Genomic DNA, 43,119 nt, shown 5'->3' on the forward strand with positions numbered 1-43,119 from the left:
CAGTCGAGGGCTCCTCGGTCACTGTGACCGGCAGCGGTGACAACCTCAAAGTGGCCGATGCCGGTGTGATCTGCGGCGGACTCCAGACCGCGAACGCCACCGTGTACCTGATCGACACGGTGTTGACGCCCCCCGCGGCATGACGGCGCCGACCTCGGGCGGACTCGGGTGGTGACCCACCGCTCGCTCCGCCCGGGGCCCCGGCTCGCCACGGGCCAAGCGAACGACCGGCACCGCGGCAGCCGACGGTCAGGTACCGGAGACCACTATGCCGGAGCCGACCCGGCGGCGGAGGTTGCCGAACTGGCGCAGCTGCATGATCAGATGGGCCGGCTCGCCGACGAGGAATCCGAAGACGGCCATCAGCGGGCGCGGGGCGTCACGGCCCACGGTCCGCACCACCAATCGGGTGCGGCCCTCCGGGAGCGCGCCGAGATGAAAGCCCCAAGCTCCCTGGGTGAACCTGCGTGGCAACGGTCCTCGGGGATCGAACGGGTGTCCGCCGGGGATCTCCAAGTCGCTGCGCAAAACCAGATGCGACGGACGGTCCATCAGCGCCACTGTGAAGTAGGCGCGGCCGTCAGGCGTGGCGTTCACCCGGTCACCCTCGCGCAATTCCTGCCACCGCGGCACGATCTCGTTGGCGCTGGGCTTTCCCCCGTTGTCCAGCCGGTCCCAGCTGTAGAAGCCGCCGCGATCGGTGCCCATCTGGACCAGCCAAGGCCACACTCTCTCCGGAGGCGCCGGAAGGGTGGTCGCCATGGTGGAGCGGGCGGACGGATTCGGAATCAGCGCGTCGCCGGGGTACTCCGCGGCGACCTCCTCGGGGGTGGCACCCCAGCGCAGCGCCCGGTGTCGAGCGACGAGCGCTGCGGCGGCCAGCGCTGTCGCGGAAAAGAGTCCTCGCATGTCGTCCCCTCACGGTCTCGGCTCGGTTCCTGCCGGCATGCGCGGTAGAAGTAGTCGAGCGTCGGACTCGACTGCGTCGCACACGGCTGCTCGGTGTATACCCCCCCTCACACGAAGGCATCCGGAATCGGAAGTCGGCGCCTATCCGGTGCGCAGATACGGCTCGAGCAACTGGTGGGCGAGCGCACGCACGTGTGCTTCGTGCGCGCCGCTCTCGATCATGCGACTGGCCGCCAGGACGATGGACTGGATCAGATCGGACATTCCCTCCGGGTCGTCGGCGCCGTGGTCGGCCAGCGCTTCGGTTAGCGGCACGCGCAGTTGCTCGTGCAGGACCCTGCTGTCCTCGGCCAGCCGTTCGCCGGGAACGACCGCAGCGAGGCCCCGCACGACCGCGTGCTCGCCCACGGCGACCAGATGCAGGTTGGCATCGACGTAGGCAAGGACGCGCGCGCCGGGATCGTCCAGCCCCGCCATCCTTTCGGCGACCGAGGTGGACCAGCGAGGAAAGCTGTCGGCGATGACGGCCTCCAGCAGGTCCTCGCGAGACCGGAAGTAGCGGTAGACGCTGGGGCGCGCCAGGCCCGTTCGCTCGGCGACAGCGGCAAGGCCCGGCGCTTCGCTCCCCCCTTCGGCGAGAAGCTCGCGTGCCGCGTCCAGGATGGCCCGGCGCTGCGCGGCGCGATGCTCCGCGACGGTGGCGGCCTGGATCTTCGGCATAAGCGAGTGCTCCCCTTCTCGGCGTGACGGTGCGGCGGAGATCAGTCGATCCGCGTCAGCTTTCCGTCGATCATCTCGTACACGCCGTCGCAATGGCTCAGCACGTCGTGGTCATGGGTGACCATGACGGTGGCCGCGCGGTGCGCGCGGGTCTCCTTCGCGAGCAGTTCGACCACTTCTCGGCTCCGAGCTCGGTCCAAGGCCGCCGTCGGCTCGTCCACCAGCAGCAGCGTCGGGGCGGTGACCAGCGCACGGGCGATGCCGACCCGCTGCCGTTCCCCGCCGGAGAGCTGATGCGGACGACGGTTCGCTTTCTGCTCCAGCCCTACCTCGGCCAGCAGTCGAAGCGGGTCGCGGGCGGTGGCCTTGCCTCCGAGTCGCGCCGGTAGCCGCAACTGGTCGGCGGCGGCCAGAGCCGGAATGAGATTGCCGGACTGGAAGACGAAGCCGACCAGCTCTCGGCGCAGGCGAGCGCGCGCCTTGCGACCGGGCACTGTCATGTCCTGCCCTGCCACGGTGACCGTTCCCGCATCGGGCCGGGTGAGCGCGCCGGCAACCGCCAGCATGCTCGACTTGCCCGAGCCCGACGGGCCGACCACCGCGACGAATTCGCCGGGTGCGACCGTCAGCGAGACATTGTCCAACGCCAGCACGGTCTCGTCGCCGTCGCCGAACCGCAGGGTGACTTCGCGCATCACCAGGCCGTCCGCATTGGCGTTGTCGACGGTTGTGCCGGTCATCGGCTACCTCCCAGGGCGACGAGCGGATCGACGGCCGCGATCCGGATGATGGCGGCGGCCGCTCCGGCCAGACCCAGGACGACCAGCAGTGCCGCCGCCGACCCGATCGCGGCGGCGGTCATCGAGAACGGAACGGCCGAGCCCATCAGGCTGCCGAGGACGACGCCCGCGCCCAAACCCACCAGCACCGCGAGCACCAGGATGATCAGCGCTTGGGTGAGTGCGTCGCGTAGCAGGTAGCCGGTGGACGCGCCCATCGCGCGCAGCACGGCCAGTTCCTGACGCCGCTGGATGGTCCACACGGTGAAGAACGCGCCGACCACCAGCGCAGAGATGGCGTACAAGAAGACCTGAATCATGGTGAGGGTCAACGTCTCCGCGCTGTAGCCAGGGGATGCGTCGAACGACTTCTTCAGCGCCAGGCTCTTCGTGCCGGCTGCCGTGTCACCGGCCGCGAGGTCCATGTCGGCGTCGCCGGTCCGCACGGCGACGGCGGTGATCTCCCGGTGGACATGTTCGGGCACCGGGTCACCGGGCTTGACTCCGGATCGGATCTGCTGCCACACGGGCAACGGCACATAGGCGACATCGACGTGGCCGTAGGTGTGCTGGCCGCCGAGCGCGCCCACCACCTTCAGCCGCGTCCCGACCCGATCGACGGTGAGGGCGTCGCCGATCTTCAGCCCTTTCTCGATCGCGGTTCGGCTGACCACGATTCCGTCCGCCGCGCCCAATCTCTCTCCCTCGGAGACGGCCGGTGCGAGGAAGGAGTCCGGCTCGACGCCGAACAGCGCGAGATCGATATCGACGTGGGCATCGCTGCGGGCGTTGACCAGTGCGTTGCCGAAGGGCGCGGCATGTTCGACGCCGGGCTGCGCGGCCCATTTCTGCACGGCGTCTCGGTCGACGACGCTGCGGGAAAACGCGGAATCGGTGTGCACGCCTTCGGCGAAGGCGAAGGAGGTGACGGGCAGCTGTTGCAGTCCGGAGACACCGTCGCGGACAAGGCCCTCGGAGAAGCCGGACAACATGACCATCAGGACGGCGATCAGCGAGATCACCGCGCCGACCAGGGTGAACCTGACCCAGGCGAAGCGCAGTTCTCGGATGGCTAGGAACATCTCGGCCACCTGCCGACGAAGGTTAGAAACATCATGTCCGCATGATAGCAACGCCATGTTTCTAAAATCCTCACCCCCCGGGTGGCGACGCATTCGCCAGGCGCGGCGGACGCCTGCAGGGCGCTTCGGTCCATTGCGGTTCGGCCGAACCCACGCCATGCCGGCCGAACTCGGTGCGGCCGAGACGCATCACCTGACCCCCGGTGCGCTGCGCGCGCTCGGCGCGTACTGGTGGCCGGGCAACCTCGCCGAGTTGCACGCGGCGCTCGACCGCGCGGCGCGCAGGCACGGCCGCGGCGCCATAGCAGACCGGCCGAATTCCGCACGCTGACCGTCGGCAATGTCGAATCGCCGCAGCGATCGAGAGTGCGGGGCAGGACTGCCGGCCGGCTTCTACGCTGGACCGGTTGATCGGGGCACTGGCACCACTCCCAGCGAAAGGACCACCATGATTCCTCGTACCGTCGTCGGGATTCGTGTCGTTTCTGTGCTCGCAACAGCTCTAGGGGCCACCGCGATATGGCTGACACTGGTGTCGGCACCGGCCATGGCCGGACCCGCCGCACCCGTCGACACAGAGACGCTGGTGTCCTTCGAATTCGACCCAGACGGAGCCCGCAGCGAATGCCACAGCGGCAAATTCCCGTGCGAGCCGAACGAATTCAGATGCGACAATGACAGGTGCGTTCAGAAACAATGGCTGTGCGACGGCGACGACGACTGTGGCGACGGATCCGACGAACGGAACTGTCAGTAGTCGGGAGCGGGCGGGCGATGCTCGAATGTGTCATCGGCGTCGCCGTCGGGCTGTTCGAGCATCGGGTCGTCCCTCTCGGGGGCCGGTTTGGCGGACGCGGTTGATCGGCTCCTTGCACGCGGACACGGGAGGTTTGCTGTCGTTATGTGGCAGGAAGCTCTGCATTTTGCACCGCGATTGGCCTGGCGTCAGAAGCCGCGAAACACCCCGTCCGCATCTACGGCTGATGCGAAGTCCTCGAAGTCCATGTTCGCAAGCGTGAGGTTGACCTCGACCTCACCTACTTCACGCGGCAGGATCCGGAAAGTCGGCAGGCCTGCGCCGGGTTCACCGCCGCCGCTGTTGTCGACTGCCAGGATCGGATGCTCCGGATCGCGGACGGTCAGTTCGTCGACGATGTACACGTAGTACTGCGATGTGAGCAGCTTCTCGAGGTCTCCGGTCGTCACTGCCTGGAAGTCAGGGGAGTCGACAACGGTCAGCCCGTACTCGACGCCTTCGCTGTCATAGAACTGATTCACTGCGTCGAGTGTCTCGCGCCAGGCCGCGTCGTCGCTGAAATCTGTCCGCAGCAGCAGTGATTCGCCCTCGGGCAATACTCGGTTCACAGTGTTATCGTGCACGACGTTCGCGGCCGGGTCCTCGTTGCAGCCCACCGTAGCCGACACGATCGCCAGCGCCGCCAGCGCTGCGCGGATCACCCTCGTCATTGCACCCTTCCTCAGCCATGCCTCGTACTCGGTGCCTGCGCCGAATACCGCGTCACAGCGGCCTGACAGCGCGTTGTGACCGCGTCCGACATCTTCCTTCGGATCTTCTTCGACTATGCCGCATCCTGTCATCACGCCGCTGTCTTCGCGGCTTCAACCACGACGGCCGCGACATCACCGCTGGCCAAGCCATTGTCATCGTTTTCGCGCGATTACTACCGCGACCCCCTCACGGGACGAGCCGGGCCGTGCCCGCCGACCTCGGTGGGCACGAGGAGCGGGAAGGTCAGCGGTCGGAGTGCGGCCGGTGGGCGTGGTCTTCGAGGGGATCGGGCCACTGCTCGATGTGAGTGAGGGAGGTGCGGCGGCGGGCCGGGAGCAGGCCGAGAAAGCCGCGATCGGCGCGGATACTCGAACGTGCTTGTGCGGCATAGTATTCGACGTGCCGGGCGCCGGGATGCCTGCGGCGGGCTTCGGCGAGCCATCCGGTGGCCTGGCGCAGGGCCTCGGTGCGGGTGAGGGGTGGGTCGGTGGGCAGCAGCAGGGTGGCGTGATCGGGGTCGGCGACGATCGCGGCGCCGAGGTGTTGCAGGCAGCGGCCGATGCCGGGGTCGTCGTCGAGAGCGCGGTAGCCGGTCAGGGCGAGTTGCCAACAGCGCAGGGCTCGGCGGGGTTCGCCGCGGGCCCACCACAGAGCGCCCATGGTCTCGTGGGTCTGGGCGCGTCCGTCGGGATCGAGGCCGGCGCGGGTGAGGGATTCGGCGAGTTCGAGCCGATCCTGCGCGGCGTCGAGGCGCCCTTGCCGGATGTGCACGACGGCGAGATTGATCAGGGCGCACACCTCGCCGGCGACGTCGTCGCGCGGCAGCAGCCACCACGCGGCCTCCAACTGGTCGGCCACCTTGTCGAGATCCGGCGCCGCGGTGGCCAGTAGGCCCAGCGCCGTCTGATGTTCCCAGCGGGCGGCCAAGCTCGTGGACAACCGCCGCGGCCGATAGCCCCGCGGTCGCGCGCGCAGCCGACCCGCCCGCAGCCTCACCAGGTCGCGGTTCAGCTCGTCGATGCCGGGAAGTGATCGCAGGTCGTCGGCCACGCCATTCTCGTTCTCTCCCAGACCGCTTCGGGCGTACCACACGTCCAAGGCGTGGCCGAGGCGGATGAGATGTCCGACCGCTACCGGGGGGAATTCCACGCCCGGCTCGGTCTCCGTGTTCGCTGCCGCAGCGCACGCGGCCACAAGGCCGCGCAGGTAGGGTTCCTCGGTCTCGAACCAGCGGCGAGCGCCTACGGCGAAGCGCCGTGACTCCAGCGCGATCGCCCAGCGGCCGGCTCGATCGGCGTAGTGGTGCAGCAGCGCGGTGAGCGCCGCTGCCCACTGCGGTCCGGCGGTCACCGCCGCGCGATCCGGCGACGCCGGCACCAGATGTACGCAGAACCGCTGTGCTCCATCGGGGGCGAGGACCCCGCGGCGGAGCAGACCCTCCAGCAGTTTTGCCGCGGTGCGCGCCGAGGGTTCCCTCGCCAGCGGCAACCGCCCCGGCGTGTCCCGAATGGCGTTCAGCACTGCCAGCAACGCGACGGTTTCGTAGTCGTGCACCGGCAGGTCCCGCAGCACCGCGGCGATGAGATGCCCGTTCAGCGTCGCGACTTCCCGCGGGGATGGCGCGGCGACCCGCGGTCTGCGGTCGGCCAACGCGGGGCCCGGTTCGACGAGACCGGCGATCAGGTCCATTTCACGGGCGGTGCGCACCTTGGTGCGATAACCGCGGGCGAACCGGGACAGCGCATAGGTCGCGGCCGCGGCGATGAACAGCACCGACAACCAGCGCAGCGGCCCGTTGAAGAACTGCACGAGGGCGTTCTCGCCGAACGAATTCACCACCAGGGTGCGCACCAGCTCGAACAGCACGGTGTAGGCGACCAGCGACGCGGTGCCCAGAAAACCGATCCAGATGGACGATCGCGGCGTCGCGGTCTGCCCGACCGGTTCGGTGGGTTCGGTCGATGTACTCACCCGGTTCCTCCCTTGCCACGCCGGTGGCGACCGGCTGGGGCCGCGTCATCGCAGCACTCCACCGGTCAACCCGGGCACGACCCAGCGCCGCCAGGTCACCAGCAGCAGCGCCACCGGCAGCACGGCCGATACCAGCGCTCCCGCGGCCAGTTGCGCGATGTTCTCACCGAATTGCCGCGCTTCGCCCCACAGCAGCAGCGACCACGGGCTCGCGCCCGCTCCGCTGACCACGAGACCGATGAAGAAGTCGTTCCACACCTGGACGAATTCGAGCACCGCCACCGCCCCCAGCGCGGGCCCGGACGAGGCCAGCACACGCTGGGCGATGGTGCCCGGACTGGCCAAACCGTGCAGGGCGTCGGAGGCCGTGCTGCCCGGTGGGGCGAGCATCGCGCCGCGCAGCACGAGGATGGCGACCGGCAGTCCGGCGGCGGCATGCACGAGGATCAGTGGAATCCGCGTTCCCGACAGCTCATAGGCGTCGACGAGACCGTCGAGCGGCCCCAGGTAGGTCTGCGCGGGGATCACCGCGAGCACCACCAGGGCCACGACCGCAAGTCGGGCGGCGGTGCCGTTGGGTCGCAGCGCGGCCAGTCGGTAGGCCACCGGAACGGCCGCGGTCACCACGACCACCGTCGCGATCCCCGCGACCCAGGCGGTGGTCTGCAGTGAGCGCCACAGGCCGTCGTCGCCCAATACCAGAGCGACGGCGGAGAATCCGAAGCCCTCGTGTCCGCGCAGCCCGGTGTAGGCGAGTACGCCGATCGGGTACAGCACCAGCAGCGAGACCAGCACGATGCCCGCCGCGCGCCCGGGGCCGATGCGCCGCCGTCCCGCCACCGAGATCGCGCGCACCGCCGACCAACTCGCGCGATGCCTGCGCACGTCCACTTGCAGCAGCCAGGCGACGGCGCCCACCAGCACCGCCAGCGGCAGCGTGTAGGCCGCGGCGACGCCGGGGTCGGCGTCGGCGGCCAGCCGCCACCAATGCACGGTCGCACTGTCGACCTGGTACTCGAGGGCCCCGGGCACCCCGATCAGCACCACGTCGAACACGCGCGCGGCCGCGACCCCCACGGCCAGCCCGGCGATCAACAGCACCGGGCGCAGCAACTCGTACAGGCGGATCGCCAGCGGTCTGCCGTCGTCGCGATAGAGGTACCCGGCGCGGGCCGGATCAGCCTCTATCGCATGGATTCCCGCGCGGAACAACGCGGTGAGGAAGCCCAGCCAGGTCCACAGGAACGCCGAGCCGAGCATCGCCGCCAGCCACCACCGGTAGAGCCCGACGTCCTGGAGGTCCAGCCATCGGGCGCCGTTGCCGAAGATCACCCGGAACGCCACCCCGGACACGAACGCCGACACGCCGAACGGCACGATCAGCGGCAGCCACAGCCATCGCGCCGCCCGCCCCCACCAGGCGATCGCCAGCGCCAGGATCAGCAGCCCGATCCCGAAGGCCACCCACAGCAGCGTGCGCAGGTAGGCGCCCCGGCCGTCGACGGTCATCGTGCCGCCCAGCAGCCACAGCCCGCCGACGGTTCCGCCGATCGCGAAGACCCACGCCAGGATTCGTCTCCGCGGCGCCTTCAACCGTCTGCGCAGCACCGCGGGCAGCAGCGCACTCGCTGCGACGACCGCGCACGCGAGGACCTCTATCGGGCGTGCCCGGGCGGCGATGAGGACGGTCCACCCGGCGGGCAGCGCCAACAGCGCGACCGTTAGTACCGTCGCGGGCAGTCCCGCCAGCCAACCCAGCCACCGCCGTGGCCTGCCGCCGGGAACCAGCGGTCCGCGCATGCGGCGGGTGGCCAGCTCGATGCGCAGACCGTTGACGTCGAAATCCGGGGGTGAGGTCATCGGCGCTGCTCGACGTCGTCCAGCGCGGCGATCGCGCGTGCGGTGGCGTCGGCGACCCGCGTCTGCGCACCGTCACCGATCGCGATGAGGAACTCCGTCAGCGCCCGCCACAGCCCTTCCCTGCCCCCGACCGGCCCGATCCGGTCGGACAGATCGAAGGTGCTGCGGGCGGCGAGTTCCCGCGCCGAGGGCGCCAGCAGCGGCGAGTAGTCGGCCTCGGTGCGCAGGTTCGGCGCGAGGAAACCACCGTAGCGCTGGATCCACGGCAGCGGGGCGCGGTCCCCGGCCAGTTTCTCGACCAGTTCGCCGGCGCGCGGGTTCGCCTGCTGCGTCACCACGATCACGTCGCCGCCGACGATCTTCGGCCGCACCGACGCGGCGGTCACCGCCGGGAACGGCACGACGCCTACGGCGTCTTCGACCTCGCGCCCGGAGGCGCGGACCGCGCTGCGCACGATGGGTTCGGCGAAGTCGGGGGCGATGACCGCCGCGGCGCGGCGGTGCTGGAACACATCCCGGACAGCGTCGGAGAATTGCCTGGTCAATGCGACGCCGACGCCACCGGGGAAGGCGTGGCGTTGCCCCCACAACACCCCCAGGTGCCCGAACGCGGCGCGCACCGCCGGGTTGTCCCACTCGCGGCTGTCCTTGGAGGCCAATTCGTCGTAGATGCGCGGGGATTCGGCGAGCAACACGTTCTCGAAGAAGTCGGTCAGCACCCATCCGTCGGCGGCGGCCAGCGCGAGCAGGCGGATCGGCGTCTGGGCGAGCACCTCCATCCGGTCGACCCAGTCCCCGAGCATCCAGGCGGCCGGTTCACCCAGGCCGTGGGTGGTGAACTGCTGGCGGTCGAACCACACCAGCGACTTGTCCGCGGCTTTGAACGGCACACCGTAGAGCCGATCCTCGTAGCGCAGCAACTGTTGCCAGGGCTGGGCGTAGCGGGGGCCGAGTTCGTCGGTCCACACCGTTTCGGCGACAGGCCGCAGTTCGTGTCGTTCGGCGAGTTCGCGCACCCGCCCTGCCTGCGGAAGCAACACCACGTCCGGCGCGGACCGGCCGCCTGCGGTGAACGCGGTGTCGGTGTTGTCGCCGAGGGGGATCACTTCGACCGCGAAGCCGAGGTCCAGTCCGGCCAGCACGGTGTGGAAGGCCGCCAATTCCTGCCCGCTCCAGGACACCCCCACGCGCACCGCGTCGGAGCTGCCCAACAGCAGATCCGGCGCGCACGCGGCGGCCAGCGGGAGGACCATTCCCGCTTGCAGCAACGCTCTGCGCGTGCTCATCGACCCCCGATGTCATTGCGTGGCAATCGAACCCGATTATGCGGCAAAGCCGTCACGCCGGTGGGCACTTCGCGATCTTCGTCCGCCGCAAAACTCCCATGCGTGGCGGCGGCTGCCGCTGCTACCGTCATCGGTGTGAAGCGCGCTGCTGCGACGACGACGCCGGAACCCGTCCCGGCGCGCTGATCCACGTTTGTCCGAGCCCGGGGCGAGTGCCCTGGGGCTTCGTCTCGTGGTCACTCGCCCGCTGTTGACGAGGAGACCACCATGCCCGACCATCGCATCCTCGGCCGTGCGCTGAATCTGTTCGACACCGACCCGCTGATCGGCGCCGGCCTGCCGTTCTGGCTGCCGGACGGTGCCGCCGTGCGGCAAGCCCTGGAGGACTACATCCGCGCCGCCGAACGCCGCGGGGGCTATCGCCATGTGTATTCGCCGGTGCTCGGCAAACGCGAACTCTACGAGATTTCCGGGCACTGGGGGCATTACCGGGAAGATATGTTCCCGCCGATGGATCTCGGCGGCGAGCAAGTGGTGTTGCGCCCGAGCCTGTGCCCGCACCATGCGCTGCTGTTTCGCTCCCGCGCACACAGCTATCGCGAACTGCCGTTGCGGATCGCCGAACTGGGTGGCATGTATCGCTCCGAACTGTCCGGCGTGCTGGGCGGATTGACCCGGGTACGGGGGATCCAGCTCAACGACGCGCATATCTTCTGCACCCGCGATCAAGCCGCCGCCGAGGTCGCCGGCGCGCTGGCGATGATCGCCGACGCCTATGCCGCGCTGGACATCCGTGCCGCCCGCTACCGGTTGTCGCTGCCCGGGCCCGGTGGGAAATACGTTGCCGCGCCGCCATTGTGGGAGCGGTCGATCACCTTGCTCGCTGCGGTCCTGGACGACTGCGGCCTCGGATACGACGCGGTCGAAGGCGAGGCCGCGTTCTACGGGCCGAAGATCGACGTGCAAGTCCGGGACAGCGCGGGACGGGAGTCCACCCTGTCCACCGTGCAGGTCGATTTCCATCAACCCGAGCAGTTCGACCTGCGCTACACCGGCGCCGACGGCGCCGCGCACCGGCCGGTCATGGTGCACCGCAGCATCGTCGGCAGCGTCGAGCGGGCCGTGGCCCACCTGATCGAGTGCCACGGCGGCCGGTTCCCGGCCTGGCTGGCGCCGACCCAGTTGGTCGTGTTGCCGGTGACCGAGGCCCAGCAGGCAGCCGCCGCGCAGTTCGAGCGCCGCTGCCGCGACCTCGGGCTGCGCGTGGTGGTCGCGCCGCCGGATCGCGGCAGCCTCGGCTCACGCATCCGCGATCACCGCCTCGTGCCGTATTCGGCGATCATCGGCGCGGAGGAGGCCGCAGCCGGCAGGGTGGCGTTGCGCCTGCGCGACGGCCGCCGCCTCGCCCCGTTGGCGGCCGCCGAAGCGCTCGGCCGCATCGGTGCTCTGCTGGCTGTCCATAGCGCCGAACTGTGGGACGTGGCGTGATCCCGAAGCGCTGGATCGCCAGTGGCCGCGTCCGCCCGCTGGCGGGATCACCTTCGTGTAAGCCTTGTCACAGCGTGGTACACGAGCGTACCGTGCGTGTGGTACATCGAAGTACCACACGAGGAGGTGGGCTTATGCCCGCTGTGCGACTTCCCGACGGGCCATCCACCCCGGCGATCGTGCAGAACCTGCAGATCCTGACCGGGCGCACCCGGACCTGGCGCCGCATGCACGACCGTTACGGATCGGCCTTCACCATCCAGATGCCCCGATTCGGACGGTCGGTCGTGCTCGCCGACCCCGCCGAGATCAAAGCCCTGTTCACCGCGAGCGCCGATCTCGTCGACAACATCGACATCAACCTCGGCCAGTTCCTCGGGCCGGGTTCGTTGTTCGCCCTTACCGGCGCCGAACACCGCAAGCAGCGCAAACTGCTCACCCCGCCCTTCCACGGCCGCAGGCTGACCGTGTACGAATCGCTGATCGAAGCCGAAACCGTTCGCGAGATGGCGTCGTGGCCGTCGGGCCGCGAGTTCGCGACGATGGACTCGATGATGCGGATCACGCTGAACGTGATCCTGCGGGCGGTGTTCGGCGCCGAGGGAGTGGAATTCGAGCAACTGCGCGAGCTGCTGCCCAAACTCGTCCTGATCGGATCGGCCCTGGCCGCGATCCCGGTACCCAAGCGGGCGCTGGGCAGATTCGGTCCCTGGTCCCGGTTCGCGCAATATCGCCGCCGCTACGACGAGATCGTCGGCATGCTCATCGACCGCGCGGTCCGCGACGGAATCGACGAGCGCGACGACGTGCTGGCGATGATGCTGCAAGCCCGCTACGACGACGGCTCCGCCATGTCGCGCAGCGAGATCGCCGACGAATTGCTCACCCTGCTCACCGCTGGGCACGAGACGACGGCGACGACATTGTCGTGGACGATCGAGCGGCTGCGCAGGCACCCGGAAATCCTGCGCCGCTTGGTCGCCGAAGCCGATGCCGGGGGCTCGCAGTTGCGCGAGGCGACACTGCTGGAGGTACAGCGCGTGCGCCCGGTCATCGACGCCACCATTCGCCAGGTCCGGGCCGACTCGTTGCCGCTGGGCCGCTGGACGTTGCCGAAAGGGCAGAAGGTCCTGGTCAGCATCCGGCTGATGCACGACAACGAGCAGCTGTTCCCGAATGCCCGCGCCTTCGACCCCGATCGTTTCCTCGGCGTGCGGCCCGGCACATTCAGCTGGATCCCGTTCGGCGGCGGCAGCCGCCGGTGCATCGGCGCCGCGTTCGCCACGATGGAGATGAACGTCGTGCTGCGCACCCTGCTGCGGGATTTCACGCTGGAGCCGACAGACGCCCGCGACGAACGCGCGCACTTCCGCGGCGTCGCCCTCGCCCCGGCCGAGAAGGGCCGCGCCGTCGTGCACCGACGCACCCCGCGACCCGGTGTCCCGGCGCTCGACCGCGCCGCCGAGGCGACGGCATGAGCGAGCGATTCGCCGACGTCGGCGGCGGCGTCACCCTGGCCTACGAGCAGTACGGCACGGGCGGGATCCCGCTTCTCCTGGTCGCCGGGCTCGGCCAGCAACTCCACGACTGGCCCGACGGGTTGTGCGAGCTCCTGGTGGCGCGTGGATACCACGTCATCCGTTTCGACAATCGCGACGTGGGCCGCTCGACGCACGGCGACTTCCCGCCACCGGGCCCGGTCGATCTCCTGGCCCGGCGCTGGCACCGCGATCAGTACACGCTGGCCGATCTGGCCGCCGACACCGTGGGCCTGCTCGACGCGCTCGAGCTGCCCCGGGCGCATCTGGTCGGTATGTCGATGGGCGGCATGATCGCCCAGACCGTCGCCGCCCGCCATCCCGTCCGGGTCGGTTCATTGACCTCGATCATGTCCACCACCGGCGCCGCGCGCGTCGGGCGCCCGGCGTGGTCGACCTGGAGGTTGATGCTCAGCAGACCTGCCCGCACCCGCGACGAGCACATCGACCGGGCCGTGCGCATATACCGGCACATCCGGTCGGCCGCATACCCGTTCGACGAGTCCGCGGTGCGCGCGACGGCGGCCAGGACCTGGGACCGGGATCCCGCCCCCGCCGCGGGCGTCGGTCGTCAGTTGGCAGGCATCCTGAAATCCGGTGACCGGACCGCTGAACTGCGCGCGGTGACCGCCCCGACACTGGTCCTGCACGGTGACCGCGACCTCATGGTCGCACCGACCGGCGCGACCGCGACCGCTCGCGCGATCTCCGGCGCACGCCTGCACACCCTGGCGGGCATGGGCCACGACCTGCCCGCCGCGGTGTGGCCGAGTCTCGCCGACCTCATCCACGAACACATCCGCACCTCTGAAACCAGGAGCATCGATGCCCCGCACCCGTAGGCCCCTGTCCGGCCGCCCGGTGATGATCACCGGCGCGGCCTCCGGCATCGGCCGCAGTCTCGCCCGATCGCTGTCGGCCACAGGCTCCCCCGTCGCGATCGCCGATATCGATCAGGCCGGGCTGAAGGAAACCGCCGCCGCGCTCACCGGCCCGGTACTGACCCGGGTCCTGGACGTGCGCGACGCCGCCGACCAGCTCGCCTTCGCCGACGAGGTCCGCGACTGGCTGACCGCGCCACTGGCGGCGGTGTTCAACAACGCCGGTGTCGCGGTCTCGGCCTCGGTGCTCGACGCCGTTCCCGAGGACGACGAATGGCTGCGGCGGATCAACTTCGACGGAGTCGTCAACGGCACGCGCGCCTTCCTGCCCATCCTCGTCGAGCAGGATCACGGCGTCATCGTCAACACCTCGAGCGTGTTCGGGTTGCTCGGCATGCCCAACCAAAGCGCCTACTGCGCGGCGAAATTCGCGGTGCGCGGCTTCACCGACGCCCTGCGCCAGGAACTGCGCGGCACCGGTGTGTCCGCGGTGAACGTCCATCCCGGCGGTATCAGCACCAACATCGCGCGCAACGCCCGGGTCCGCAAGGACCCCGAGGGCCGGGGCCGCACGCACGAGCAGATGGCGGCGGAATTCGAGGCGCTGACGCTCACCACGCCGGAGAAAGCGGCCGAAATCATCCGCCGCGGCGTCGAACACGGCAAGTCCCGCATCCTCGTCGGACCCGACGCCTATCTGTTCGACCTCTTGGCGCGGGTGACGCCCACCCACTACTACGGTGTGGTCGCGCTGCTCGAGCGCCGCCTGCGTAACCGCGACACCACGGGAGCACCGGCATGAGCGAACACCTCGACGTCCTGATCGTCGGCGCAGGCCTGTCCGGTATCGGCGCGGCCCACCACCTGCAGGCGGCGTTCCCCGCCCGCAGCTACGCGATCCTCGAAGCACGCGACGACCTCGGCGGCACCTGGGATCTGTTCCGCTACCCCGGCGTGCGCTCGGACTCCGACATGCACACTCTCGGATACCGGTTCCGCCCGTGGACTCGAGCCGAGGCCATCGCCGACGGTCCCGCCATCCTGCGCTACATCCGCGACGCCGCCGCCGACGCCGGCATCGACCGATTCATCCGCTACGGGCATCGGGTGACCGAAGCGTCCTGGTCCAGCGCCGAGTCCCGCTGGACCGTCCTGGCCGAACACGACGGCGACACGCGCGTGATCACCTGCGACTTCCTGCTCGTGTGCAGCGGCTACTACCGCTACGACGAGGGCTACACACCGCATTTCGCCGGCGTCGAGGACTTCGCCGGCCGACTGGTGCATCCGCAGCACTGGCCCCAGGACCTGGACTGCGCGGGCAAGCGGGTGGTCGTCATCGGCAGCGGCGCCACCGCCGTGACCCTGGTACCGGCCTTGGCCCGGACCGCCGCACAGGTGACGATGCTGCAGCGCTCGCCCACCTACATCCTGCCCGTCCCCGCCCGCGACACCGTGGCCGACCGGCTGCGGCGACTGCTGGGCCCGCGGCGCGCATACACGGTCGTCCGCTGGAAGAACGTGCTGATCAGCACGCTGATCTACCAGTTCAGCAGGCGGCGGCCCCGGCAGATGCGGAAGTTCATCCGCGATCTGACCGTGAAGCAACTGCCCGACGGTTACGACGTCGACACCCACTTCAAACCGTCCTACCAGCCGTGGGATCAGCGGCTGTGCTTGGTGCCCGACGGGGATTTGTTCCGCGCGATCCGCGACGGCCGAGCCACGGTGGTCACCGATCGCATCGACACGTTCACCGCGACCGGGCTGCGCCTGGCCTCCGGGCGCGAACTCGACGCCGACGTGGTGGTGACTGCCACCGGCCTGCGACTGCTCGCACTCGGCGGCATCCGGCTCGCGGTGGACGGACACGAGGTCGCGCTGCCCCAGACCATGGCCTACAAGGGAATGATGCTCAGTGGAGTACCGAACTTCGCCTTCACCATCGGCTACACCAACGCGTCCTGGACGCTGAAAGCCGATCTGGTCAGCGAGTTCGTCTGCCGGTTGCTGCGACACATGGACGCGGGCGGCTACCGGCAGACCACCCCGTGGCCGGACCCTGCCGTGGCGCCCGAGCCACTGCTGGACTTCCCGGCCGGCTACGTGCTGCGCGACATCGACCGCTTCCCCAAGGCGGGCTCCCGGGCCCCGTGGCGGCTGGGGATGAGCTACGGCCACGATGTGCTCACCCTGCGCTATGGCCGCATCGACGACGGCACCATCCGCTTCACCGGCGCGGACGCACCGGCCGACGATGCCCATGCCGTGGTGCGGGGGCGCGATCCTGGGCAGGTGACGGCCTGACCGCGCACCGGTGCGCGGCACCCGCACGCGGTGTGCCTCGGGCCGGGCGTGGTGACCCGAGCGGAGAAACTAGCCTGATTCTCGTGACCCGCGCCGAGCCCGTACCCCGCACGTCCGCCGACAACGGCCCGGATTCCGGGTTTCGCCGCCGCCTGCTCGACGCCATGGCCGTCGCCGTGCGCGAACGCGGGTACCAGGACTCGACCGTCGCCGACGTGGTCCGCCACGCCCGCACCTCGCGCCGCACCTTCTACGAGCACTTCACCAGCAAACAGGACTGTTTCATCACCCTGCTGACCGAGCGCAACAAGGAGACGATCCAGCAGATCGATGCCGCGGTCGACCCGCACATGCCGTGGCGCACGCAGGTGCGCCACGCCATCGAAGCGTGGATACGCACCGCACAGGACGATCCCTCCATCACCCTCAGCTGGATCCGCGTCGTCCCCGCCCTCGGCGAGGACGCCCGTCACCTACAACGCGAGGTCGGCGAAGCGTTCATCGCCCTGATCCAGAAACTCACCGACACACCGGAATTCGCGGCCGCCGGACTGCGGCCGCCGTCCCGGCAGGTGGCGACCATCCTGTTCGGCGGCTTCCGGGAACTCATCGCCACCACCGTGGAAGACGGCGGCGACATCGGCGGCATGGTCGAGGTGGCGGTCGAATCCGCGATCGCGCTGATCGGACCGCACCCCTAGCGCTCGGCCCCGGTGACCGCGTGGAGGTCATCGGGCGGCGACGACGAATGCTCCGCCGGTCAACACCGGCACCACCGCGCCGCGGCGATCGCCCCTGCACCCAGTTGATCCCCGACCGCGGGCCGCAGCTCCTCGCCGCCGGGACGCAGGCGAGGCCATTCGGCACTATCGGCTATCTGCGCAAACTCGCATCCTGGGTCAGATACTGATTCATATCTGTGAAGGAGGCGTCGTGAACGTCGTCGCCGGTATCGTTGTTGTCGCCGTATTGGCGCTGATCTCCGGAGCGCTGTCTATTCGAGTGGTGACCCAGTACGAGAAAGGCGTCCTTTTTCGCCTGGGACGAGTCATCGCGGTCAGAGAGCCCGGGCTGAGATTCATCATCCCCGTCGTCGACCGGTTGCGGCTCGTGTCGATGCGCATCATCACCCTCCCGATTCAATCGCAGGGAATCATCACCCGTGACAACGTCAGCGTCGACATCTCCGCGGTGGCCTACTTCCGGGTGGTCGATGCCGAGAAGTCGGTGGTCGCGATCGAAAACGTCTACGCGGCGATCGGTCAGATCGCCCAGACCACACTCCGGAAAGTGGTCGGCCAGCACACCCTCGACCAGGCGCTCGCCGAGACCGACGTCATCAACGCCGATATCCGGCAGATCCTGGATGCCACCACCTCGGCATGGGGAGTCGAAGTCACGCTGGTCGAGCTCAAGGACATCCAACTGCCCGAAAGCATGCAACGCGCGATGGCCCGGCAAGCCGAAGCCGAACGCGAGAAGCGAGCGAAGATCATCGCCGCCGAGGGAGAATCGCTCGCCGCGGCTGCGCTGGGCGCTGCCTCCGACACGATGACGGCGCACCCGCTCGCCCTGCAATTGCGCAACCTACAGACCTTGGTCGAACTGGGAGTGGACAAGAACACCACTGTCGTGTTCCCCGCACCGCTGATGAGTGCAATCGGCGATATCGGAGCCTTCTTCGCCCGTGAATCCGCCGCCTCCGCCACCCTGGGTTTCCGCGCTCAGCAGACATCGGCCGGCCCTGCCGAGCCGACCCCATCCGACGGAGTAGGCACACCCTCACCGATGACACCCACATCCGGGTAACTTGTCCCCGCTCCTGGCGGCCGCCGCCGTTCCGCCTTCGCCGCGCCGCGCCGCCCACTTCACCGAGGTGGTGGCCGTGCGTGGCCGCGGTCACCCGGGCGGCCCCGCCTCGGCGGGCGTCGAGCAGCAGCAGAAGTTCGACGAGGTGGTCGTTCACCGGCGGCGAAGTCGGCTGCGCGACATAGACGTCGTCGTCCCGGACTCGGTCGGCGATCGGTCGGACTTCACCATCGGGAAGCCGCTCGATCGCGCAGTCGGCGGACGCGACGTCCGGCAAGTCGGCGATAGCGGTTGCCAGTTGCGGATCGGCGTTGCCGGAAAGAACCCGAATCGAGGTCATGGTCGCGTCTCCGTGCGTCCGGTGCCCTGTCGACCGCCGGTGCGGGCGACAGTTGAGCCACCAGCCAGTCACGCGCGAGTTCGGCGGCCTTTTCCAATGCGCCCGGTTCGGCGAACAAGTGCGTGGCACCGGGCACCACCGTGAGCGCGGTTTCACACGACATCTCCTGTGCCGCCGAACGATTGAGCTCCAGCACCGAATAGTCGTGCCCACCCACGATCAGCAGCGTCGGCGTCCGCACCGCCGGAAGTGCACAGCAGCGGGATATCGAAACCCTTGCCCGATCGACCTCCTCCTCCGGAGTGAGGGGCGCGTCCAGCGCCCGTGCGACTTCGTAGGCCACGGGGACGCCACCGCGGGGTAGGCCCACCACGACGGTCAGGGCTCACGCGCGACGATGACCGGGCATTCCACCGAATTCACCAGCGCCGACGTGACGGAACGGTGCAGAATTCCGGTCGCGCCCTTGCGGCCACAGCTACCCACTACCAGCAACTGCGCGCTGCGCGCTTCGTCCGTCAGACAGCGAACCGGGCTGTCGTGCGCCAGAATTCGCCGTACCGGTACCTCCGGATATCGCTCGCCGAATCCCGCGAGATTCTCTGCCAACGCCGCGTCTTCCAGCTCCCGCACAGCCTCCCAGGAGGGAATGAGATTGGTTCCGCGCGTATCGCTCCATGCGTGCAACGCGATCAACTCCACCTCGCGACGCGATGCCTCGTCGAACGCCAGTCGCACCGCTGATCCGCAGTCGCGTGTTCCTTTCACTCCGACGAGGACCGGCATACCCGCGGACTCCGCATCCGTAGCGGGGGCGGAGCGAACGACGGCGACCGGGCAGTGGGCGTTCTTGATCACGGCTGTGCTCACCGACCCGGGCAACCGGCGGGTGAAGGCCCCGAGACCACGGTGGCCGAAGACCACCATTCGCGACAATCGCGAACGATCTGTCAGGTACGCCACGATCGGATCGTCGATCAGTTCGGTTTCCACTGTCAGTGTCTCGTCGGGCGCGGCTTTGCGAGCTATATCGCGGGACTTGGCGAGTATTCGCTCCCCGTTCCGTCGCCGCACTGCGTCGGTGTCGGTCGACCAAGAGCCCGGACCGAAGCCGGTCCGCACGGAAGCCACGATGCGCAGTCCGCGCCGGTACAGCGCCGCGTCCGCCGCCGCCCATGCCACCGCATGGTAGGAGAAAGCGGAACCGTCGACGGCGACGACGGTGGGTCGGCCGCATTGTTCGCACGGTGAGGTTATGTTCTCCGCCATAATTCACCTTGTAGCTCGGACTGTCCTACATGAGCGCCCGCGGGCCTCGCGGCAGGTCGGCTCGCCCGACAGTGCCTGGGGGACAGATGCGCCTCCGCGATTTCTGCCTGCGCACGCAGTCGGGGTGACTACATGTGCGTCCGGCCCGGGACAGGTGAGTGCTCGATGGCCGGTATCGGTCCAGTGCGCGAGGTAGGGCGGCGTTCCGTCGGTGCTGTGCACTTCCTCGATGGGATCGTGCCGGATCGCGCCGCCGAGATTGCGGCCTTCTACTATCAGCGCGTCCCTTACCTTCGCGTGCATGCGAGCGACCTCCTCCGTTCCCCCGCCCGACTCATCGTGCAATCTGCCGCACACCGAGGGTAGGGCCATTGGTCGCTGGTCGACGCTGCGCTCGGCGTCATGTGAGGCCATTTGTTGTTCTCACGGTGGACCCGATGCCCCTATCGCCGGGGCCACTCGGCGCACGCTCGGATCATCGGATCCAGCATGCCCTGACCGGCTGGCGGGAGGTCGCCATGCGTTCAAATGATCTCGCTGCCCAGGCACGTCGGATATGGCGGAGATGATCGCCACATCAGGTGGTGACCCCTACCGGGTGCGTTCCTGCGAGAAGGCCGCTCGGTCCGTCGCCGGGTATCCCGTGGACATCGGCACCCTCGACCGACTAAGGACTGATGGCGATCCCGGCCGTCGGCGCCCACACCGCCGACCGGCTCTTGGAGCTGCGCCGCACCGGCCACCTCGCGGCATTGGAGGAACTGCACGCTCAGTTGCCCGCCGGACTGCGGGCACTGCTGGGTATTCCAAGGCTCGGGCCGCGCCGGGCCACCGAAAACCGATCACGCGTGCCAGTTGGGGATGCAGCGCATGACCCACGATAGAGCTCTCCAGGCCGGCGCTGTCGAGCATCCGTCGCGAGCGGATCGCCAGTTCTGCCAGGTTACCGCTGTCGAGCCGGATGGCGGCGTGGCATTGCCGACCGTGGCGCTCGATGAGCGGGAAGGAGCCCAACGTCACCTGTGCCGGTGACATTGGCATCTCACTCGAAGTGTCGTGTCCACGAGAGGATTTTTGTAGTTCCAGCAAACAGACAGCAGCCTGAGACGCTGCCGGGGACAGGTTCGCGATGACCGAATTGGGCCCGCTGGACACGGGCTTCATGGAGATGGAAGACACCGACCGCCGGGTCAGCCTCGGTATCGGTACGGTGGCGATCGTCGAGGGTCCGTCGCCGTCCAGGGACGAACTGCGCGGCTGGCTGGATCGCGGACTGGAGCGGCACGCACGGCTGCGACAACGGGTCCGGCGCGTGCCGTGGGACGTCAAAGCTCCGGTGTGGGAGGAAGACCCGGATTTCGATCTGCACCATCACATTCGGTGGACCGCGTTACCGGCCCCGGGTGGCGAGCGGGAGTTACAGGAGCTGATAGCGACCGAACTGACCGAACGGCTGGATCGTGACCATCCGCTGTGGGAAGTGGTCGTGGTCGACCAGTTGACCGACGACCGCTGGGTGATGATCCTCAAAGCCCACCACACCATGGTCGACGGCATCTCCGAGCTCACACTGCTCGAAAGCTTCTGCGACCCCACCGCTATCGACGTCGGCGAGCACCGCAGGCCGAATGGAAAACGTTCGGGCGCGGGGATGCTGAAACTCTTGAAAAGAGCGATTCGGGCACCTGTGGCCATCCCGCGTTCCGCCGTGGCGACCGTGCGCACTTTGGCGCCGGTGTTGTACGCGGCGATCGCGCCGGCAAGCGAGTCCTCACTCAACGGCCCTATCGGGCGTCAGCGGCGTTACACGGTGGCGCGAACCATGCTCCCGCAGGTGCGGGAGATAGCGACGGCTTTCGATGTCACCGTCAACGATGTCGCGGTGGCTGCCATCGCCGCCGCCTACCGACGATTGCTGCTCAGCCGCGGCGAACATCCCACCCCCACCGAACTGCGCATCGTCGTACCGGTCTCGACACGAACGACGGAGGCGAAACAGGTGCTCGACAACCGCGTCTCCGCGGTGATCGCTCATCTGCCGATCGAACTCGACCAGCCCGTGGAGCGTCTGATCGCCGTCCACGAACAGATCGGGATGCACCGAGCCCGGGGTGAAGCCGATGCCGAGAGATCGGTGCTCTCATTCTCCCGGCGGCTGCCGTTCGGGATCGTGGCCGAAGTGTTCCGGCTGGCGGTCTCCTTTCCTCAGCGCGGCGTCGTCGCACTGGCGACCAACATTCCCGGTCCGCGGCACCGTCTGACTCTCGGCGGCCGGAAAGTGATCGAGTTGTGGCCCTGCATCCCGATCGCCATGCGGGTGCGCACGACGATCGCGATCCTCAGCTACCTCGACCGGCTGACTTTCGGCATCACCGGTGACTACGACACGACCCCCGACATCGAGACGATGTCCTCGAGCATCACGACCGAGATCGCGGTGCTGCTGGCCCACGCCCGCGACCGGCAACTCTCCCGACGACCGTGACCGGTCCTGAGCCGCGACGCCGGTACCGCCACCGCTCGATCACGGCACGCGAAGTGAGTCCGGAACCGCAACCGGCACCACACGCCGATCCGGCGAACGCGGCAACCAGCCACGGCCTGCTGGTCGTACTCGCCCTCGCCCTCGCCTTCACGATCACCGTACTGGACCCCCTCGTGCTCAGCTTGAACCTGCCGCAAGTGAGCCGGGACCTGAGTGTGCCGCCGCAACTCGCCGGTTTGCTCGGCGGAACGGCGACCCTGGTGATGGCCGCCGCCGTCCTCGCCGCAGGCAATCTCGGAGATGCCTACGGGCTCAAGCGGCTGTTGATGATCGGTCTGAGCATCGTGACGGTCGCCGACCTGCTCTCCCTGCTCTCACCCGGCTACGGATACCTCTTCGCGATGCGTGTACTCGCCGGTCTCGGGATGACAGCGCTGCTCGGTGTGCCGCTGGCCCTGCTGAAGACATCGGTACCGGAGCAGAAGCGCCCGACCACCATCGGTGTCTTCATGGCGGTGGAAATGATCCTGTGCGGTGTGATCCCGGCGCTCACGGGCTGGATGGTGACCGCTGTCGGCTGGCGATCGCTGTTCTTGGTCACCCCATCGCTGTCGTTGCTCGCGCTGTGGCTGACCGCCGTCTACGTGCCGGAGTCATCCGGCCGGCAGCGCTCCCGGCTCGACGTGATCGGCGTGGCTTTGATCGGTTCGGCGCTGCTCGGCATCGTCATCGGCATCGCCGCCGCACAGAAAGGCGTTTCCCGGCCGGAAACACTGCTACCGCTTGCGTTCGGTGGGGTGGCGGCGACCGCGTTCGTGCTTCATGAACGACGTACACCCGAACCCGCCTTGGACTTGACGCTGTTCCGCAGCCCGACGTTCAGTGTCGCTCTGGCGGCGGCGCTCACCCTCAACTTCCTGTCCGCCGGATTCGGAGTCGCGCTCGGGCAGTTCGGGGGCAAGGTGCTGTCACTGTCGCCGGAGGCCATCGGCACGCTGTATCTGCCCGGCACACTGCTCATCGCGGGCGCCGTAACCGTGGCCGGGCGCCTGGTGGGCGTCTACAGCCCACGACCGGTGTTGATCGCCGGGCTGTCGCTGCTCTCCGCGAGCGGACTGCTGATGGCGGGAACGGCGAGTCCTACAATGGCGCTGTGGTTGCTGGTGCTGGCCACGTGGTTGTGCAATCTCGGCGCACTGGTCACCTCGACTTCGGTGTCCGAAATGGTGCTGTCGGAAGCACCGCCCGGACATTCCGGTACGGTCGCTTCCGTTCAGCTGGCCTCCGGGATGACCGGCTATGCCTTGGGACCCACCGTTTACCTCCTGCTGCTGAACATCTTCTTCCGGCGGGAATGGCTGGCGGACGCGCACTCACGCGCACTGTCGGCCACCACCGCCGAGCGGGCGGTCGACGCCGCGCGCAGCGCGGTGGCGCACAGTCCGGGCAGCGCTGGTTACGACCCCCACCTGCTGCGGCAAGCGGCTGGGCTGCGGCTCGATGTGGACTTCGCGGATGCCCTTCGGCTCACCATGCTGACCGTCAGCTTCCTACCGATCGCCGTGGCCGTGGCGGCGCTGCTTCTCGTGCGTCGCCGCACCGAACACGGCGCCTCGGCTTCCCAGTGTTCTGGAGCAGAGCACGAGAGCGGCATGGCAGCGGGTTCCGCGATCGACCCTGACCCCCGACGCCGCGCCGACCGCACCAGTAGGGGCCTTAAGCCCCCGGATGAATAGCCAACTCCTCTACAACTTCGATGCGCCTCGGGACGATAGTCGAAGTCACAGATCACGAAGGAGCTCTCATGGATTGGCCGACCGCCGCAGTCGTAATCGCCGCCATCATCGCGGCCATGGTCATCGCGACCACCTATCTATCCGCCAGGAAGCCGTAGGTCCGTCGCACGCGGCTGGCGCAGCATCCGCTCCGCTGGGGGTGTGCTGTCGGGCTGTGGCTGGGCCGGACTCCTCGGTTGCTCAACGCGGCGCTGCCCAGGGCCGCCGCGCTCCACCCTCGTTCAGCCGATTCGTGCAGGCTGATCCTGCCTGTGGGCGTCTAGCTCGAGGTCGAAGTGAGTGGTGGCTCCGGCGTATTGCAGCGCGTCCTTCCAACCCTGTTCGGTGATGATCGCGAGCATAAGGGTGTTCTCCGTCAGGATATCGGCGGTGAGGCGTTCGACTCCGCGAAGGTAAGCGGCCGTCCCAAGCCGCCGGACGAGCAACGTGCCGAGGCCGTGACGCTGGTCGTGGGCGGCCACCGCCAGGGCGATCTCCGCGGCGACATGTCCGGGCGTGGCGTCGGTGACCACGTAGTTGGCGACCCCCAACAGGTGCTCACCATCGAAAGCACCGAGCGCCAAGTGCGTGGAGTCGTGCAAGCACAGCTGTTCGGCGAATGCCTCGATGTGCTTCGGGAGGGCGCTGAAGAATCGGAGACGCGCATCGTGCGCCGACATCTGCCGATGCAAGGTCGCGACCGCTTCCCGGTCATCGGGCGTGAGCGCGCGAACCCGCACGCCGGGGATCGGTGGAGCAGGTCGGGCAAGCGGATTCGCGCCGAGACCGACCGGAGGCGTCCGTGATGGGCAGATCATGACGGGGCACCGGCTGTGGCGGAAGAGATCCGTGCCGAAACCGCGTATTGCGGAGACCGGCGCGTGTCCATCGGCTCCGGTGACCACCAGTTGCGCACCGAGCACGCGTTCGCTCAACGCCGCATCCGATATCTCAGCGGAAACAGCCGCGGTGACATCGGGAAAGGCTTCTTGTGCCGCGGCCACGTCCGCGTCGAGTGAGCCCCGCTCACGGTCAGCGGGCGCGGCCGGAACCGGCTCTGTGAGAGTCGTGGCGGCGGGTTGTTCCGGCCTGACGTACAACGGCAAGACCGATGCCCCGAATAGGCTGGCGTAGTGGAAGGCGGCGAAAGCAGCGCCGGTACCACCGCTATCGTCCGCCACAGCGAGGATCACCGGTCGTCTATCCGGAAGCTGGTCGTGCCGCCCTCGCCAGACGATCACCGGGCAGATCGCATGGTCCGCGATCATTGCACTGTGGAAGGTGGCCGCCAGCACATCGAGCGCCCCCACCTCCGGGTGGCCGAGGACGACCATCCGGGCGTCCTCTTCCACGCTGGCCAATGCCTCTTCGGCTGGTCCGTCGATCAATCCGCCGGTGACGACGAGTTCGGGATGACAACGGCGCACGGCGGCGAGGGCGTTGTCGACGACCATCGCACTTTGCTGTGGTCTTGCCGCGACCTCGATTCGCTTCGGACCAACGCGTGATAAGTCAGTGCTTGCTGTGGTGACGTAGACGATATGGAGAGGACACGATAGCCGCTCGGCGAGACATGCCGACCATAGAGCGGCCGCGTGCCCGATGGGTGGGTGGTCGACTGTCACCACGATCGGGGAACGCCCGCCTGCGCTCATGCGATCCTCCAGTCACGGCAGTCCACCTTGGTTCCGCGGGGTAGTCGGTAGCCGCTCACAGCGCGGCAGTCACGGAGCCGCACGAGTTTCCGCGGCCATTCCGATTCCACGCGGCTTTCGCACTGAGCGGTAGGGTCGAGGGTCCTTCATTCGAGGACCCCCGACCCAGCCCGACCCGTCGAGAGCGGCGTTCCGGCCAGTGAATTGGATCCACCGATTCCAAGCATGCGCGGCCCAGCGTCGGCGTGTGTGCTCGACTTCTGTCGGCGCGGCGACTACGACTGCGTGCGTACCCGGAGACGCTCTATCCGCTGACCTGCTCGGTCATCGTGGGTGAACGACCTATGACCGGGCGCGAAGCGTGCTGCCGCGCACGTGCCGGCGGACTTCGAGCTGGGCCCTGTCCGAGAACTCCGCCTGCTGCACGGCGCCAGAGCCCGTTCGGCGACGACGTGGCGCGGCGGCTGCGGGAACGGATCTACGACCGGGCCCCACCTGTCGACGGTGGCCAACCACCGACTGGCCGCAGCGGCCGAGCCGGACTTCGAGCCGGTAGACGTGCTGCACCAGTTGAAGGAGGCCACGCTGGTCATCGAGGGCAGCCACGAGCCGGCCGAGCCCCGCCACGGCGCGATCATCGCCGAGCGGATCCCCGGGGCGCGGCGGATGATCGTGGCGGCACCGCGGATGTGCGAAAGCTTGCGGAATCGTTGTCAGACCAGCGAGGCGGTGAGACCTCCGTCGAGTATGTAGTGGGAGCCGGTGATCCAGGACGCCCGATCGGAGGCCAGGAAGGCGGTGAGTTCGGCGATGTCTTCGGGCGTGCCGAGCCGGCCTTGCTTGGCGGCGACGAGGTCGCCGAACGGCACGTGGGTCGCCGCCTCGAAATCCGGGATCAGCCGATCCACCATCTTGGTGTCGGCGAAGCCTGGGCAGACGGCGTTGACGCGGACGCCGGAGGTCCGCATCTCCACTGCGGCGACGCGTGTGAGCTGGATGAGGGCGGCCTTGGTGGCGCAGTAAGAGCCGAGCAGAGGACTGCCTCCGACCCCGGCGATCGAGGAGATATTGACGATGTTGCCCTTCGACGCAACGAGATGCTCGATGGCGGCTTTCATCGCCAGGAACGGGCCGCGCACGTTGACGGCGAAGATACGATCGAAGCTGTCGGTCGACTGCTGCAGCAGTGGCGAGGAGACCTCGATGCCCGCGTTGTTTATCAAGACGTCCAGACCTCCGAGTACATCCACGGCCCGGGTGATCGCGGCCTGTACCTGGGTCTCGTCGGTGACGTCACAATTGGCGATCCCGGCGGCCCCGATCTGTTCGGCGGCCAGGGCTGCGGACTCTTCGTCGATGTCACTGACCACCACACGAGCGCCGCGCTCGGCGAACAGCGCGGCGATCGCTTTGCCGATCCCGGCACCGGATCCCGTGATGAACACGCGCTTGTCTTTCAGCTCAGCCATTTTCGTTCCTTTCCTAGAGGAGATTGTTTGCCGCGAGGGCGCCGGAACCACTGGAGTTCGTGGGCCGCACTCAGTCGCATCGCAGTGGAGGAATACGCAGGCGCGGTGGGCCGGCGCAGGTGCGGCAGCACAGTCGTCGCGCGAGTCCCGGTTCGCGTGAGAGGCGACGGCGTCATTCGGTCGTGTTGAGCACTTTCGTGCGCATTGCGCTGCGTATTTCGTTCTTCAAGATCTTGCCGACCTTGGATCGGGGCAGGTCGTCCCAGATTTCGAGCTGTTTGGGGGCTTTGACGCTGCCGATTCTCGCCTTGACGAACGAGATGAGCTCCTCGACGGAAACCGTTCGTTCGGGCCGCAATTGAACCGCGGCGGTGACGCGCTCACCCCACTTCTCGTCCGGCAGGCCGATAACGGCGCTTTCCTTGACCGCAGGGTGGGCCAGCAGGGCTTGTTCGACCTCGGCGGAGTACACGTTGAAGCCGCCGGTGATGATCATGTCCTTGGCGCGGTCGACGATGTAGAGGTAGTTGTCGTCATCGAGATATCCGATGTCGCCCGTGTGGTGCCAGCCGTGGGTGCTTACCTCGGCGCTGGCGGCCGGGTTGTCGTGGTAACCGTCCATCACCAGCGGCCCTCGGATCACGATCTCGCCGCGCTTCCCGGCCCCGAGCAGGGTTCCGTTGCCGTCCATGATCGCCACTGTCGTCAACGGCGTCGGACGGCCGACCGAGGTGAGCCGCTCTGTGGCGATCGACCCGTCGGTGCGAAAGTGATCGGCGGGGGCGAGGGCGGCGATCATGTTCGGGGCCTCGGTCTGACCGAAGAGTTGCCCGAGTACAGGCCCGATCCGGGTCAAGGCTTCCTCGAGCCTGGTCGGCGACATGGGCGCGGCGCCATACCACAGGCAGCGCAACGAGGACAGATCGGTGGCGTCGAGGTCGGGGTGGTCGAGCACCCCGTAGATCACCGTGGGCGGCAAGAACGCGTGCGTGATGCGGTGGTGCTCGATCAGGGTCAGGAACTGACCGATGTCGGGTGCGGACATGATGACGATCTGCCCGCCCAGGCTGAGGATGGGAAAGGTCAGCACCCCTGCGGAATGCGTCAGCGGAGCCAACGCCAGATAGCGTGGTCGGTGACCGAACGGATAGCTCATCAGTGCCAGCGCGGTCGAGGTCATCATGTTGCTCTCGGTCAACCGCACGCCCTTGGGGCGGCCGGTGGTTCCGCCGGTACCGGCGAGCATGCACAGTCCCTCGGCAGGGTGACGGTTCGGAACGAGATCGCCGGAGTTGCCTGTCAGCCAATCCTGGAAGCTCACCGCGCCCTCGACCTCGCCGTCGAGGCACACCAGCCACCGCAGTTGCGGCAACCGGTCGCGGATGCGGGCGACCAGATCGGCGAACGCGCGCTGGAAGAACAGCAAACGGCAGCCGAACAGTTCGAACAGCTGACGATTCTCCTCGGCCTCATTGCGGGGATTGACCGGGCACCACACCGCCCCGGCCCGCGAGATGCCGAATACACAGGTCAACGCCAGCGGGTCGTTGGCCGATAACACCGCAACGCGGTCGCCGGCCGCGATTCCGGTGTGCTGCAGGGCGCCAGCGATCGCGACGGTGTGGTCGAAGACCTCGCCGTAGGTGCGCGTGACACCGCCGGCGGTCAGGCAGGGCGCATCGCGCCCGAGCGAGACCCCTTTGTCGAGATAGTCCGAAAGTCGCATCGTCGGCCTCAGCTGTGAGCAGTGACGATGGGATCGAGCACGAGACCGAAGGCGCGCAGCACCCCCAGCAGCTCCCGGTGCCCGAAAGCCTGGCAACTCGAGGCGAACCCGACCGCGCGCGGCGGCGCCTTGAGCAAATGGGCTGCACCGTAGGCGTTGAGCAGCGCGGTCTGCTTGTAGTTGCAGTTGCCATGGATCACGCAGTGCACCCGCCCCAGCGGACCCGAGGCGTACACCGAGTCGAGAGAGGTGTTGATCCGAGGGTTTTCCCGCGGCGGTGTTTCGCTACGGATCGAAGCGGAGATCGCGTCGATGATCTGGTACTTCTCCGTCTCCGGCTTGCCCTCCATCTGTTCCAGCGCCGCCGTCACCATCTGCGGCACGCCCAGCATCAACGGGCGGTTGATCACACCACCCAAGGCGCGCGCATTCGCTACGCGCGGGTCGTTCTTGAACCACACGGGATGCGACGTGCCGCCCCACGGCAACGCCAGCCCCAGTTCGTGCTGGCCGGGCACCACGACCTGATACAGGCCCTCGTCGGCCGGCCACGCCACGTACTCGTTCTGCTCCAGGTAGTAGGCCTCGGCGAACGCGGCGTTGGTCAAGATCGTGTTGGTCGAGGCAACCGTCGGGTGGCCCTTCCAAAACACCTGGATATCCAGCGTGTCCAGCCCCGGTGTCTCCAGGCAGATGTTCGCCGCGATCTCACCGATGCTGTACATCTGCGCCAACCCCGGGGTCAGGACCAAGCCCCGTGCGGCGAAATCGGCCCCGTAACGCTGCTCGGCGTCGATCATCCAATTCTGCTCGCCGTTGGTGTCGGTGTAGTGAGCGCCGATGGCCAAACACGCCTCGACCACGGGATGGCCCCAGCGCGCGAACGGGCCGACGGTGTTCAGCACCACGGCCGCACCCTGGAACGCGTTCACCAGCGCGGCCTTGGAGTGCTCGACCTCGACGATGTCGTGCTCGACAGTGTCGATGCCCGGGACGGCCTCGACCACGCTCTTCAGCCGACGGTAGTCACGCCCTGCGGCCACGAACGGAATGTTGTACTCGCGGAGATATTCGCAGATCAGTCGACCGGTGTAGCCCGAAGCCCCGTAGACGACGACGCGCTTGTCGGTTGCCATGCAGAGATTCCTTTCCTGGGAACTGCCCGCAACGCCCGGCGGCGGGTCAGCTGGAATTAGCACCGCTGAGTCGCGGCTCACACCCGCGTCGCCTTGTGCTGCACGCCACATTAGGGCGGAGTTTGGACGACTGTCAAGAAATCTTTTGACAGTCGTCCAAAATCTGGCCGATGGTGGCCGTCTACACTCGGAAAGAACCGCTCACGGTGCACAAGGAGAGGAACTCGCCACGTGACGCAAGTCGTTGACGCCCGTGCACGTGTGGAAGAGCGCGCCCGTGACAAGTTCCAAGCCAAGCGCACCGAACTCGCGCAGGCCACCTTGCACACACTGGCCGAACTGGGGTACGCGCGCACCAGCCTGCGGGAGATCGCGCAGAATTCCGAGTACTCGCACGGCGTCCTGCACTACTACTTCTCCGGCAAACTGGATCTGATCACCCACGCTGTGCGGCTGTTCGAGGCCGTCTGCGTGACTCGCTACGACGAGGTGGTCGAGGCCTCGGTGGACGCCGATGAGCTGCGCAACGCTTTCACCGCCACCTATTTCGGCACGCTGGTGACCGACGCGCAGATCCACCGCCTCTGGTACGACCTGCGCAACCAGATTCTGTTCGACGAGTCATTTCGTGGCGATGTCCTCGACATCGAGGTCCGGCGCGAAGAGATGATCTGGCGAGTGGTCACGCGCTACTGCCGGCTACGCGGAACCACCCCCGGTTTCGATCAAAGCGCTGCATACGTGCTGCTCGACGGCATCTTTCACCGTGCGCTGCTGCACCACTTCGCGGGAGACTCCGCCGGCATCGACGCCGCCCGCACCCAGCTGGAAGCGGTGTTCACCATGCTCGACGCCATACCCGCGCACCCCAACCCGGCACAGTAGTCAGCCGGCGCGGATAACCCGGCGAGCGGTCACCGCGACGAATGCGAAGATCACGTGGTTCGACCGAGTCGACAAGGATCGAACACGCTCCTTGTCAGTCGAATTACCTTGTCGTCCAGTAAATCACGATCGGAGACGTCGGCCGCGGACTCCCGACTTGTCCCGCACGTCGAAGGCTTGGGAAGTCAAGCTGAGTGTTCCCACATCGGGATGCACGAGCGGCTCGCACCGCACTTTTGCCTGGTCCGGGGTGACGTGCGGTGCGAGTAGCCGGTGGCCGTTGTCGAGTCCGTGTACCGGCCTACTGGTCTGCGGATGGTGTGGCCCCGCAGGCGCAGGTTCCGCCCCGTGGTCGATAGTCGTGCACGTGGCCGGCGCGGTGCTGGCTGATCCGGCAGCAGGCGTGCAGTTGGGCTTCGAGGGCGGCGCGGCCGCGTTGGACGCGGGATTTCATGGATGCGGACCTGGACCGCGTCCGTGACATTCTCGGCCCCGTACAGCTGCGGGGCAGGCCCGAGCTGACCGCAGTCACCGATGAAGGGCCGGATACCTCTTGCCGTCTGGTCCGTCGCACCTTGACATTAGTGTCGTACTACCTGCTCAAGCCCCTGTGGCGAAGCTGCGGGCGGACGGCGCCGAAAGGAACTACGCGACACCAACATCCTGATGAACGCGGCCTGCCCAGGATTCACCGCGACCGACCTCAACGGATTTCGCGGCGTCCGCACACCGGAGCAGGGCGCGGCGATTGCCATCCGGCTGCTCGCGCCCCTGCCCGGTTGGTGACCTCTGTCGTTTCCATGCCGGACGGCGTGGCCCCCGAACCGACCGAGGGGCCTGGCTCGTCGATCCACCCACCCGCTCACTGTTGCTCGGTGGCCCCGTTACGGCGATCTGCGTGACTGAGGCGGACCCTCAGGTGTCCGCGGACTTCGTCGCAGGCAGGCTCGACCGATAATGCCTCGAGGAGAGATGCGCCTCCGCGATTTCCTCCTGCGCATGGAGTTCATCGCGGGAGACCACGTGTGCGTCGGGGCCGGGAAAGGTGAGTGCCCGACGTCCCGTATCGGTCCAGTGCACCAGGTAAGGCGGCATTCCGTCGCTGCCGTGCACTTCCTCGATAAGACCATGCCGAACCGCGCCGCCGAGGCTGCGACCTTCGACTATCAACCAGTCCCCTATCTTCGCGTGCATAAGGGTCGACCTCCTTCGAACTCAATCGTCGCAACATGCCGCGAACCGACGGTAGGGCCATTGGTCGCAGGCAACCGCGGCGTCCGGCGCGAAATGAGGTCATCGGTGTTCTCGCGGCGAACCCGATGCCCATATCGCCGCGGGGAACCGTGAAGATCGCCATTTCCAGGCCGTACCCGCGATGACGGATCCGGAAAGTCCTTACCGTCGCCACTGACGGACGGTTCGGTGCGAGCCGGCACCGTCACGTCACAAACCGGCAGGGGCCAAAGGAAGTGCCCAGGCGGGGCCATCGGACTCTAGGCGGACCACAGCCGCTGGGACGACGCTGATGCCATGTCCCTCAGTGATGCACTGACAGCGCCCCTGCACACCGCGCGCGAACAGCTCAACGCCGTCGCCGGGAAGATCGGCACCGGGGCGCTGCCGACACGTCTGCGCACAGCGCTGCGCGGGGGGACCGGCGGCGACAGCGTCGCGGCTGACGACCCGATCACCGCACGACTCGACGAACTGGAGCACCGGGTGCTGCTGCTCGGTGACGCCATCGCGGTTCTCGCCCGCGGACTCGAGCAGTTGCCGAGCAGTGACATCGATGACCAACGCCGGGCCGACGCGGCCCAGCAAGCCCACCGCATCCTCATCGCCGAGCACCTCACCACTGCATCCGCACCGCAGTAGCCTTTGCCGACCACCGGTCGCACCGCCGCGGCATCGAAGCAGACGCCCACCGCGCCGCCATCGAACCGTCGTGGCCGCCCGGATCAATCGCCCGCGGTATCTCGCTGGTTCTTCGGTAAGCCGGTGCCCGCGGCATTCACGGAGGACCGTAACAGATGTCCGCCAACACCAATCCACCGATCGTCGTCGGCGTCGACGGCTCCCCGGTCGCGCTCGCGGCGCTACGCTGGGCTTCGGTCGACGCGGCTCGCCATCACGTGCCACTGCACCTCCTCCACGCGATCGGTGTCCTGGGTGACTTCGGATCGGGCTTCGAACTCGGACAGTTCGACTTCGACAGTTACCGCCGAGGTGGACTCGACGCGCTCGAAACCGCCCGTGCGATAGGCGTCGCCGAATCGGCGCCGATCGCCGAAGTCGATATCGGCACCGAACTGGTGGAGGCGTACCCGATCCCGGTGCTGAGCGATCGTTCCCAGACCGCGCGACTGCTCGTTGTCGGCACACATGGGCTCGGCGCGCTCAACCGCAGACTGCTGGGATCGGTGGGGCCGATCAAGGATTCATCGACCGTGCCGACAGCGCTGCAGGACGGGTCGTGGCCAACTCGCGGACCTGGCGATGATCACCGGCACTTCGGCCGCGTGCAGGACGGCCTGCCCGCGCATAGGCACAAAGAGGCCAGGGCCTTAAGCCCCCGGCTGAACGGCCAATTCCCCTACAACGTCGATGTGCGCCGGGCGACAGTTGAGGTATGAGACCACGAAAGGAGCCATCATGGATTGGCCGACCGCCGCAGTCGTAATCGCCGCCATCATCGCGGCGATGGTCGTCGCGGCCACCTATATCTCCGCCAAGAAGCCGTAGATCCGCCGCTCGGCTGGGCGGTCACCGTCGGCCTGTCCTGGGGGGCGGCACGGTTCATCCCGCTGAGGCGTAGGCGGTGAGGAAAGCTCGCTGCCGCCGACGACGGTCGGCTTCTGCCGCAAAGTCGGCTTCGAGGGAATCCGGGCCTGCCGAAGGCGGAGACGATCACACCCCGCCCTCGGCACTGTGTAGGTTTCCACCCGTGGTGTTCTCGGCCGGCGCTACTGCGCGGCGCGGGCGCGTTCGCGCTCCAAGGCGCGGGCGCGCTGTTGTTCGAAGCGCGGGACGCGTACCTGTTGCATATCGTCGAGGAAGGCGGCGAGCCGCTCGCGCGCCTGTTCGCCACGTACCCCGAAATCGTTGCGATCCATGATGTTCCACTGCCTGACCACCGGGAGCAGTACTTCTTCCAGGTGCTGGCGCAGGTCGTAGACGCCGTGTTTGGCCATCAGCACGCCGTTGCGACGGAACTCGGGCATGCCCGCGCCGGGCATCCGGAAGTTCTCGACGATGGTGTCGATGGCCTCCATCGCCTGATCGGGCACCAAGTCCAGGGCGGCGCCGCAGATGGTGCGGTAGAAGATCATGTGCAGGTTCTCGTCGGCGGCGATGCGCTGCAGCATGCGGTCGGCGATCGGGTCATCGCATACCCGGCCCGTGTTGCGGTGGGTGACCCGGGTGGCCAGTTCCTGGAAGCTGACGTAGGCGACCGAGTGCAAGAACCCGGCGCCACTCGCGACATCGGTTTCGTCCGCACCGGAAGAGAATCCGTTGGCCATATGGACCATCCGGGCCTTCTCGAGGGCAACCGGGTCCACGCCGCGGGTGACCACGAGGTAGTCGCGGATCACCGTGCTATGGCGCATCTCCTCGGCCGTCCAGCGGCCGACCCAGGTGCCCCAGGCGCCGTCGCGGGAGAAGTTTTCGGAAATCTCGCGGTGGTAGGAAGGCAGATTGTCCTCGGTCAGCAGATTGGTGATCATCGCGGCTTTCGCGACCTCGCTGAGGGAGGACTGCTCGGCAGACCAGTCCGTGCCACCGAGCATGGCGAAGTTCCGCCCCTCCTCCCAGGGCACGTAATCGTGCGGATGCCAGTCCTTGGCCATCGACAGGTGCCGGTGCACGCAGTCCTCGGCGATGGGTTCCAGTTCGGACAGAATCTCGCGTTGCGTCAGGTCCCGCGCCAATGCTGTTGCCTGCCTCTCTTTTTCGCAATCGAACCGGTCGGCATACACACCACCACCGTCCCGGATCAGCGCACAGGGCCGAAGGCCCCGAGGAGCAAGGACCGAGTACCCGGTATTTCGATGACCGCGGCCGCGACCAATCCGAGCCGCCGTCGTCGCGGTGATGCCTGGCCCGCACGCTCACGGCCGGATCGGCCGGGCGGCTGTGGACGGTGGGTCGTGACGACACAGAGGATTCGCGGCCCAGCGGCGCCGCCAATGCTGGGGCGGCGGGCCACCCTCACCGCTGGTGAGCGATATCGATGTCGAGAAGCCGACGATGTCTTTTGATTGCAGAGTTCAGCAAGCAGCTCGGGTCGCTGCTCACCAGGGGGTTTACCGACGCTGGATCGTACTGCCCGGGTCGCAAGGACTGTTGCGACGAGGACCTTCGGACCTGTACGGAAGCCGTGCGACGGGCGGATCATCGAGGGCATGACGCACCACACCTATGTCGAGGACCGGACGATCCGGCCTGACCAGTGCCTTTCGCGGCCACCGCACGCCGGCGAGGCGGTCGCGGACGACATCGCGGCGAGTTCGTCGGGGAGGCAACTGTGGCGCAGATGGTTCGGGCTGGTGACCGTCGGTGAACTGCTCGGCTTCCTTACGCCCGCGGTGGTGGGCGCACTGGTCGCGGATCGCGCAGGTTTGCCCGTCGCGGGCGCGCTGCTCGTCGCGGGGGCGGTAGAGGGCGCGACGCTGGGATGGTTCCAGGCTCGCGCGGTGCGACCGGCGCTGCCGGGACTCTCGAGCCGCCGATGGGTCGCGGCGACGGTCCTGGGTGCGGTCGTCGCCTGGTCGGTGGGCGCGTTGTTCGTCGTCACCGACGGACTGTCCGGATGGTCGCGGGCCCCGCAGGTGGCCACGTTCGTGGCGGGAGGACTGGTGATCCTGCTGTCCATCGGAGTGGCGCAGTGGGTCGTCCTGCGCGCGCATGTGCACGGCGCGGCGCGCTGGATCGCGGCGACCGCCGCGGCCTGGCTGGCCGGATTGACGGCTTTCACCGCGTTCACCACCCCGCTCTGGCAGCCCGGCCAGGCGACCGCGCTGGTGGCGGTGATCGGCGTCTTCGGCGGGCTCCTCATGGCGGCCGCCATGGCCGCGGTGTCCGGCCTGTTTCTCGTCCGTCTGCTGGGAAGAGCCGATGAGTGAACTGGGGCCTCTCGACGCGGGGTTCATGGAACTCGAGGACACCGACCAGCACGTGAGCGCAGGCATCGGCGCGGTGGCGATTCTCGCAGGCGCACCGGGGGATCGCGCCGAACTCGTGCGTCGGCTCGCTCGGCGCATCGAAGTGAACACCCGGATGCGCCAGAAGGTGCGGCGCGGTCGCTGGGATGTCATCGCGCCGACCTGGGTCGCCGATCCCGACTTCGATCTCGGACACCACCTCACCTGGGCGGCGCTGCCCCGTCCACAGGACGAGGCAGCGCTGTGGGAGCTGGTGGCGAGCACGTTGGAACGGCGGCTCGACCGCGATCACCCGCTCTGGCACTTCACCGTCGTCGAGCAACTGGCAGGCGACCGTTGGGCGGCGATCCTGTCCGCCCATCACAGCATGGTCGACGGTGTCTCCGGAATCTCCTTGTTGCAGAGCCTGTGTGATCCGCAGACCGGGGCCGCCGACGCCGCACTCGCCGAGCGCGAAGCCGGCGCGCTGTCGGCTCGAAGCGAAGCCGGCGCACCGGCGGACTGGCAGCGTCTGCTCCGCAGTGGGCTGGAGTTGCCGCTGCGAACCCCCGGATTGATGATGCGGGCGCCTCGCGCGGTGGTTCGCACCGCGCGGGGCATGGCGCCGCTGATCTGGAACGTGCTCGACCCGCGGGGCAGCTCGTCGCTGAACGGCCCGATCGGCCGACAGCGCCGCTACGCGGTCGCTCGCCTTCGGCTCGACGAGATCAACCGGATTCGCGAGGTATTCGGCGGCACGGTCAACGACGTCGCGCTCGCGGCGGTCACCGCGGCCTTGCGCGCCGTCCTGCTCGCGCGCGGCGAACAACCCGCACCGGACGCGGTTCGTATCCTCACCCCTGTCTCCACGCGGTCGGCGGGGGCATCCGGGCGGCTGGACAACCGGGTCTCGCTGATGTTGCCGGTACTCCCGGTCGACCTCGACGATCCGGTGGAGCAACTGACCATGGTGCGTGAGCGAATGGGCACGCTCAAGAGCGGCGGAGAATCCGGTGCGGGGCAGGCGCTGATCAGCTTGGCCGGGCTTGTGCCGTTCGCGCCGGTGGCGTGGGCGGTGAAGACGGCGCTGCGCTATCCGCAGCACGGTGTCGCCGCCCTGGCAACGAATGTGCCGGGGCCGACGCAGACGCAGCGCATGTTCGGTGCCGACGTGCTCGAGATTTTCCCGTTCGCCCCCATCGCGATGCGCCTGCGCATCGGCATCGCAATGCTCAGCTATCACGGCACGCTGAGCTGCGGTATCACAGGAGATTTCGACGGCGCGCCCGATATCGCACTTGTCGCGCAAACCATTCCGGCCGCGGTGGACCGACTGCTCGCACGCGCCGAGGCGTAGTCGCCCGGCTACCGTGCGGTGGCCCTCATCCCCAGATGAGCGAGGTATTCGCTTGCGGCGGTGACGATTCCGGCGGCCGCAGTCGTCACCACGCGCATCGAAGGCCACAGCACCCGCGGGTGGGCGTGCTACAGACGGGGTCGGTGAACTCCCATACCGTCGGCATTTGCCCCTTGCCGGGGCGAGGCGGCCGAGCGGCCGCGGAATACTACCTCGCCTGAAGCTTCGCGATGCGAGCGCCGACGAGGAGCGCGGTCACAGCGACCACGCCGATCACCGTCGCCAGCCGATTGACGTCGACAGCAGCTTGCCAGCGCACCTTGCCGTCTTTGACCACGAAGGCACCCACCGGTTTGGCTCCCAAGCCGAAACCACCGCCCGACCCTTCCTGTCCCGAGCTGTCGCTGCCTTCACCGGAACCGCCGCCGCCGGAGATCGCGGCGGCCGCGATGACCGTGGTTCCGTCCCGTTCGACCGGCTCCGCGTACACCCGCGTCACCGTCAGGGAGTCCTTCGCCGTGGCGAGTACATCTGCGACCTTCATCGGTGAATCTCCATCCGTCCATGCGTTCGAAATGGCCTCGACGAGCCATTTCATAAGCTTCCATGGGAGTCGGGAACCAGCAAAGAGTCCTCGGGCCCCTTCGCTGGGGCGGAATGGCACGGGCACCGGCCTCGGTCGATGGATTCCGTTGTCTGCCGGCCCGCTGTCTTCGCTCTCGGCAGCAGACAGCCCCACGTTCCGTCTGCGCTGCCTCGATAATCGCGGACGTGCGGCGCACTTCTCGCGATGGTTGCGAGCGGGGGCCGCGAAAAGCGGTCATCCGGCCCGATCCCAGTCCGCTGAATACCTGGTGGGAGGCTGTGATGCACGCTGACGGCCTCGCCGTAGCGCGTTCCGCGAGTTCTCCCCGCTGAGTCGCCCCGTGCAGCCGGGGCGCGGCCACTGCATGTTCACCCCACCACGACCGTACTCACGGCCAGGTACACCACAATCGACAGCAGATCCTGCACGATGGTGGCCAGCGGCCCCGAACCGAAGGCAGGGTCGGCACCGACTTTGCCGAACAACCAGGGCAGTAGCATCGCTACCACGGCCGCGGCCGAGCATGCGGTGAACAGCGACAGGGACACCGCCGTGGAGACCGCGGCATCATGCCAGAACAGGACCGTCACCGGAAAGGTCAACCCCGCGACCAGGCAGCCGATCAGCAAGCCGGTCACCGCTTCTCGCCAGACGATCCTCCGAATGCCGACGCCCACGGACAGTCCTCGGATGACCAGTGCCTCGGTTTGCGTGCCCACCGCGTCGGCGAGATAGACGATGCCGGGGATGAAAAAGGCGACCAGGACCTGCTTCTCCAGCTGTGACTGGAAGGCATCCATGATTCCGGCCGCGAACATCGCGCCGACAAGCCCTACCAGCAGCCATGGGAGGCGGTGCCACAAGCGGCGTCCGATGGGCTCGGTGCTGGCTTTCCGCGCACCCCGCGTCGAGGTCAAGTAACCGGACAGGCGTGCGATGTCCTCGTCGTGCTCTTCCAGCAGCACCGCCAACAATCGTTGCGGCGCAATGACGCCGAGCCAGCGCCGCTCCGCATCCACGACGGCCAGCCCGGCTTCGTTGTGACGCAAGGCTTGCCATACCGCCCGCTCCTGGTCCTCGTGCCCCGTCACGGTCGGTGGGTCGGCATCCATGACCGTCTCGATCAGGGATCGCGGATCCGCCGCCAACAGGTTCTCTACGGCGACGATGCCCGCCAATCGGGGGCCGTCGCAGACCGCGATAATCGCGACGCTGGCAAATCTTCGGCCCCGGATTCGCGCGAGCACCTGCTCGACGGTGTCGCCGGGCGCCGCGGTGGGCACATCACGGCACGCGTGTGCGGCGGCGGTTGTCAGGAGAATCGCGGGGTGATCCCCTGCGTCATCCTGCTGTTCGAGGCGATGCGATGTCGCATGGTCAATCCGCATCGGAGCCGTCCAGCGCATCCGATCGACGCGAACTCGCCGGCAGCTCGCGGGCATGCGCAGGCAGCCGCCCGACGCCACCGAGCGACCGATTCAACCCGGCTACGTTGTCTCCTCCATCGGTCGGGCCCGTGGCTTCCGTCTTCCGTCGCACGTTCCACACCGCCGCTGCGCCGCCCCGTGGTGTCCGGTACCGGGTGGTTGTCACGACTGTCTCCCCCGGCTCGCCGGATCGCTTCGTTCCATACGCTCATCATTCACCGCGCCCTTGGGCTTCCACAGAGGCAGAAGTCACCGTCGCACAGCTGTTTCGGACATCCACCGGCGCTTCGAGCCGCGCGAACAATCGGGACCTTGCTCTCGGCGAGGAAGTTCTCACACATCCGCCGGCGGATGTGCACGCCCCTTCCTTCCACTCGCTGTACCTCGGTCCCGCACGAAAGGGCACCAATCAGATCAGTTCATCTGGCCACAGTCTGTGTTGGATACGCTCGGCTCCACCTGTCAAGGGACCTCGGTCACCAATCCGAGGTCCAACTCCGAGGCGAGGTGAACGGATTGTCCGTAGCCTGAACAACGTCACGAAAGGGGTTGTTCATGGTCAAGGTGTTTCTGGTCGACGACCACGAGATCGTCCGTCGCGGCGTCGCCGACCTCGTCGACCTCGAGCCGGATCTGGAGGTCGTCGGCGAAGCGGGCAGCTACTCTCAGGCACTGGCCCGCATACCCGCCCTTCGCCCCGATGTCGCCGTGCTCGACATGCGGCTGCCCGACGGCAACGGCATCGAGCTGTGCCGCGAGCTCCTCTCGGCGGATCCGGACCTCCGTTGCCTGATCCTCACCTCTTTCACCGACGAGCAGGCCATGCTCGACGCCATCCTCGCCGGAGCCAGCGGATACGTGGTCAAAGACGTCAAGAGCCTCGCGCTCATCGACGCCATCCGCACCGTCGGCGCCGGTAACTCGCTGCTGGACAACCGGGCGGCTGCGGCGCTCATGGCCAAGCTCCGATCGGAAGCGGAGGCCAAGACCGGACCGCTCGCCGCTCTCACGGACCAGGAGCGCACCCTGCTCGCCTTACTCGGCGAAGGCCTGACCAATCGGCAGATCGCGGGCCGCATGTTCCTTGCGGAGAAGACCGTCAAGAATTACGTGTCGCGACTGTTGACCAAGTTGGGCGTCGAACGTCGCACCCAAGCCGCGGTAATCGCCACGAAGCTGAGACAGCCACAACAGCAGTCCTGATGCGAGCGCCGGTCCTCGACGATCATCCACGAGGGGACCCGGCGGCGCGATCGTGGGAGAATGCGCTCTATGGAGGGCCAGGCACACACCCGCGGTTCCAACGGGCGGACCTCGGTGACGGAGACTCTATCGCAGCTGCGGCTGCGTGAGCTGCTCATCGAGGTACAGGACCGGATCGCACAGATCGTCGACGTCCGCGACCGCATGGACCGGCTCATCGAAGCCATGCTCGTGATCACCGCCGGACTCGACCTCGACAACACCTTGCGCACGATCGTGCACAGCGCCATCGAACTCGTCGACGCCGAATACGGCGCACTCGGTGTCCGCGAAACCGACGAGACCAGCACCCAGCTCGCCGAGTTCGTCTACGAGGGCATCGATGACCGCACTCGCGTCATGATCGGCGACCTCCCACGCGGGCACGGCGTCCTCGGACTCCTCATCGAAGAACCCAAACCGCTACGACTGACGAGAATCGCCGACCACCCCGCCTCGGTCGGCTTTCCGGCACATCACCCGCCCATGCACACCTTCCTCGGTGTCCCGGTCAAAGTGCGCGAGGAAGTATTCGGCAATCTCTACCTGACCGAAAAGGCGGGCGGGCAAGAGTTCACCGAAGACGACGAGGTCGTGGTCCAGGCATTGGCCGCCGCGGCGGGTATCGCCATCGAAAACGCCCGGCTCTACGAACAATCCAGAATCCGGCAACAATGGCTCGAAGCCATACGCGACGTAGCCACCGAACTACTGGCCGGCGGCGAACCCGAGGAAGTGTTGCAATTCGTCGCCGAGCGCGCACTGAGACTGACCGACTCGGCGATCACCTTCCTCGCGCTGCCCGAGGATCCCGATATCCCGCACGACGAAGTGACCGAACTCCTCGTCGTCGCCGCCGCCGGGCCGAGTTCGGAAGCGATGAAATATCGACCCGTACCGGTTGATGGATCACACGTGGGCAGGGCATTTCGAACAGGGCGACCGGTCTCGATCGACGAGCGGCTCGCCGACACATTCGCCGACACGGCGCCGGAGACGGGCCCTGCCTTGATTCTCCCGCTGCGTGCGCGGGGCTCGGTCATCGGCGTGCTCGCCTCGTTGCGGCCTGCGGCGGCGCCGCCGCTCGATTCCGCCACGCAGACCATGATGGCAGCCTTCGCCGATCAGGCGGCCCTTGCCCTCCAGTTGGCCGACACCCAACGTCGGATGCGCGAACTCGATGTCCTCTCCGACCGCGACCGCATCGCTCGCGGCCTGCACGACCACGTGATCCAGCGGCTGTTCGCGGTGGGTCTGGCCCTGCAGGGCACGGCGCAGCGGTCACGGGTGCCGGAAATCAAATCTCGGCTCATGGAAACCATCGACGACGTGCAAAGCATCGTTCAGGACATTCGCCATTCGATCTTCGACCTGCAGAGCAACACGACGGCGGATTCGTCCAAGTACCGGAAACATTTGCACGGCATCGTCGTCGATATGACCGCCGACACGGGACTGCGGACCACCGTCCGGCTCGCCGGGCCGGTCTCCGTGCTCGCGCCGCCACTGTCCGACGATGTCGAGGCCGTCCTGCGGGAGGCGCTGAGCAACGTGGTCCGGCATGCGGCCGCGAGTACCGTGGCGGTCGAATTGCACGTCAAGGACGACGTCATCATCGAGGTGACAGACGACGGGGCGGGCGTTCCGGACGATATTTCACGCCGCAGCGGACTGGCGAACCTAGCCGCGCGGGCCGAGAACGCCGGCGGAAATTTCAGCATCATCAACCGGCCCGAAGGCGGCACCGTGCTGCGCTGGGCAGTTCCGCTGCCGTAACCGGCACCGACCTCGCAGCAGCGCGGCGGCGACGAACTTCGGGAGTGGCGTCGAACTCACCGTTCGTGTCGGCGCCGCCTCATCGTCCGGCCAGACGGTCCGGCCATCATCGGCCGGTCGAGAGACACTCGCGCACTTCGGCCGAGGGGGCGATCAGTTCGACCCCCATCACCAATGTCGGTTCGATCGCGATCACACGGTCCATGGCCTGATCCACCCAGGGCCGAAGGCGCCGGGTGTATTCGGCGATCAACTCGGGGTCGGTGACGGGACGTGCCAAGCCCGTGACCACCACCGACCAGCCCAAGCGCGCGATGGGGTCGATGTCGTCCACCTCGTAGGCGACCACCACCGATCGGTCGCCGCGCACCGAACGAGCCAGTCCCGAACCGAGCGCAGTGCGCACGACGATGGAGCTGCCATCGACCACCAGGTGATTCACCGGACGAATGGCCGGCAACGCATCGCGGGTGAACACGATCCGCCCGAAGGGCGCACTCGCCACCAGTCGCATCGCCTCGTCCCGGCCGATATCGACGCTGATCCGGGGCGGCCGATCATCGCGGCACGATAGTTCGAACTCTGGCACGCGGTATAACCCCACTCTCGATTCGAATACGCCTTCCATGGCACCAGCGGAATCCAGGCCCGCACAGGGGCGAATGTCCTCGCCGTCGCAGACCAAGGGCCTGACGGTGCACAGCAGTTGC

The 43,119-nt window shown here is 67.7% G+C and carries 38 protein-coding genes and 2 pseudogenes; 19 read left to right on the top strand and 21 right to left on the bottom strand.

Annotated elements, in window-relative coordinates:
* A partial coding sequence (locus tag NA8_RS35370) for a fasciclin domain-containing protein (protein WP_369690276.1) occupies nt 1-143 on the top strand: 143 nt, incomplete at its 5' end.
* A gap of 106 nt (nt 144-249) precedes the next feature.
* Here the strand turns inward: NA8_RS35370 and NA8_RS29145 are convergent.
* From NA8_RS29145 to NA8_RS29160, 4 genes are all read right to left on the bottom strand, one after another.
* The gene (locus tag NA8_RS29145) at nt 250-909 is read right to left on the bottom strand and encodes a hypothetical protein (protein WP_063053529.1); all 660 of its coding nucleotides are present in this window, start codon (nt 907-909) and stop codon (nt 250-252) included.
* A gap of 141 nt (nt 910-1,050) precedes the next feature.
* On the bottom strand, nt 1,051-1,629 hold the full coding sequence (locus tag NA8_RS29150; protein ID WP_063053530.1) for a TetR/AcrR family transcriptional regulator: 579 nt from the start codon (nt 1,627-1,629) through the stop codon (nt 1,051-1,053).
* A gap of 41 nt (nt 1,630-1,670) precedes the next feature.
* Nucleotides 1,671-2,369 carry an ABC transporter ATP-binding protein gene (locus NA8_RS29155; protein WP_063053531.1) on the bottom strand — a complete coding sequence of 233 codons (699 nt, stop codon included), beginning with the start codon at nt 2,367-2,369 and terminating at the stop codon, nt 1,671-1,673.
* Complete coding sequence (locus tag NA8_RS29160; RefSeq protein ID WP_063053559.1) at nt 2,366-3,490, bottom strand: ABC transporter permease; 1,125 nt, start codon at nt 3,488-3,490, stop codon at nt 2,366-2,368. Before NA8_RS29160 ends, NA8_RS29155 begins: the two co-directional genes overlap by 4 nt.
* Nucleotides 3,491-3,647: 157 nt before the next feature.
* Here NA8_RS29160 and NA8_RS33240 point away from each other — a divergent pair, with 157 nt between their 5' ends.
* Nucleotides 3,648-3,821 carry a hypothetical protein gene (locus NA8_RS33240; protein WP_174550154.1) on the top strand — a complete coding sequence of 58 codons (174 nt, stop codon included), beginning with the start codon at nt 3,648-3,650 and terminating at the stop codon, nt 3,819-3,821.
* Between the two features lie 614 nt (nt 3,822-4,435).
* Here NA8_RS33240 and NA8_RS29170 read toward each other — a convergent pair.
* From NA8_RS29170 to NA8_RS29185, 4 genes are all read right to left on the bottom strand, one after another.
* Nucleotides 4,436-4,957, bottom strand: a complete 522-nt coding sequence (locus NA8_RS29170; RefSeq protein ID WP_063053533.1) for a DUF6924 domain-containing protein — start codon at nt 4,955-4,957, stop codon at nt 4,436-4,438.
* 286 nt (nt 4,958-5,243) lie between these two features.
* Entirely contained in the window at nt 5,244-6,971 is a 1,728-nt protein-coding gene (locus NA8_RS29175; protein WP_063053534.1) for a tetratricopeptide repeat protein, read from the bottom strand.
* 45 nt (nt 6,972-7,016) lie between these two features.
* Nucleotides 7,017-8,831, bottom strand: coding sequence for a hypothetical protein (locus tag NA8_RS29180; protein WP_063053535.1), 1,815 nt, complete (start codon nt 8,829-8,831; stop codon nt 7,017-7,019).
* The gene (locus tag NA8_RS29185; RefSeq protein WP_063053536.1) at nt 8,828-10,117 is read right to left on the bottom strand and encodes an ABC transporter substrate-binding protein; all 1,290 of its coding nucleotides are present in this window, start codon (nt 10,115-10,117) and stop codon (nt 8,828-8,830) included. The genes NA8_RS29180 and NA8_RS29185 overlap by 4 nt, the downstream gene beginning before the upstream one ends.
* Nucleotides 10,118-10,381: 264 nt before the next feature.
* Here NA8_RS29185 and thrS point away from each other — a divergent pair.
* From thrS to NA8_RS29220, 7 genes and pseudogenes are all read left to right on the top strand, one after another.
* A pseudogene (gene thrS / locus NA8_RS29190) lies at nt 10,382-11,605 on the top strand (threonine--tRNA ligase); the annotation flags it as partial.
* A gap of 134 nt (nt 11,606-11,739) precedes the next feature.
* Nucleotides 11,740-13,083, top strand: a complete 1,344-nt coding sequence (locus NA8_RS29195; protein ID WP_063053538.1) for a cytochrome P450 — start codon at nt 11,740-11,742, stop codon at nt 13,081-13,083.
* Complete coding sequence (locus NA8_RS29200) at nt 13,080-13,985, top strand: alpha/beta hydrolase (protein WP_063053539.1); 906 nt, start codon at nt 13,080-13,082, stop codon at nt 13,983-13,985. Before NA8_RS29195 ends, NA8_RS29200 begins: the two co-directional genes overlap by 4 nt.
* On the top strand, nt 13,969-14,826 hold the full coding sequence (locus NA8_RS29205) for an SDR family NAD(P)-dependent oxidoreductase (protein WP_063053540.1): 858 nt from the start codon (nt 13,969-13,971) through the stop codon (nt 14,824-14,826). The genes NA8_RS29200 and NA8_RS29205 overlap by 17 nt, the downstream gene beginning before the upstream one ends.
* Complete coding sequence (locus NA8_RS29210; protein ID WP_063053541.1) at nt 14,823-16,331, top strand: flavin-containing monooxygenase; 1,509 nt, start codon at nt 14,823-14,825, stop codon at nt 16,329-16,331. Before NA8_RS29205 ends, NA8_RS29210 begins: the two co-directional genes overlap by 4 nt.
* An 83-nt stretch (nt 16,332-16,414) precedes the next feature.
* Nucleotides 16,415-17,032: a TetR/AcrR family transcriptional regulator gene (locus NA8_RS29215; RefSeq protein WP_245664050.1), complete on the top strand. Its 618-nt coding sequence runs from the start codon at nt 16,415-16,417 to the stop codon at nt 17,030-17,032.
* A 232-nt stretch (nt 17,033-17,264) separates the two neighbouring features.
* A complete protein-coding gene (locus NA8_RS29220) occupies nt 17,265-18,140 on the top strand; it encodes a slipin family protein (protein WP_063053542.1) in 876 nt (291 codons plus the stop codon).
* Between the two features lie 145 nt (nt 18,141-18,285).
* Here NA8_RS29220 and NA8_RS35840 read toward each other — a convergent pair.
* The 4 genes and pseudogenes from NA8_RS35840 to NA8_RS33255 form a co-directional block, all read right to left on the bottom strand.
* Nucleotides 18,286-18,417, bottom strand: a pseudogene (locus tag NA8_RS35840) (ribose-phosphate pyrophosphokinase-like domain-containing protein); the annotation flags it as partial.
* On the bottom strand, nt 18,365-18,823 hold the full coding sequence (locus NA8_RS35960; RefSeq protein WP_439957432.1) for a dienelactone hydrolase family protein: 459 nt from the start codon (nt 18,821-18,823) through the stop codon (nt 18,365-18,367). The gene NA8_RS35960 and the pseudogene NA8_RS35840, both read right to left, overlap by 53 nt.
* A gap of 35 nt (nt 18,824-18,858) precedes the next feature.
* Nucleotides 18,859-19,749 (bottom strand): universal stress protein, encoded by an 891-nt coding sequence (locus NA8_RS29230; protein WP_063053544.1) that lies wholly within the window; start codon nt 19,747-19,749, stop codon nt 18,859-18,861.
* 3 nt (nt 19,750-19,752) lie between these two features.
* A complete protein-coding gene (locus tag NA8_RS33255) occupies nt 19,753-20,163 on the bottom strand; it encodes a DUF1918 domain-containing protein (RefSeq protein WP_369690275.1) in 411 nt (136 codons plus the stop codon).
* A gap of 715 nt (nt 20,164-20,878) precedes the next feature.
* Here NA8_RS33255 and NA8_RS29235 point away from each other — a divergent pair.
* Together NA8_RS29235 and NA8_RS29240 are read left to right on the top strand one after the other, a co-directional pair.
* On the top strand, nt 20,879-22,234 hold the full coding sequence (locus NA8_RS29235) for a wax ester/triacylglycerol synthase family O-acyltransferase (RefSeq protein WP_063053545.1): 1,356 nt from the start codon (nt 20,879-20,881) through the stop codon (nt 22,232-22,234).
* A gap of 116 nt (nt 22,235-22,350) precedes the next feature.
* On the top strand, nt 22,351-23,970 hold the full coding sequence (locus NA8_RS29240; protein WP_084467174.1) for an MFS transporter: 1,620 nt from the start codon (nt 22,351-22,353) through the stop codon (nt 23,968-23,970).
* 281 nt (nt 23,971-24,251) lie between these two features.
* On the opposite strand, the gene NA8_RS29245 is transcribed toward NA8_RS29240, so the two are convergent.
* Complete coding sequence (locus NA8_RS29245) at nt 24,252-25,664, bottom strand: GNAT family N-acetyltransferase (protein ID WP_063053546.1); 1,413 nt, start codon at nt 25,662-25,664, stop codon at nt 24,252-24,254.
* A gap of 504 nt (nt 25,665-26,168) precedes the next feature.
* Here NA8_RS29245 and NA8_RS34595 point away from each other — a divergent pair.
* The gene (locus NA8_RS34595) at nt 26,169-26,417 is read left to right on the top strand and encodes a hypothetical protein (RefSeq protein ID WP_174550155.1); all 249 of its coding nucleotides are present in this window, start codon (nt 26,169-26,171) and stop codon (nt 26,415-26,417) included.
* On the opposite strand, the gene NA8_RS29255 is transcribed toward NA8_RS34595, so the two are convergent.
* The 3 genes from NA8_RS29255 to NA8_RS29265 all read right to left on the bottom strand — a co-directional run bounded on the left by NA8_RS29255 (nt 26,378) and on the right by NA8_RS29265 (nt 29,995).
* Nucleotides 26,378-27,133 carry an SDR family NAD(P)-dependent oxidoreductase gene (locus tag NA8_RS29255; RefSeq protein WP_063053548.1) on the bottom strand — a complete coding sequence of 252 codons (756 nt, stop codon included), beginning with the start codon at nt 27,131-27,133 and terminating at the stop codon, nt 26,378-26,380. The two genes, NA8_RS34595 and NA8_RS29255, sit on opposite strands and share 40 nt — an antisense overlap.
* 172 nt (nt 27,134-27,305) lie before the next feature.
* Nucleotides 27,306-28,859, bottom strand: coding sequence for an acyl-CoA synthetase (locus tag NA8_RS29260; protein WP_063053549.1), 1,554 nt, complete (start codon nt 28,857-28,859; stop codon nt 27,306-27,308).
* A gap of 8 nt (nt 28,860-28,867) precedes the next feature.
* Nucleotides 28,868-29,995 carry a DUF5938 domain-containing protein gene (locus NA8_RS29265; protein WP_063053550.1) on the bottom strand — a complete coding sequence of 376 codons (1,128 nt, stop codon included), beginning with the start codon at nt 29,993-29,995 and terminating at the stop codon, nt 28,868-28,870.
* 231 nt (nt 29,996-30,226) lie between these two features.
* Here NA8_RS29265 and NA8_RS29270 point away from each other — a divergent pair, with 231 nt between their 5' ends.
* Entirely contained in the window at nt 30,227-30,880 is a 654-nt protein-coding gene (locus NA8_RS29270) for a TetR/AcrR family transcriptional regulator (RefSeq protein ID WP_063053551.1), read from the top strand.
* Nucleotides 30,881-31,795: 915 nt separating this feature from the next.
* Here the strand turns inward: NA8_RS29270 and NA8_RS29275 are convergent.
* Nucleotides 31,796-32,074 (bottom strand): DUF1918 domain-containing protein, encoded by a 279-nt coding sequence (locus NA8_RS29275; RefSeq protein WP_063053552.1) that lies wholly within the window; start codon nt 32,072-32,074, stop codon nt 31,796-31,798.
* A gap of 336 nt (nt 32,075-32,410) precedes the next feature.
* Here NA8_RS29275 and NA8_RS29280 point away from each other — a divergent pair, with 336 nt between their 5' ends.
* Together NA8_RS29280 and NA8_RS29285 are read left to right on the top strand one after the other, a co-directional pair.
* On the top strand, nt 32,411-32,755 hold the full coding sequence (locus NA8_RS29280) for a hypothetical protein (RefSeq protein WP_063053553.1): 345 nt from the start codon (nt 32,411-32,413) through the stop codon (nt 32,753-32,755).
* A gap of 155 nt (nt 32,756-32,910) precedes the next feature.
* A complete protein-coding gene (locus tag NA8_RS29285) occupies nt 32,911-33,513 on the top strand; it encodes a universal stress protein (RefSeq protein ID WP_063053554.1) in 603 nt (200 codons plus the stop codon).
* Nucleotides 33,514-33,843: 330 nt separating this feature from the next.
* On the opposite strand, the gene NA8_RS29290 is transcribed toward NA8_RS29285, so the two are convergent.
* Nucleotides 33,844-34,809 (bottom strand): acyl-ACP desaturase, encoded by a 966-nt coding sequence (locus tag NA8_RS29290; protein WP_063053555.1) that lies wholly within the window; start codon nt 34,807-34,809, stop codon nt 33,844-33,846.
* 474 nt (nt 34,810-35,283) lie between these two features.
* On the opposite strand from NA8_RS29290, the gene NA8_RS29295 reads away from it, so the two are divergent.
* Entirely contained in the window at nt 35,284-36,003 is a 720-nt protein-coding gene (locus tag NA8_RS29295; RefSeq protein WP_245664051.1) for a hypothetical protein, read from the top strand.
* Complete coding sequence (locus NA8_RS29300) at nt 35,996-37,378, top strand: wax ester/triacylglycerol synthase family O-acyltransferase (protein WP_063053556.1); 1,383 nt, start codon at nt 35,996-35,998, stop codon at nt 37,376-37,378. The genes NA8_RS29295 and NA8_RS29300 overlap by 8 nt, the downstream gene beginning before the upstream one ends.
* A gap of 208 nt (nt 37,379-37,586) precedes the next feature.
* On the opposite strand, the gene NA8_RS29305 is transcribed toward NA8_RS29300, so the two are convergent.
* Together NA8_RS29305 and NA8_RS29310 are read right to left on the bottom strand one after the other, a co-directional pair.
* Nucleotides 37,587-37,976 carry a spore germination protein GerW family protein gene (locus NA8_RS29305; RefSeq protein WP_245664052.1) on the bottom strand — a complete coding sequence of 130 codons (390 nt, stop codon included), beginning with the start codon at nt 37,974-37,976 and terminating at the stop codon, nt 37,587-37,589.
* 356 nt (nt 37,977-38,332) lie between these two features.
* Nucleotides 38,333-39,370 carry a magnesium transporter gene (locus tag NA8_RS29310; RefSeq protein WP_245664053.1) on the bottom strand — a complete coding sequence of 346 codons (1,038 nt, stop codon included), beginning with the start codon at nt 39,368-39,370 and terminating at the stop codon, nt 38,333-38,335.
* A 576-nt stretch (nt 39,371-39,946) separates the two neighbouring features.
* Here NA8_RS29310 and NA8_RS29315 point away from each other — a divergent pair.
* On the top strand, nt 39,947-40,594 hold the full coding sequence (locus NA8_RS29315; RefSeq protein ID WP_063053563.1) for a response regulator: 648 nt from the start codon (nt 39,947-39,949) through the stop codon (nt 40,592-40,594).
* A 69-nt stretch (nt 40,595-40,663) separates the two neighbouring features.
* Entirely contained in the window at nt 40,664-42,409 is a 1,746-nt protein-coding gene (locus tag NA8_RS29320) for a sensor histidine kinase (RefSeq protein WP_063053558.1), read from the top strand.
* Between the two features lie 106 nt (nt 42,410-42,515).
* Here the strand turns inward: NA8_RS29320 and NA8_RS29325 are convergent, their stop codons facing one another.
* Nucleotides 42,516-42,998 (bottom strand): pyridoxamine 5'-phosphate oxidase family protein, encoded by a 483-nt coding sequence (locus NA8_RS29325; protein WP_501193539.1) that lies wholly within the window; start codon nt 42,996-42,998, stop codon nt 42,516-42,518.
* Between the last annotated feature and the right edge of the window lie 121 nt (nt 42,999-43,119).

Source organism: Nocardia arthritidis NBRC 100137 (assembly GCF_001612765.1).
GTDB classification, from domain to species: Bacteria; Actinomycetota; Actinomycetes; order Mycobacteriales; family Mycobacteriaceae; genus Nocardia; species Nocardia arthritidis.

Bases quoted from the DNA above. Each gene is read 5' to 3' on its own strand.
- NA8_RS29235 (WP_063053545.1), top strand. From the start codon at position 20,879: ATGACCGAATTGGGCCCGCTGGACACGGGCTTCATGGAGATGGAAGAC.
- NA8_RS29200 (WP_063053539.1), top strand. From the start codon at position 13,080: ATGAGCGAGCGATTCGCCGACGTCGGCGGCGGCGTCACCCTGGCCTAC.
- NA8_RS29145 (WP_063053529.1), bottom strand. From the start codon at position 909: ATGCGAGGACTCTTTTCCGCGACAGCGCTGGCCGCCGCAGCGCTCGTC.
- NA8_RS29300 (WP_063053556.1), top strand. From the start codon at position 35,996: ATGAGTGAACTGGGGCCTCTCGACGCGGGGTTCATGGAACTCGAGGAC.
- NA8_RS29230 (WP_063053544.1), bottom strand. From the start codon at position 19,749: ATGGCGGAGAACATAACCTCACCGTGCGAACAATGCGGCCGACCCACC.
- NA8_RS29160 (WP_063053559.1), bottom strand. From the start codon at position 3,490: ATGTTCCTAGCCATCCGAGAACTGCGCTTCGCCTGGGTCAGGTTCACC.
- NA8_RS29155 (WP_063053531.1), bottom strand. From the start codon at position 2,369: ATGACCGGCACAACCGTCGACAACGCCAATGCGGACGGCCTGGTGATG.
- NA8_RS33240 (WP_174550154.1), top strand. From the start codon at position 3,648: ATGCCGGCCGAACTCGGTGCGGCCGAGACGCATCACCTGACCCCCGGT.
- NA8_RS29285 (WP_063053554.1), top strand. From the start codon at position 32,911: ATGTCCGCCAACACCAATCCACCGATCGTCGTCGGCGTCGACGGCTCC.
- NA8_RS29320 (WP_063053558.1), top strand. From the start codon at position 40,664: ATGGAGGGCCAGGCACACACCCGCGGTTCCAACGGGCGGACCTCGGTG.
- NA8_RS29260 (WP_063053549.1), bottom strand. From the start codon at position 28,859: ATGCGACTTTCGGACTATCTCGACAAAGGGGTCTCGCTCGGGCGCGAT.
- NA8_RS29185 (WP_063053536.1), bottom strand. From the start codon at position 10,117: ATGAGCACGCGCAGAGCGTTGCTGCAAGCGGGAATGGTCCTCCCGCTG.
- NA8_RS29180 (WP_063053535.1), bottom strand. From the start codon at position 8,831: ATGACCTCACCCCCGGATTTCGACGTCAACGGTCTGCGCATCGAGCTG.
- NA8_RS29195 (WP_063053538.1), top strand. From the start codon at position 11,740: ATGCCCGCTGTGCGACTTCCCGACGGGCCATCCACCCCGGCGATCGTG.
- NA8_RS29245 (WP_063053546.1), bottom strand. From the start codon at position 25,664: ATGAGCGCAGGCGGGCGTTCCCCGATCGTGGTGACAGTCGACCACCCA.
- NA8_RS33255 (WP_369690275.1), bottom strand. From the start codon at position 20,163: ATGGCCTCACATGACGCCGAGCGCAGCGTCGACCAGCGACCAATGGCC.
- NA8_RS29295 (WP_245664051.1), top strand. From the start codon at position 35,284: ATGACGCACCACACCTATGTCGAGGACCGGACGATCCGGCCTGACCAG.
- NA8_RS29275 (WP_063053552.1), bottom strand. From the start codon at position 32,074: ATGCACGCGAAGATAGGGGACTGGTTGATAGTCGAAGGTCGCAGCCTC.
- NA8_RS29265 (WP_063053550.1), bottom strand. From the start codon at position 29,995: ATGGCAACCGACAAGCGCGTCGTCGTCTACGGGGCTTCGGGCTACACC.
- NA8_RS29210 (WP_063053541.1), top strand. From the start codon at position 14,823: ATGAGCGAACACCTCGACGTCCTGATCGTCGGCGCAGGCCTGTCCGGT.
- NA8_RS29305 (WP_245664052.1), bottom strand. From the start codon at position 37,976: ATGAAATGGCTCGTCGAGGCCATTTCGAACGCATGGACGGATGGAGAT.
- NA8_RS29150 (WP_063053530.1), bottom strand. From the start codon at position 1,629: ATGCCGAAGATCCAGGCCGCCACCGTCGCGGAGCATCGCGCCGCGCAG.
- NA8_RS29315 (WP_063053563.1), top strand. From the start codon at position 39,947: ATGGTCAAGGTGTTTCTGGTCGACGACCACGAGATCGTCCGTCGCGGC.
- NA8_RS29170 (WP_063053533.1), bottom strand. From the start codon at position 4,957: ATGACGAGGGTGATCCGCGCAGCGCTGGCGGCGCTGGCGATCGTGTCG.
- NA8_RS29310 (WP_245664053.1), bottom strand. From the start codon at position 39,370: ATGCGCTGGACGGCTCCGATGCGGATTGACCATGCGACATCGCATCGC.
- NA8_RS29205 (WP_063053540.1), top strand. From the start codon at position 13,969: ATGCCCCGCACCCGTAGGCCCCTGTCCGGCCGCCCGGTGATGATCACC.
- NA8_RS29255 (WP_063053548.1), bottom strand. From the start codon at position 27,133: ATGGCTGAGCTGAAAGACAAGCGCGTGTTCATCACGGGATCCGGTGCC.
- NA8_RS29280 (WP_063053553.1), top strand. From the start codon at position 32,411: ATGTCCCTCAGTGATGCACTGACAGCGCCCCTGCACACCGCGCGCGAA.